General features: G+C 66.6%; 53 protein-coding genes and 2 pseudogenes. 27 read left to right on the forward strand and 28 right to left on the reverse strand.

Annotation, left to right across the window (positions count from 1 at the left end):
• From AS181_RS25245 to AS181_RS25525, 6 genes are all read left to right on the forward strand, one after another.
• Positions 1–297 (forward strand): hypothetical protein (locus AS181_RS25245; protein ID WP_139114261.1); only part of this gene is annotated, 297 nt, incomplete at its 5' end.
• Positions 298–632: 335 nt separating this feature from the next.
• On the forward strand, positions 633–1,049 hold the full coding sequence (locus AS181_RS22800) for a hypothetical protein (RefSeq protein WP_035755709.1): 417 nt from the start codon (positions 633–635) through the stop codon (positions 1,047–1,049).
• Positions 1,050–1,358: 309 nt separating this feature from the next.
• A complete protein-coding gene (locus tag AS181_RS22805) occupies positions 1,359–1,790 on the forward strand; it encodes a hypothetical protein (protein WP_139114262.1) in 432 nt (143 codons plus the stop codon).
• A gap of 25 nt (positions 1,791–1,815) precedes the next feature.
• A complete protein-coding gene (locus AS181_RS22810) occupies positions 1,816–2,205 on the forward strand; it encodes a PLD nuclease N-terminal domain-containing protein (RefSeq protein WP_035755728.1) in 390 nt (129 codons plus the stop codon).
• Between the two features lie 288 nt (positions 2,206–2,493).
• Entirely contained in the window at positions 2,494–4,071 is a 1,578-nt protein-coding gene (locus AS181_RS22815; protein WP_231742674.1) for a DUF6924 domain-containing protein, read from the forward strand.
• A 99-nt stretch (positions 4,072–4,170) separates the two neighbouring features.
• The gene (locus tag AS181_RS25525; RefSeq protein WP_231381037.1) at positions 4,171–4,698 is read left to right on the forward strand and encodes a hypothetical protein; all 528 of its coding nucleotides are present in this window, start codon (positions 4,171–4,173) and stop codon (positions 4,696–4,698) included.
• A gap of 193 nt (positions 4,699–4,891) precedes the next feature.
• Here the strand turns inward: AS181_RS25525 and mobF are convergent, their stop codons facing one another.
• Complete coding sequence (gene mobF / locus AS181_RS22825) at positions 4,892–11,095, reverse strand: MobF family relaxase (protein ID WP_231742675.1); 6,204 nt, start codon at positions 11,093–11,095, stop codon at positions 4,892–4,894.
• 5 nt (positions 11,096–11,100) lie between these two features.
• The gene (locus AS181_RS24775) at positions 11,101–11,442 is read right to left on the reverse strand and encodes a hypothetical protein (RefSeq protein WP_231381004.1); all 342 of its coding nucleotides are present in this window, start codon (positions 11,440–11,442) and stop codon (positions 11,101–11,103) included.
• A 331-nt stretch (positions 11,443–11,773) separates the two neighbouring features.
• Between AS181_RS24775 and AS181_RS22835 the strand changes: the two genes are divergently transcribed.
• The 3 genes from AS181_RS22835 to AS181_RS22845 all read left to right on the forward strand — a co-directional run bounded on the left by AS181_RS22835 (position 11,774) and on the right by AS181_RS22845 (position 13,751).
• Positions 11,774–12,178, forward strand: a complete 405-nt coding sequence (locus AS181_RS22835) for a hypothetical protein (RefSeq protein ID WP_139114263.1) — start codon at positions 11,774–11,776, stop codon at positions 12,176–12,178.
• Between the two features lie 17 nt (positions 12,179–12,195).
• A complete protein-coding gene (locus AS181_RS22840) occupies positions 12,196–12,771 on the forward strand; it encodes a hypothetical protein (RefSeq protein ID WP_035755450.1) in 576 nt (191 codons plus the stop codon).
• A 98-nt stretch (positions 12,772–12,869) separates the two neighbouring features.
• Positions 12,870–13,751: a hypothetical protein gene (locus tag AS181_RS22845; RefSeq protein ID WP_035755452.1), complete on the forward strand. Its 882-nt coding sequence runs from the start codon at positions 12,870–12,872 to the stop codon at positions 13,749–13,751.
• Positions 13,752–13,758: 7 nt separating this feature from the next.
• Here the strand turns inward: AS181_RS22845 and AS181_RS22850 are convergent, their stop codons facing one another.
• Genes AS181_RS22850 through AS181_RS22870 form a run of 5 tightly spaced genes read right to left on the reverse strand, consistent with a single transcriptional unit; the run spans position 13,759 to position 16,028 of the window.
• The gene (locus AS181_RS22850; protein WP_035755454.1) at positions 13,759–14,352 is read right to left on the reverse strand and encodes a thermonuclease family protein; all 594 of its coding nucleotides are present in this window, start codon (positions 14,350–14,352) and stop codon (positions 13,759–13,761) included.
• A gap of 43 nt (positions 14,353–14,395) precedes the next feature.
• The gene (locus tag AS181_RS22855; RefSeq protein ID WP_035755456.1) at positions 14,396–14,608 is read right to left on the reverse strand and encodes a hypothetical protein; all 213 of its coding nucleotides are present in this window, start codon (positions 14,606–14,608) and stop codon (positions 14,396–14,398) included.
• A 20-nt stretch (positions 14,609–14,628) separates the two neighbouring features.
• Positions 14,629–15,195: a DnaB-like helicase N-terminal domain-containing protein gene (locus tag AS181_RS22860; RefSeq protein ID WP_035755458.1), complete on the reverse strand. Its 567-nt coding sequence runs from the start codon at positions 15,193–15,195 to the stop codon at positions 14,629–14,631.
• A 3-nt stretch (positions 15,196–15,198) separates the two neighbouring features.
• Positions 15,199–15,618, reverse strand: coding sequence for a hypothetical protein (locus AS181_RS22865; protein WP_035755459.1), 420 nt, complete (start codon positions 15,616–15,618; stop codon positions 15,199–15,201).
• Entirely contained in the window at positions 15,615–16,028 is a 414-nt protein-coding gene (locus tag AS181_RS22870) for a hypothetical protein (RefSeq protein WP_035755461.1), read from the reverse strand. Before AS181_RS22870 ends, AS181_RS22865 begins: the two co-directional genes overlap by 4 nt.
• Positions 16,029–16,597: 569 nt before the next feature.
• Between AS181_RS22870 and AS181_RS22875 the strand changes: the two genes are divergently transcribed.
• The 5 genes and pseudogenes from AS181_RS22875 to AS181_RS22895 all read left to right on the forward strand — a co-directional run bounded on the left by AS181_RS22875 (position 16,598) and on the right by AS181_RS22895 (position 19,643).
• Positions 16,598–16,978: an ArsR/SmtB family transcription factor gene (locus AS181_RS22875; RefSeq protein WP_035755463.1), complete on the forward strand. Its 381-nt coding sequence runs from the start codon at positions 16,598–16,600 to the stop codon at positions 16,976–16,978.
• On the forward strand, positions 16,975–18,084 hold the full coding sequence (gene arsB / locus AS181_RS22880) for an ACR3 family arsenite efflux transporter (protein ID WP_035755465.1): 1,110 nt from the start codon (positions 16,975–16,977) through the stop codon (positions 18,082–18,084). Before AS181_RS22875 ends, arsB begins: the two co-directional genes overlap by 4 nt.
• A pseudogene (locus AS181_RS22885) lies at positions 18,084–18,765 on the forward strand (arsenate reductase ArsC). Before arsB ends, AS181_RS22885 begins: the two are co-directional and overlap by 1 nt.
• Positions 18,766–18,795: 30 nt before the next feature.
• Complete coding sequence (locus tag AS181_RS22890) at positions 18,796–19,224, forward strand: arsenate reductase ArsC (protein WP_035755467.1); 429 nt, start codon at positions 18,796–18,798, stop codon at positions 19,222–19,224.
• Positions 19,221–19,643: an arsenate-mycothiol transferase ArsC gene (locus AS181_RS22895; RefSeq protein WP_035755471.1), complete on the forward strand. Its 423-nt coding sequence runs from the start codon at positions 19,221–19,223 to the stop codon at positions 19,641–19,643. The genes AS181_RS22890 and AS181_RS22895 overlap by 4 nt, the downstream gene beginning before the upstream one ends.
• A gap of 52 nt (positions 19,644–19,695) precedes the next feature.
• Here the strand turns inward: AS181_RS22895 and AS181_RS22900 are convergent, their stop codons facing one another.
• Positions 19,696–20,193: an ArsI/CadI family heavy metal resistance metalloenzyme gene (locus AS181_RS22900; protein WP_035755472.1), complete on the reverse strand. Its 498-nt coding sequence runs from the start codon at positions 20,191–20,193 to the stop codon at positions 19,696–19,698.
• Between the two features lie 97 nt (positions 20,194–20,290).
• Between AS181_RS22900 and AS181_RS22905 the strand changes: the two genes are divergently transcribed.
• Positions 20,291–20,650, forward strand: coding sequence for an Rv2640c family ArsR-like transcriptional regulator (locus AS181_RS22905; RefSeq protein ID WP_035755474.1), 360 nt, complete (start codon positions 20,291–20,293; stop codon positions 20,648–20,650).
• Here AS181_RS22905 and AS181_RS22910 read toward each other — a convergent pair.
• From AS181_RS22910 to AS181_RS22920, 3 genes are all read right to left on the reverse strand, one after another.
• Complete coding sequence (locus AS181_RS22910) at positions 20,615–21,823, reverse strand: hypothetical protein (RefSeq protein WP_035755476.1); 1,209 nt, start codon at positions 21,821–21,823, stop codon at positions 20,615–20,617. The two genes, AS181_RS22905 and AS181_RS22910, sit on opposite strands and share 36 nt — an antisense overlap.
• A gap of 695 nt (positions 21,824–22,518) precedes the next feature.
• On the reverse strand, positions 22,519–22,845 hold the full coding sequence (locus tag AS181_RS22915; protein WP_035755478.1) for a helix-turn-helix domain-containing protein: 327 nt from the start codon (positions 22,843–22,845) through the stop codon (positions 22,519–22,521).
• On the reverse strand, positions 22,842–23,888 hold the full coding sequence (locus AS181_RS22920) for a tyrosine-type recombinase/integrase (RefSeq protein WP_035755480.1): 1,047 nt from the start codon (positions 23,886–23,888) through the stop codon (positions 22,842–22,844). Before AS181_RS22920 ends, AS181_RS22915 begins: the two co-directional genes overlap by 4 nt.
• A gap of 121 nt (positions 23,889–24,009) precedes the next feature.
• Between AS181_RS22920 and AS181_RS25530 the strand changes: the two are divergent.
• From AS181_RS25530 to AS181_RS22930, 3 genes and pseudogenes are all read left to right on the forward strand, one after another.
• A pseudogene (locus tag AS181_RS25530) lies at positions 24,010–24,132 on the forward strand (transcriptional regulator); the annotation flags it as partial.
• Between the two features lie 285 nt (positions 24,133–24,417).
• On the forward strand, positions 24,418–24,819 hold the full coding sequence (locus AS181_RS22925; protein WP_035755482.1) for an ArsR/SmtB family transcription factor: 402 nt from the start codon (positions 24,418–24,420) through the stop codon (positions 24,817–24,819).
• Complete coding sequence (locus tag AS181_RS22930) at positions 24,816–26,762, forward strand: heavy metal translocating P-type ATPase (protein ID WP_035755484.1); 1,947 nt, start codon at positions 24,816–24,818, stop codon at positions 26,760–26,762. Before AS181_RS22925 ends, AS181_RS22930 begins: the two co-directional genes overlap by 4 nt.
• 165 nt (positions 26,763–26,927) lie before the next feature.
• Here AS181_RS22930 and AS181_RS22935 read toward each other — a convergent pair whose 3' ends face one another.
• From AS181_RS22935 to AS181_RS22945, 3 genes are all read right to left on the reverse strand, one after another.
• Positions 26,928–27,188: a redoxin NrdH gene (locus tag AS181_RS22935; RefSeq protein ID WP_051406002.1), complete on the reverse strand. Its 261-nt coding sequence runs from the start codon at positions 27,186–27,188 to the stop codon at positions 26,928–26,930.
• A 301-nt stretch (positions 27,189–27,489) separates the two neighbouring features.
• Positions 27,490–27,864, reverse strand: a complete 375-nt coding sequence (locus tag AS181_RS22940; RefSeq protein ID WP_231381005.1) for a helix-turn-helix domain-containing protein — start codon at positions 27,862–27,864, stop codon at positions 27,490–27,492.
• A complete protein-coding gene (locus AS181_RS22945) occupies positions 27,861–28,541 on the reverse strand; it encodes a DUF6349 family protein (protein WP_139114264.1) in 681 nt (226 codons plus the stop codon). Before AS181_RS22945 ends, AS181_RS22940 begins: the two co-directional genes overlap by 4 nt.
• A 116-nt stretch (positions 28,542–28,657) precedes the next feature.
• Between AS181_RS22945 and AS181_RS22950 the strand changes: the two genes are divergently transcribed.
• Positions 28,658–28,912 carry a hypothetical protein gene (locus AS181_RS22950; RefSeq protein ID WP_035755488.1) on the forward strand — a complete coding sequence of 85 codons (255 nt, stop codon included), beginning with the start codon at positions 28,658–28,660 and terminating at the stop codon, positions 28,910–28,912.
• Positions 28,913–28,943: 31 nt separating this feature from the next.
• Entirely contained in the window at positions 28,944–29,435 is a 492-nt protein-coding gene (locus AS181_RS22955; RefSeq protein ID WP_035755490.1) for a hypothetical protein, read from the forward strand.
• A 19-nt stretch (positions 29,436–29,454) separates the two neighbouring features.
• On the opposite strand, the gene AS181_RS22960 is transcribed toward AS181_RS22955, so the two are convergent.
• From AS181_RS22960 to AS181_RS22975, 4 genes are all read right to left on the reverse strand, one after another.
• Complete coding sequence (locus AS181_RS22960) at positions 29,455–30,729, reverse strand: PIN-like domain-containing protein (protein ID WP_139114265.1); 1,275 nt, start codon at positions 30,727–30,729, stop codon at positions 29,455–29,457.
• Positions 30,730–30,788: 59 nt separating this feature from the next.
• Complete coding sequence (locus AS181_RS22965) at positions 30,789–31,820, reverse strand: nucleotidyl transferase AbiEii/AbiGii toxin family protein (RefSeq protein ID WP_035755494.1); 1,032 nt, start codon at positions 31,818–31,820, stop codon at positions 30,789–30,791.
• Positions 31,820–32,488 (reverse strand): type IV toxin-antitoxin system AbiEi family antitoxin domain-containing protein, encoded by a 669-nt coding sequence (locus AS181_RS22970; protein ID WP_035755497.1) that lies wholly within the window; start codon positions 32,486–32,488, stop codon positions 31,820–31,822. Before AS181_RS22970 ends, AS181_RS22965 begins: the two co-directional genes overlap by 1 nt.
• A 125-nt stretch (positions 32,489–32,613) precedes the next feature.
• Positions 32,614–34,383 carry a DNA cytosine methyltransferase gene (locus AS181_RS22975; protein ID WP_171011589.1) on the reverse strand — a complete coding sequence of 590 codons (1,770 nt, stop codon included), beginning with the start codon at positions 34,381–34,383 and terminating at the stop codon, positions 32,614–32,616.
• A 105-nt stretch (positions 34,384–34,488) separates the two neighbouring features.
• Here AS181_RS22975 and AS181_RS22980 point away from each other — a divergent pair, with 105 nt between their 5' ends.
• Together AS181_RS22980 and AS181_RS22985 are read left to right on the forward strand one after the other, a co-directional pair.
• On the forward strand, positions 34,489–34,866 hold the full coding sequence (locus AS181_RS22980; protein WP_137809384.1) for a hypothetical protein: 378 nt from the start codon (positions 34,489–34,491) through the stop codon (positions 34,864–34,866).
• Positions 34,867–34,991: 125 nt separating this feature from the next.
• Positions 34,992–35,228, forward strand: a complete 237-nt coding sequence (locus AS181_RS22985) for a helix-turn-helix domain-containing protein (protein ID WP_035755500.1) — start codon at positions 34,992–34,994, stop codon at positions 35,226–35,228.
• A gap of 463 nt (positions 35,229–35,691) precedes the next feature.
• Here the strand turns inward: AS181_RS22985 and AS181_RS25250 are convergent, their stop codons facing one another.
• A complete protein-coding gene (locus tag AS181_RS25250) occupies positions 35,692–35,844 on the reverse strand; it encodes a hypothetical protein (RefSeq protein ID WP_171011586.1) in 153 nt (50 codons plus the stop codon).
• A gap of 502 nt (positions 35,845–36,346) precedes the next feature.
• Here AS181_RS25250 and AS181_RS22990 point away from each other — a divergent pair.
• Positions 36,347–37,303 (forward strand): M56 family metallopeptidase, encoded by a 957-nt coding sequence (locus AS181_RS22990; RefSeq protein WP_035755572.1) that lies wholly within the window; start codon positions 36,347–36,349, stop codon positions 37,301–37,303.
• A gap of 56 nt (positions 37,304–37,359) precedes the next feature.
• Here AS181_RS22990 and AS181_RS22995 read toward each other — a convergent pair whose 3' ends face one another.
• Positions 37,360–38,028, reverse strand: coding sequence for a DUF305 domain-containing protein (locus AS181_RS22995; protein WP_035755501.1), 669 nt, complete (start codon positions 38,026–38,028; stop codon positions 37,360–37,362).
• Between the two features lie 286 nt (positions 38,029–38,314).
• Here AS181_RS22995 and AS181_RS23000 point away from each other — a divergent pair, with 286 nt between their 5' ends.
• The gene (locus AS181_RS23000; protein WP_035755502.1) at positions 38,315–39,241 is read left to right on the forward strand and encodes a M23 family metallopeptidase; all 927 of its coding nucleotides are present in this window, start codon (positions 38,315–38,317) and stop codon (positions 39,239–39,241) included.
• 51 nt (positions 39,242–39,292) lie between these two features.
• Here the strand turns inward: AS181_RS23000 and AS181_RS23005 are convergent, their stop codons facing one another.
• From AS181_RS23005 to AS181_RS23025, 5 genes are all read right to left on the reverse strand, one after another.
• Entirely contained in the window at positions 39,293–39,616 is a 324-nt protein-coding gene (locus AS181_RS23005; RefSeq protein ID WP_035755503.1) for a metal-sensitive transcriptional regulator, read from the reverse strand.
• A gap of 34 nt (positions 39,617–39,650) precedes the next feature.
• A complete protein-coding gene (locus tag AS181_RS23010; protein ID WP_058253779.1) occupies positions 39,651–41,870 on the reverse strand; it encodes a heavy metal translocating P-type ATPase in 2,220 nt (739 codons plus the stop codon).
• Entirely contained in the window at positions 41,867–44,212 is a 2,346-nt protein-coding gene (locus tag AS181_RS23015) for a heavy metal translocating P-type ATPase (protein ID WP_058253780.1), read from the reverse strand. Before AS181_RS23015 ends, AS181_RS23010 begins: the two co-directional genes overlap by 4 nt.
• A gap of 47 nt (positions 44,213–44,259) precedes the next feature.
• Positions 44,260–45,228 carry a hypothetical protein gene (locus AS181_RS23020; protein ID WP_035755515.1) on the reverse strand — a complete coding sequence of 323 codons (969 nt, stop codon included), beginning with the start codon at positions 45,226–45,228 and terminating at the stop codon, positions 44,260–44,262.
• 90 nt (positions 45,229–45,318) lie between these two features.
• Positions 45,319–45,525, reverse strand: coding sequence for a heavy-metal-associated domain-containing protein (locus AS181_RS23025; RefSeq protein WP_035755517.1), 207 nt, complete (start codon positions 45,523–45,525; stop codon positions 45,319–45,321).
• 371 nt (positions 45,526–45,896) lie between these two features.
• Between AS181_RS23025 and AS181_RS23030 the strand changes: the two genes are divergently transcribed.
• Positions 45,897–47,942, forward strand: a complete 2,046-nt coding sequence (locus tag AS181_RS23030; RefSeq protein WP_231381027.1) for a cytochrome c oxidase assembly protein — start codon at positions 45,897–45,899, stop codon at positions 47,940–47,942.
• On the opposite strand, the gene AS181_RS23035 is transcribed toward AS181_RS23030, so the two are convergent.
• On the reverse strand, positions 47,880–50,129 hold the full coding sequence (locus tag AS181_RS23035) for a heavy metal translocating P-type ATPase (RefSeq protein WP_035755525.1): 2,250 nt from the start codon (positions 50,127–50,129) through the stop codon (positions 47,880–47,882). The two genes, AS181_RS23030 and AS181_RS23035, sit on opposite strands and share 63 nt — an antisense overlap.
• A gap of 159 nt (positions 50,130–50,288) precedes the next feature.
• Here AS181_RS23035 and AS181_RS23040 point away from each other — a divergent pair, with 159 nt between their 5' ends.
• Both AS181_RS23040 and AS181_RS23045 read left to right on the forward strand, forming a co-directional pair.
• A complete protein-coding gene (locus AS181_RS23040) occupies positions 50,289–50,660 on the forward strand; it encodes a BlaI/MecI/CopY family transcriptional regulator (protein WP_005199796.1) in 372 nt (123 codons plus the stop codon).
• Positions 50,661–50,676: 16 nt separating this feature from the next.
• Positions 50,677–51,597: a M56 family metallopeptidase gene (locus AS181_RS23045; protein WP_231742676.1), complete on the forward strand. Its 921-nt coding sequence runs from the start codon at positions 50,677–50,679 to the stop codon at positions 51,595–51,597.
• A gap of 381 nt (positions 51,598–51,978) precedes the next feature.
• Here the strand turns inward: AS181_RS23045 and AS181_RS23050 are convergent, their stop codons facing one another.
• On the reverse strand, positions 51,979–52,251 hold the full coding sequence (locus AS181_RS23050) for a hypothetical protein (RefSeq protein WP_011161139.1): 273 nt from the start codon (positions 52,249–52,251) through the stop codon (positions 51,979–51,981).
• On the reverse strand, positions 52,248–52,878 hold a 631-nt coding region (locus AS181_RS23055), incomplete at its 5' end, for a cytochrome c oxidase subunit I (protein WP_175404387.1). The genes AS181_RS23050 and AS181_RS23055, both read right to left, overlap by 4 nt.

Genomic DNA, 52,878 nt, shown 5'->3' on the forward strand with positions numbered 1-52,878 from the left:
CGTGAACCTGGCTGGAGTCTGGAACTCAACCCGACACCGGTCATGGTCGAAGAAGCCGGACTCGACCATGCCGCCGACTACATCGCCGTGATGAAGCGCTCCCACCAACACCGAGCAGAGCTCTACCAGGCCGAAAAGGACGCCACCACAGCAGAACCGGGAATCGGGACACTGCTCGCCGACACCCGACCCCCACCAGAGGCAGAACGCACCGAGAACACCGGATCGCAGCCCCCGCCACACGACCCGCTCGATGACGGGACGCAGCCCCAACGCGACCGGGACCTGGACTTGTGAGCGCAACAGGGACGTTCACCGCGCTCAGGCGGAGGCGTTGGCGGGTGCGAGCTCGCTGTCGCACCTCCGATGCGGTTCTCGGCCCGGCCGGCGTGCAGGTTAAGCAGGCCGCCTCGGACCTGACTCGACAAGGGGCAACCGCGCACAAGAACCTGCCACGTCAAGATCGCCTGGCCCCCAGAAGCCCGCCCCGCGGCGGTGACCCACCGGACAGGCGTGGCTCGCCACGCGCGACCAGCGTCGCCGGGCCACCCTGTCCCGGGTTCGTGATAGAAGCGAACCGCCAAACCCGCGCACCCATCACCAGCAACCGATACCGAACAGGACGTGACTTCATGCCTTTGCAAACAGCTCGACTCTCCACCGCCGTCAAGACAATCGTCGCCGGACTTCTCATCACCGCCGGCCTCGCCACTGGCCTCGGCCTCGGTAGTGGGCAAGCGCACGCGAAGATCGATGACGGCCGATATAAGTACCAGCTGGTCATGTACGGCGTCATCCCCTACCCGGAATCCAACGCGCGAGTGATCGGCAACCGTCTGTTCCAAGACATCTACGGCGTCGGGCCGTGGAATGCCACCAACAGCCACATCACCCAGACCCGCAACGGCGGCATCGTCTCGATCGCCGGTGACCCAGTCGCGCACTGGTACTCCCGCATCGAACTACGCAAGACACCACACGGCTACAAAGGTGTTCTGTTCGCTGGCGGCGTCCCCACCGGCGACGTCTACCTACGCAAAGTCCGCTGACCACACAAAGGGTCGCGCAGGAATTGCCTGTGCGACCCTTTGCCGTTCGGTGCGATCGGGCGGACCGGCGCTGCCGGGCGGGCGGTGCTGGCCCGTCCTCCGGCACAGGATCGCCGTGACGACACGCTCCCACCAACACCAAGCGGACACGACCCGCTCGATGACGGGACACAACCCCAACGCGACCCGGACAGGGACCTGTGAGCGCAACAGTGACGTTCACCGCGTTCCTACTGAGGCGTCGACGGGGTGAACCTCCGAGCACTACTTCGCGATGACAAAGGTCGGGGTTATGAAAGGGAATACACGATGATGACGAGGTCGGGGATACGCGCGGGGGTGGCGGGTGCGGCGTTCAGTCTCGCGGTAGCTACCGGTGGGGCGATACTGGCGGGTCCGCCGGCGCAGGCCGCGCGGATCGTCGAGACCTCGCAGCCGGGGGTGGTGGTGATCGAACTCAGCCACGCCGACACCGTGGCCGCCGCCCACCTCGGCGCCGGTCGGGTCATCAATGCCGTTCTGGGCAACGATTACTGGGGTGTCATCCTCGACAACGACTCCCGCTATCGGGCGGGGGCGTACTACCGTCCGGACAAAGCCGCCAGCTGGAATGACGTGACCGGCCACCAGGTCATCTCCGAGGCCGCCGCCCACCCGGGCGGGCGGGTCGTGATCGCGGTCTACGTTGACCGAACCGAGAGCCTGAACGGACATCCGCTGTGGATACAGCAGGTCTGGTGACCGACGTGAAGACAAAGGAGTGGACGTGCCGTATCTCGGGTTGATCTACCTGGTGATCCTGGTAATTGCGCTGATCGACATCATCAAGACTGACGACGCCGCCGTGCGCGGGCTGCCCAAGTTCGCCTGGGTAATCCTGGTGGTGATGCTGCCGTTGGTCGGTGCGTTGGTGTGGCTGGCGGTCGGGCGCCCGGCCGCTGATGAACGCCCACGACGGCAGCATTCGGGTGCGGCCAGCGAGTTCCCGGAATACGACCATCCGGGCCGCTACGTCCCGCGAGATCCTGAGGCAGACCGGGAGTTCCTGCAGCAGTTGCGAGATCGCGCCGAGCAGCAACGTCAGACCGCCCGCGAACAGCAGCAACGCGCCGCCGACCGCACTGACGACGGCGATCAGCCACCGGCCACTTCATAGAGCCTGAAGTCGCGAGCAGGGTGAGGGACGCCGGTTAGGTTGGTGGGTATGACGTCGTGGTCGCAGATTCGGGGTTTGTCTTTCGGCACGATGGGCCGAACGGCCCGTGGCACGGTGTATTCCAGTGACGGGACAGCCAGCTCGGTGTGGTTCGCTCCGCCCACGTCGTGGCGGATGGAGAACGCTGACGGGTCGCCCTCCTATATCGAGAGCGCCACCGATGAGTACGTGTTCGGTGAGGATGGCGTCGCTGTGCACACCGCGAAGCACCCGAACCGCCTTGTCGCAGTGACGGGCGTGTCTCCGACGGTGTTGTTCACCGCGTACCGCAGTTGGACCCCAATGGAGCTGACGGGACGGCCACCTCGGTTCGGTGAGCCGAAGCAGTTGATCGAGGCCGAGGTTCGGGGCCGGCGGGGTTGGCAGGTGGAGTTCGACGATTCCTACGGCGGTCCGTCGATCACGATGGTGCTCGACGCTGAGTTGGGGATCGCGCTCTCATGGAGGCAAGGCGAGCAGTGGGTGCAGATGGAATCGCCGGTGCTCGACGAGGACTTCGACCCCGCGCTGTTCACCTGGGACGGGCCGGCAGTGGAGTTCGAGGCGTACGTCGAGTCACGGGAACAGCTCGAACACCAGCAGAAGATGCAGGAACTGATGGATATGCCGCCGACTCAGGTCGGCTGGTTGCCCATGGACATCAGCGTGTCGCCTGATGACGGCGACCCGTTGTCGGGTGCGCTGGATGTGACGGTGTCCGCCACGGCACCAACACAGTTCGGCATCCGCCGCTGGTTGACCGAGGTAGGCGAGCCCGAAGTTGGATTCACCATGGACCTCTACGCGCCCCGAGGACGCACCACGATCGGGCCGTGGACAGTCGAATTGCGCACCTACAACGCAATTTCCGCAGAGGACGCCGACCGAGTCCTTGCCGAGGTGGTGTTACCTGACCCGCCCGGCAACGTCGATGACATTCGGGACGCCGCCACGGCCCGCCAGGAAGCCGACGACAAGGCTGCGATCGTCTCCGCGTTAGGGATTGGTCGGGACCTCGACGACTACCTGCATAGTCCCTACGGTGTGTCGCTGCTGGTGCGCACCGATTTCAGCGACGACCACCGCTGGCGCGAGCTCGCGCTGGCGGCGATGGCCCCTGTGGACAGCGACATGGACGACGATTCCACTTTCGAGGCGAGGCTGACGTGTATCGACCACCGAGACAACGACGGTCTGACCGTCGAGGCCCTTGTCGAGCGGATCGGTGACGACCCGCCCTACTACGCGTTCATCGCTGACTCGATCTCAATGACCCATCCGGAGATGGCGATCCTGGTGATCGATTGCGGCCGTCCTGATTTCGGCCACGAACCTGGCCGGACCTTCCGCGTCATCCCCGAGCAGGTGCAGTCGGTCGAAAACAACCTGTCAATCTCGAACATGGGCTTTCGTGACTTCGCCGACGCCGTCGACGACGACGGGGTCTTTCGCGGCTTCCCGCCGCCGCGGCCGCATGTGGCGATACTGCAGCGCGACGAACTCATCGCCCTCAGTGCTACCAATCGGTCGACCCCGGCGCTGGCCCGCTTCGCCGAGGAGCTGCCCCACGTCGACTATCCGTCCATGGTCGTCTACGAGACCGCCCGAACGAAGGTTCACGACTCAGTCGCCGCGCTCGACGAGCCGCCCTCCAACGAGCTCCGTGTCGGAGTCGAGGACTACCTGGCTGCAACCGCCCGAGAAGGCCTGTGCCAGCACGGCCATGTGCAGATCCGCGGCGGGCACTGGAGTCTGGTGATCGACCCCGACACAGGGACACTCGAAGCCGCGATGCTCCGGCAATACCAACCACCTACACCGTCCTGAGAAACCCGCACAGTGCCAGCAGCCAGATCGCGACCCGACCTGAACCGCTCGCGGAGAAGCCGCCAGTCCGCGGCCACACGCGGCGATACACTCGCGCGCATGGCGACTTCACGACAGCGGGCGGCGAGGGTCGCAGTCACCCTGCTTGCGGCGGGGGTGATGACGCTCGGGCTCACCTCCTGCGGGCAAAGCACCGAGAACGGGGCCGACACCGCCGATCCGTTCGTGGACTACGAACGATCAGATTCGGTGGAGTGGACGACGCAGATACCAGCGACACAACCCCCTGTCGTGTCGAGTCCGCCGATCACCGGAACAACAAGCCCACCCACCGCACCCACTGCGGCGCCAGCGGGCACCATCTGCGGCTATGTGCCCGCAGAGACCGGGGAGCAACCCGTCATCGTGCTCAACGGACCGATCGACTGCGCCACCGCAATGACCGTGAGCCAGAAGTACTTCGACTCGATCGGCCAGGCCCAGGGCCAAGGCCAGGGCCAGGGCCTGTTTCTCACCGTCGACGGCTGGGCGTGTCAATGGCCGATCGTCGACGGACGCTCACGTGCAGACTCGTATTACACCTGCACCGCGCCCAACCAAGTCGCAGCCGTCCGGATCGGCGAGTGACATCTCAGGATCGATCCTCCGTCGTGACGTAGCGACAGCCAGAGCGCATCCTTCACCCTCAACGATGACGTCATGCGCGCTAACCCGAGGCGATGACGCCACGGCGGTCCGGCGCGACTGCGTGGCGAAGTCGACCGGAAGCCAACCGGATTGCCCCGGGCCGAGTCCAACAGGCGGCCTCAGTGTGGGCGGGCTAGTCGCCGAGGCCGTGATCGTGTCCTCGCTCGCGTCCCTGCGGTAGGTCGTGGACAACAGGCGCAGGTGATGGCGGTGATGCTGTCCGAGAGGTATCCCTGCTGTTCGTCGGCGCGACGACTGCCCGGATCGCGTCTTCGGCGGCGCGGTCTTCCGGGGAGAGGGTGTGGCGACGGTCGAGTTCGGCGCGAGCGTCGGCGATGCCGGTGGCTGCGGTGTCGCGGGCGTCGATAGCCGTCTGATGGAGAAGCCGGGCACGCGCATCGGCCTGCTCGGCGGCATCCAGTTCGCCGGCAAGCGTGGCGGTATCGGTGGCGCGGGCGGTCAGTTCGTCCCACTGATGTTCGGGAACACCGACGTCGCGACGGGTCTGTTCGTGGGCCGCGGCGAGGTACTGATGCTGACGCTCGGCCGCGGCGACCGCCTCGGCGAGGCGCTGGTGGTGCTGGTCGTGCTCGGCGCGTGCTTTGCGGCCGCGTCCGGCTGGCGGCAGTCCCGCCAGCGCAGCGCGGGCCCCCGCGAGGTGTGTAGCCGAGTCGGCGAAAGCACTTCCGGCCGCGCGAGCGGCGGAGATGCGTTCGACGGCGGCGGCGAGGTCGGCGTGGTCGGCGCGCACCCGGGAGGCCCGGTCCGTGGCTGGTCGGCTGGTCCTCAGGTCGTCGACGGCGAGGGTGTGGCGGCGGGTGAGGGTGCGTAGGTGGGCGGTGAGCTGGTCGTCGCTCATGGCGCGGAGTGGGTCCGCGCGCAGCCAGTCGCGCAGTTCGGCATCAACGTCTTCAACGACCGCGGTGGCGGTGGCTTCGGTGGCGGGGTGGGTTGCCGACGGTGTGACCGCGTCGGGTGTGGCGACGGGTCCGGTGGCGGGGGTGGGCATGAGGTAGGTGTCGCGGTGGTGGTGGGCGGTGTGGGTGAGTGCGTGGACGTGGTTGAGGCGGTTGTCGATTCGGTAGATGCGGGTGGTGAGGTCGGCGCGGCGAGCACGGAGGTCGGCGAGGTTGAGTTCGTCGAGTTCGCTGGCTTGCAGGCGCATGAGTTCGACGTCGGTGTCGGTGACGCGGACACCACCGGATTCGGCGATCGCTTCCTCGAGGCGGGTGTTGGCGTCGGCGTAGACGGCGGCGAGGGCGTCGCGGTCGGCGACCGCGGCGGTGATGCGCCAATCCAGAGCGGTGGCGTCGGCCTCGGCCCGTAGCGCGGCGAGGTCGGGGGCCTCGTCGTCGCTGAGGGGGTCGAGGTCGGTGGTGTCGGCGGCGCGCAGTTGAGCGGCGGTGCGGCGCAGTTCGGTTGCCTGGTTGGTGAGATCTTCGATGAGTTGTTCGGCGACCATCAGGTCGTGGTGGTGGCCGGCGGTGTCGGCGGCCGCCGCGAACTGGTGATCGGCCGCGGCCCGCAACGCGAGCACGTGCGGGGCCATGGCTTGCTGGTGTGCGCTGGTGCCGGCGTTGATCGCCTCGCGCAGCTCCGCCATGTTCGTGCCGAGTTCGGCAAGCTGAGCGGTCAGTTCATAACGCAGCGCAATGCATTCGGCGAGGTCGGACGGTGCGGCGAAACGATCCGGTGCGGCGACCACGTCGGCGGCGAAGTCGTCGAAGTCGAGGTCCTCGTAGCGGTCCAACTCGGCGACGTCGAGGTCGTCGACGCCAGGTTCGGGCGGTGGTTCGGTGGCGGTGAGCGCGGCGAGGTAGTCCTCGTCGACGGCGGCGAGCTCGTGGTCGGCGTCGACGGCGGGCTGGCCGGTGAGGGTATCGGCCCAGGGGTCGGACAGACCGGCGGCTTCGGCTGCTGCTTCGGCGGCGGCCTCGTCTTCGGGGGTGGGGGGAGCCTCGGGCGGCGGGGTGAGGTCGGTGGCGTGGCTGCTGTGGGTGACGAGCAGTTCGACTCGCCAGGTGAGCAGGCGGGCGTACTCGTCGAGGCGGACGGTGTGGCCGTCGTCGGCGGCGCCGTGGTGGAGCAGGGTGTCGGCGAGGTCGAGCAGCTCGTGGGGGGTCCACTGGGCAGGGTCGGCGGCGCTGACCGCGGCCACGAGTGCGGGCCAGGCCCGGTCGGTGAGGATCGCGTCGGCGGCGCGGTCCCCGACGATCCCGACGAGGTGGTCGGCCCAGTCGGGCCGCAGTCCGGTGTTGGTGGCTTCGGCTGCGGCGGGAGCCAACTGTCCGGACAGGCGCCACCACAGGGCAGCAGCGGGCATTTCGGTGGGCAGCGGGTTGTCGGCGATGGCGTCGCGGGCCAGGGCGTCGACGTCCAGGCCGGCGCGGGCGGCCAGTGACAGGTGGTCGGCGAGTTCGGGCCAGTACGGGTCGGCGAGGAGGTGAGGGTCGAGGTCGCGGGCGAGGTCGGCGTAGCGGGCGGCCTCGGCGGTGGTGGTGATGAGCGCGTCGGCACGCTCGGTCAATGCCGCGTGACGCCGCGCCAGGGCGATGGAGTCCGGGCGCGGACCGGCGGGACGCCGGTCGGTGTCGTCGACACCGCGGGCGGCACGGAACACGGCGAGTTCGGCGACGAGCTCGCGGCCGCGCTCGGGGTCAGCCAGCAGCAGCGGACGCGCCCACATCGGAGCGGTGGTGGTGTCCCAGGCGGTGGCGCGTTCGGTGACGGCGGCCGCGAGGTCGGTGACAAGGGCGTCGCGGCGGGTGAGGTAGGGCGTCCACTGGGGGTCGTCGAATCCAGCGGGGATGCGGGCCAGCCAGGGCAGGGGCCCGCCCCCGGCGGAGTGTTGCTGGGTGGGGTCCAGTCGCCAGTCGAGCACGGCGGCAGGGTCGGCGGCGGTGGCCAGTTCGCGGTGGGTGATCGCGGCCTGTAGGCGCGCGATCGGGTCGTCGCCACCGAGGGCCAGCGTCGCGAGGTGGGTGCGCAGGGTGGGCCAGGCCGCGCACGCGGTGAGCGTGCCTGCGGGGGTGCCGGTGTGGGTGCTGTAGAGGGCGTCGGCGTCGTGTTCGAGGTCGCGCAGCGCCTTTGCGCCGAGAGCGTGTTCGGCGGCGGCACCGAGGGCGTGGTCGTAGGCGGCCGCGGCGCGGGCCAGGCGCCGGAACGGGTCGGCGGCTTCGCGTTGGGCGGTGGTCGCCGATTGTTGGGTGCCGTCGCGGCCGAGGATCGCGGCCAGGGTTTCCAGCCCGGTCTGGGGGTGGCGGGCTTTGGGGGTGGTGGCGTTGTGCGGGTCGGTTTCGGTGGTGGGCAGGTAGATGTGGTTGCCGTGGCGGCCGCGGGTCATCGCGACGTAGAGCAGTTGGCGGTCCAGGGCGTCGGAGCCGATGACGTGGCAGGTGTCGGTGGTCATGCCCTGGGCGGCGTGGATGGTGGAGGCGTAGCCGAGGGTGGTGTGTTCGGCGACGTAGTCAGCGGGTAGCTGCACGTGCCGGTTGAGGTCGAGATGCTGGGCGGTCAGGGTGCCGTCGGCGCCGATGTGGGTGACCCGCCACCGGTCGCCGTTACGCACCCAGTCGGTGGCCGACACGCGTAGATCGCGGCGGTTGCTGCGGGTGCTGATGATGTCGCCGACGCTGGCCGACAACCCATCAGACAGCCGCAGTTCCGGCCCGTGCAGGTGTGGGTCGATGGCGGCGAGACGGTCGGCGCGGGCGCGTTCGTTCAGCGCGTTGACGGTGTCGCGGGTGGCGGCGAGCATGACGGTGTCGCGTCCGGCGGCGCGGTCACCCAACCAGGCCCGATAGGCGTCGTCGGTGGCCACGGCGTCGGACTCGACATGGATGCGCCCGTGGTCGGCATAGAAGCCGAGCGCGGCGGGGTCGCCGTCGCGCAGGGCCAGCGACGCCGCACCTTCGGCGGCGTCGGAGAACCGCACGACCTGACTCAGGGTGAGCGCGCCGGTTTCGTGGGCGACGTCGCGCAGCACACCGCCGGCCGAGATGGAGGCGAGCTGTTGGTCGTCGCCGACCAGACGCACACTGCCGCCGCGCGCGGCCACGCACCGGATCACCTCATCGAGGTCGGCCGTGGAGGCCATTCCGGCCTCGTCGACGACGACGAGGGTGTCGGGTCCGATGCGGGTGAACCAGTCCGGTTCCTTGGGCGCGACGTAGGCGGGGTCGGCCAGCTTCGCTCTCGCTGCGGCCACCTGCGCGGCGAGCTCAGGGTTGCCGACGGTGCGTGAGTGCGGGGTCGCGGCCAGGGCGCGGTCACGGCTGGCGTGGGCGAGTTGGACGAGCTTGGCGGCAGTGTCGGTGGTGGTGTCGAGTTCCTCGCGCAGCACCGCGGCCGCGGCGGCGGTGGGGGCCAGTCCGATGAGGGTTCCGCCGCTGTCTGTCCACGCCCGGGCGAGGGTGCGCATGGCGGTGGTCTTACCCGTCCCGGCCGGGGCCAGCACCAGTTGCACGCGGCGCCCGGAGGTCGCCAGTTCGCGGACCATGGCGGCTTGGCCGGCGTTGAGTTCGCGGCCGTTGGCGGCTTGCTCGAGCAACGCGATCTCGACGGTCGTCTCGTCGAGACGGCGGCCGTCGGAGCGCTTGGCGGCAGCCACAATCCGGTGCTCGGCGGCGAGGATGTCGGTGCTGGTGTGCAGGGCGACATCGTGACGCACGAACACTGATTCGCCGTTCGCGCGGCGCAGCACTTCGGGTTCGTTGAGGTCGCCGTCGAGGGCATCAGACGACACCGCGACGCTGGTGTCGGCGGTCAGTGCAGTGTCGACGATGCGCTCCACGGCGGCAGCGAGTTCGTCGGTGTCGGTGATGCCCGCGAAGTCGCGTGCACGCAGTTGACGTTCGGCTTCGGCGCGTAGATGCGGACGCTGCCAGCGGGCGCGCGTGGCCGAGATGTTCTCGATGCAATTGGCGGCGAGCTCGGTGCACAACTCGTCGGTGAACTCTGGATGCTCACGGGTGCGGGAGCGGGGATGGGTGGCCTCGTGCACGAGGTTGCTGATCGCGCGGTCGCTGCCGAGGACGCGGCGTGCTTGGTCGCGCCAGGCGTGGCGCTGCTCGGCATAGGAGCGGGGTTCGTGTTTGGCGTCGCGGGTGTCCAGGGTGGCTTGTTGGGCCAGATCGAACGCCTCACCGGTGGTGGGTTCGCGGCCATGATTGTCGTAGAACTGCTTGGACAACTCACCGATACGGTCTTCGATCGCCGCGCGCCGCGACGACCACTGGGCCATCAGTTCGGTGTCGACTCCGTCGATCTCTCGGACCGGTCGTTTGCGGGCATCGGCCTGTTGGCGTTCGCTGAACGACACCCCAAGGTCACGCTGGAGGTACAGCTCGATGCGCGAGTTGTAGACCTCCGAGGCCGACACGGTGGCCTTGAACAACGGGGTGCCATCCAGGGCCATCCAGCGGGTGACCCCGGCGGCGTCACGTACCCGCACCTTGTTGGAGATGGCGACGTGGGTGTGCAGGTCCGGGTCACCGGCGCGGGAGTCGCGGTGTGTGAACGCTGCGGCGATCAGACCGTCGGTGTCGACCTGAGCGATGCCGTCGGTTCCCAACCGCGACAGGCACGCTTCGCGTTCGATGAACGCCAGTGCATCGGCGACCGCCTGACGGTGGGCGGCCTCGATCTTCTCGGCCATCGGCAGCGGCGCAACCGCCCACAACGCCGACACCGATTTCACCGGAGAGAACGTCATGTCGTAACCGGCAACCGCCGACTGACGCCGACGGCTTTCCTGCGCGATGAACCCCGACAGCTCGCGCGAATCCCGCGGCGGGCGACGGTAGGTTTTCGTGAATCGCTCGCGGCCCAACTCGGTGCGCAACGCCGCCCGGGTGTCGTCGTCGATGACAGCATCCCACCGCTCGCCGCGGGCGAGGTTGTGGTCGCGGAACACCACCGCGAGTTCCTGTAGAAACTCCGGGAATTCGTTGTAGACGGCGTAGGCGTTGCCCAGTTTCGTCGCCGCCAACGCCTGGGCAGCGCGGCAGTCCGAGGAGGCCACGGCGTGCTGCTCGATCGCGGTGGCGTTGGGGTGGCGACCCTCACCGAACAGGGCCTTCATCTGCGCCGCCGACACCATCGACCCCGCCTCGACGGTGCGCGCCTCGGCGAGCTCATCAGCGACGTCCAAACCCGATCCGACGTCGGCCAATCCGGCCAGCCCGGACCCGATCCACTGCCCCGGCGAGTCGCCTTTGGCGCTGTAATAGTCGGCGAGTGAGACCCGGCCTTTGTCGGTGGCGTCCATCGCCGCAACGGATTTCGTCAGGTACTCATACCCGTCGCCGGCGGTCAGTTTGTGGATGGTCGCGGTCACTCAGGTCACCGCCGGAATGGGCGCAGCTCGTTGGTACGGGCCACCGCGTGGACGCTGGCGTGGTGGGCCCGGACCAGCTCGGTGATGACTCCGCTGGCGACCTCGTCGCCGCCCTCGATCCGCGCGGTCAACCCCGCGAGGAGTTCGGCTGTGGCGGTGGGGGAGTCCAGCACCTGGGCCACCGCATCCTGGGCGGTCATCCCGGTCGCTGCGGGCCGGTCGTGGCGGCGGACCCAGGCCGCGCGACGGCAGTCTGTCGAGCACCAGCGCCGCGGCCGACCGCGCCGCGGCGCGCCGTCTCCGGGCAGCACGCCACCGCAGTGATCGCACGTCCCGGCAGCGGCCATGGCTGCATTCTGGCACATTAATTTCGTCGGACGAATCCAGAATGCAAGAGGTGTGTGGGAGTTAAAGGGTTTCGGGGTTCGTGGGGTGAGGTGCTAGGTGAGGGGTGATCGGGGGTGTTGGTGCAGGTGAGGGCGTGGACGAACGGAATGGAGAGGCGGGAAACGAGGGCGAGGGAAAGAGGAGGGACGGTGAAATGCTCACGGAGAAGCCGCGTGTGGCGGTGGCGAGGGGGCGTTGGCCGGCGTTATCGTGTCGGGTATGCCGTCGAACAATTCAAAACTCACTGCCAGTCAGGCGCGCGCTGCTGCGCGCAAACGAACGCTCGCCACGTTGGAGACGCGGAGAGCCGAGGAACGCGAGAAACTCGAACGCAGACTCGCCGCTGAGGTGCGGGTGATGGAAGCCAACGAGGCCAACATCGCCGAGTTCCTGCAAGCCGACTCCGAACTCGCCGCTGCCGAAGCAGAACTGCGAGTGATCACCGAGCGGTCAGCGAAGGCGAAAGCCACCGCACTTGCCGCGATCGCCGAGCGAGTAGGAAGTGTTAGTGGCGCGGCCGATCTCGTGGAGATCAGCGCAGCCAAAGCCAAGACGCTGCTGCGCGAGGCGGGCCTGTCCGTCGGAACGAAAAAGGCCGCCTCGAGCCAGGAGTCGACACCGGCCCCGGCCACTCCGGACGCGGCCACCGATGAGGGCCGCACCGAGCCATCCGATCCCGCGGTGATGTCGGCCTAGCGTTCTACGGTTCGGCCATGAGTGTCGACCCTGACCACGATCAACTCGGCCTATTCGCGGTGCCGGCCACCGACCTGACGGTCGGCACCGCGACACCGTCGCCGGGTGTGGTCACCGACCCAACGCTGATGCCCGATACCCGCGCCGAGCGACACTTCTGGCAGCACGTCGTCCTCACACCGCGCGGCTGCTGGTACTGGATCGGCGCGGTCAGCTCGCCAGACGGGTACGGCCGATTCACCTTCCGCCGCAACAACCGTCAACGGGCCATCAGCGCGCACCGTTTCGCGCTGCTGCTGGTGCACCCCGACCTCGGTGCCGACGCCGCCGACATCGGCGAGCACTACTGCAACGAACCACTGTGCGTGCGCGTCGATTCCGCACACGTGCGCATCGGCACCCAGACCAACAACCTCACCTACGCCGTCGGCCTCGGCCGCCACCGCGGATCACGACCAACCACCGCCATCGACCGCGCCGCACGCTCGATCATGCTGCGCACCTACCTACGCGACGGCGGCGACCCCGAACAGGCACACCGACTGTTCCAACCCGTGCCGTCCACACCCGCCGACCAACTCGGCCTGTTCTGAAAGCAAGACCGCCTTGTGTTAGTGCCCGGCGGCGCTCACGCGACGGGGCCGTTACCGCGTTGCGCTGTCATCCGTCCCGAGGCCAGAAGGAGACTCCCATGCTCGACCTCGAAACCACGAACTCGCCGATCGTGAGCGGGCGTTGGTGGTTCAACGCGTCGCGTGTGGGGGCGCTTCTGATCGCCGCCGGAGCGTACGCGTCCGCGTTCGGCGACGGGATCTCCACAGCGATCGCTCGCTACGGGGACGGCGCGTCCACGCATCCGTTCTCGTGGTCTGGGGAAGTGCTGTCGTGGGCGTGGCTTGTCGTCGCTGTGAGTGTGTTCGGCGGCCTCAGTTGGCTGATCCTTCGCGAACTCACCACGAGGCCGTGGTGGTCGTGGCCGCAGTGGACTCGCCGCCCTCCGCTGTCGCGCTCGACCTACGTGGCGTGCGTGAGCGTGTACGTGCTGAGCGTGTACGCCGCTCTGGGTCTCAGTTGGCTTGTCGAGCTGGCTGTGCCTGGACCCGCCGTCGACGGTGCGACCACGGTCTCGCAGCGTCCGTTGGCGGCGCAAGTGATTGCGGGCCTGCGGGCCGGGTTCGGTGAGGAAGTGTTCGTGGTCGCGGTGCCGATCGCGGCGCTGGCGATGTGGCTGCCGTCGACTCGCGCGGGTTTGGTCGCGGCGCTGTGTGTGCTAGTTCCGATGCGGCTGGCCTATCACGTGTACTACGGGGTCGGCCTCTGGGTGAGCATGGCCCTGTGGGCAGTGGTGTCGGCGTACATGATCTGGCGGTGGCGCGACTACCGGCTCGTGATCGGGTTCGCGCTGGCTCACGCGGCATACAACATCTGCGAGGGCTATGCGTTGGCTTTCTGGGGGTTAGTTGGTGTTGCTGCGGCGAGCGTGATCGCGCTCGCTGTGACCCATCGCGTGCGGACCGGACGGTGGATCACGATGGCACCGCCGCTGCGGGCGCCCACCCCTGTGCGCGCCTGAGGATCGGCTATCGCGGGCACTGGCCCCAGACACCGGCTCGGGCTGCCTGGGCGTCGCGCTGGGCGTCAGCGAGGGCGTCGGCGTGGCGGCCGGGTTGGTGGTTGTAGACGTAGGTGCGTGCCCACCCCTCGGCGACGAGTGTGTGGTTGAGCATCGTGTCGCCGATCCAGACGTAGGCCAGGGCGCGGCCGTAGCGGTCGGTGTGGTCTTGGGTGGGGTCGTACTCGAGACGCACGGCGGCGCCGGGGGCGGCGAGCACACGAGTGCGGTCACTGGCTTGCGGGCCGCACGGCTGGACCGGGGTGTGGGGTTTGCGGACCTCGGGGGTGTCGATGCCGAGCAACCGGACGGTGAGCGCGGGATCGGTGTCGGTGGAGACGACGATCGTGTCGCCGTCGACGACACGGGTGACTACTGCGGGCATGGTGTCGCCTGAGGGTCGCGACGGCTCGGCAACAGTGGTCGCCCGTGTCCACAGGTCGGCGGGCGCGGGTAGGGCGTCGACGACGCCACTAAGGGCTACGACTGCTGCCACGACGAGCGCGGCGAGTACCGCGAGGCGCAGCACGGTGCGGGAGACGAAACGGGCGAGGATGCGCATGGGGCGGGCTCCGAACGACGTCGAGCGAGGGCGGTCGGATGGGTCAGTCGAACAGCGACATTTGCTGTTCGGCGGCGGCGGCGTCGGTGCGGTCGATGTAGGTCTGCGCCCAGTCCTTGACCACCGCGACGGGTTCGTCGAGTGCGGCGGCGACTTGGTCCCAGGTGAGGTTGTCGACGTGGCGCAGGGTGTAGGCGTCGACGTGGAGCTTGGCCAGATCGGCGGCCGGGTAACGGGTATCGGTGTCGGTGGGCATGGCGGTGTCCTTTCGGTGTGTCAGTTCGGGCGCAGGGAGGCCAGGCGGGTGCGGTGCTCGCGCAGTGCGATGCCGTGGGCGCACATGTAGTCCCACAGTTCGGCTTCGGGGAGGTGGTCGGCGGCGTGGGTGATGCCGTCTCCGGCGGCGCGGTAGCGGCGGCGGTAGGCATCGGCGACGACCATCGCCGCGTAGTGGCGGGCCTGGATGCCGTCGGCGCCGGCGGAGGTCGCCGCGACGAGCGCACGGGTGAGGTGCTCGGCGCCGAGGGTGGCCGCACGTCCCTGGCGGCGTAGTTCGTGGGCGACGGTGGTGGCGTCGTGCGCGCGGTGGGCGCCGTCGGCGATGAGTTCGGCGATGATCGTGAACAGTGCTCCGTGGGCGGGTACGTAGAAGTCCTCGGCGCGGACCAGGCCGACGATGTCGGCGAGGTCGTCGTGGTGGGCGGGTGTGGCCCACAGCAGCGCCGAGAGCAGCAGGACCTCGGCGTGGCCGGTGTCGCTGGCCCACCCGTGGCCATCGGTGAGTGCCACGGCGTCGTGGTCGGCGGCGCTCGCCGACGGGTCGGGTGGGGTCTCGGCGGGCATGGGTCAGATCACCTGGTGACGTCGTTCGGGGTCGCCGCGGCCGTCGTAGTCGTCGGTGAGGTTGCTGTGCTCTCGGCGGGCGCGCTCGGCCAGTTCGAGGGCCTGGTCGAGCAGGTGGGGAAGCACAGCGACCTCAGCGTCCCGGGTGGACACTTCCACGAGCGGGCAGCAGGCGAAGTCACCGTCTTCGTAGACGGCGATGACGATCGGGTGGACGGGCGGGCGGCGCGGGTTGCTCGGCGCGAAGACACCGGCGCCGTTGTCGATGAGTGCCTGCCAGTCGTTGTCGATCATCACCACGGCATCGCGCGTGCGGGTGTAGGCGAGGTGCCCGCTGCGCTTCGGGCCGAAGGTGGTGTAGGTGAACACCAACCCGGTGGCGGCCGTGATGTCGGCGAGAGCGGCGTCGAGGGTGTAGGTCATCGCAGCCGCCGTTCGGCGCGGGCCTCGAGGGCGGCGAGCATGGCGGTGTCGTCCTGGGCGGCGAGCGCGGCCTCTTCGGCAGCGCCGATCTCGCAGTCCGGTGCGTGCGGATCGCTGAAGTGTTCCCCGCACCTCTGGCAGCAGTCCGAATGGATGTTGGCCATGGTGATCTGGATGACGCCCTCGTCGAAGTTGGCCACGTAGGTGAGGCCGTCAGGGACGGCGATGGAGACGACGAGATCGCCCTCGACGTCGGCGAGTGTGGCCTGCACCTGGGGTGCGGCGGTGTCGGCGGGATCCGCTGCGGCTTGGGTTGCCCACAGTGAGGCGTTGTCGGCGGCGATCGCGAGGCCACCGAAGGTCCACTGGGTGTGGTCGTTGGTGGCGGCGGTGGTGGATGGACGGCTCATCCTGGTTCTCCTTGTTCGGCGTTGCGGAGTTGGGTGTCGTCGACGGCAAGTGCGACACCCGGTGGGGGGGCTTGCGGGTCAGGCCGCGGTGGCTGGCGGAGAGGCAATATTCGCCGGTGCGATATTGGTCATTGGCCTCACCATCATTACTCGATGATACATCGTATTTCATTGTTAGGCAACTGTTTTCACACATCGTGTGTCGATTTATGTTCAGTCGCAACGTCGTTCGCTCGACATCAGATCCACACTTCTTTGGCGTCCGGTCGGGTTTGGCCTTTCCTGATATTTGGCCGCTTGTGCGCGCTGGCCGGATGTGGCAGGAGCGGAGAGCGGCCCGGTGCCGCGATGGGAGCGCAGCGCGTGGCGGCGGGTCGGTCGGAGTCTCTTGCCGCGCAGGTCAGGGCGTAGAACAATCGGCGGGTCAGGAACGGCGTTCTTCGCGGCGGCCGCGGTCGTTGCCACGCCTCGGGCGGGAGGTGGGCGCCGCGCGAGGGGCGGCGTCGGCGCGGTTCGCGTTCAGCCGATGTTCATTTGTTCGGTGGTTTGAGGTCTGTCAATATAGACGTATGTCGAAACAGAAGGTGTTGCCTGTCGTGGCAGGCGAGGCGTGTTGCACGCCGTTGGTGCAGGAACCGCTCAGTGCCGATGCGACAGTGGAGCTCGCGCGCATGTTCAAGGCAATGGGTGATCCGGTGCGGCTGCGGTTGCTGAGCTTGGTGGCCAGCCATGCCGGCGGGGAGGCCTGCGTGTGTGACATCTCGGAATCGTTCGATCTGTCCCAACCCACCATTTCCCATCATCTGAAGGTGTTGCGGCAGGCGGGGTTGCTGGACTGCGAGCGCCGGGGAACGTGGGTGTATTACTGGGTCATTCCTGCTGCGTTGCAGCACCTTTCGTCGATTCTGAGTTCAGCGGATCCCACCGCAGACACGTTGGTGACCGCGTGAGTACCGCTACGAACACACCAGAGCATCCCGCGGTCGTCGGCAAGCTCTCCACCCTCGACCGGTTCTTGCCGGTGTGGATCGGGGTGGCCATGGTCGCCGGGTTACTCCTGGGCCGGCTGATTCCCGGCCTGAACGATGCGCTCTCGGCCATCTCGCTCGATGGTGTCTCACTGCCCATCGCGATCGGCCTGCTGATCATGATGTATCCCGTACTGGCGAAGGTTCGCTACGACCGCCTCGACACCGTGACCGGGGACAAGCGCCTGCTCATCGGGTCGCTGGTTCTCAACTGGGTTGTCGGCCCGGCGTTGATGTTCGCGCTGGCCTGGATCTTCCTGGCCGACCTGCCCGAGTACCGCACCGGGTTGATCATCGTCGGGTTGGCACGGTGCATCGCGATGGTCATCATCTGGAACGACCTGGCCTGCGGCGACCGTGAAGCAGCGGCCGTGTTGGTGGCGATCAACTCGGTGTTCCAGGTCGTGATGTTCGCGGTCCTGGGCTGGTTCTACCTCTCGGTGCTGCCGGGCTGGCTGGGACTGGAACAGACAACGATCGACGCCTCGCCGTGGCAGATCGCAAAATCGGTGCTGATCTTCCTGGGTATCCCACTGGTCGCCGGGTTCCTATCCCGGTATCTGGGGGAGCGGAGCAAGGGACGCGACTGGTATGAGTCGAAGTTCATTCCCAGAATCAGTCCGTGGGCGTTGTACGGGTTGCTGTTCACCATCGTGATTCTCTTTGCCCTGCAAGGTGATCAGATCACGTCGCAACCCCTCGACGTGGTCCGGATCGCAATTCCGTTGCTGGTGTACTTCGCCGTGATGTGGGGCGGCGGGTACGCGTTCGGCGCTGCCATGAAACTCGGGTATGAACGCACCACCACGCTGGCGTTCACCGCCGCGGGCAACAACTTCGAACTGGCCATAGCGGTCGCGATCGCAACGTATGGGGCCACCTCGGGCCAAGCCCTGGCCGGGGTGGTGGGGCCGCTGATCGAGGTGCCGGTCCTCGTGGGATTGGTGTACGTCTCGCTGGCGTTGCGTAAGCGCTTCACCGCCCCACAATCGACAGCTCAGCCGAGCTCGGTCACGGAGGCACGGTGATGGACGACTCGACCCTGGATCAGCGCCTGGCGGCAGGGGAGCATCGCGCACAGCCCGAACTGCTCATGCCCCACGTCGTGCTCAGTCGGATTGCCGCGGACTTGGCCGCAAAGTACGAGGGTGTGGTGTCGCGGCAAACGGTGGAGCGCTGCGTTTTCGAGTCGTATGCGGCACTGCGCCGCACCTCGCGGGTACAGGCGCATCTGACCTCGTTGGCGAGCCGGTTCGCTGCCGACCGGTTGCGTGCACTGGCGCAATCCGACGGGGCGATCGCCAAAGACGTGCCCGAGGTGTTGTTCGTGTGTGTGCACAATGCCGGCCGGTCGCAGATGGCCGCAGGTCTGTTGACCCACCGGGCCGGGCCGCGTCCATGTCCGATCGGCGGGTTCAGCGCCGGTCCATTCGATCAACCCCACCGTGGTCGAGGCGATGACCGAGATCGGGATCGACCTGGGCAACGACTTCCCCAAACCGCTGACCGACGATGTCGTCGCCGCCGCCGATGTCGTGGTGTCGATGGGTTGCGGTGATGCGTGCCCCATCTATCCGGGCAAGCGGTACCTCGACTGGACAGTCACCGATCCCGAAGGCCTGCCGTTGGATCGGGTGCGCGCAATTCGCGACGACCTCGACACCCGCGTTCAACGGTTGCTCGACGAGCTCGCCCCTCACCCCGCATAACCCCGTCACACCGAAAAGGAAGCTGCTCCCATGTCTGCACAGACACCGAGTGTGTTGTTTGTCTGCGTCCACAACGCCGGCCGCTCTCAGATGGCCGCCGGGTTCTTGACCGCCCTGGGCGGCGGTCGGGTCGAGGTTCGTTCCGCGGGGTCAGCCCCCGCCGACGCCATCAACTCCGCCGCTGTCGAGGCAATGGCCGAGGTCGGTATCGACATCTCCGACCAAGCACCGAAGATCCTCACCCCCGACACCGTCGAATCCTCCGACGTGGTCATCACCATGGGATGCGGCGACGCCTGCCCGGTCTTTCCCGGCGTCAGCTACCGCGACTGGGCCCTGGACGACCCTGCCGGCAAAGGCATCGATGCGGTGCGCCCGATTCGCGATCAGATTCGTTCGCTCGTGGTCGACCTGCTGGCCGAGATCGCGCCCGCCGACGACACCGCGAGTGTGCGATGAGCACACCACACTCGGTTCTGTTCGTGTGCGTGAGCAATCGGGGCAAGTCGGTGATGGCCCAAGGTTTGGCGAGCACGCTGGCCGACGGAACGATCAACGCCTCCTCGGCCGGCACCGACGCCGCGATCGGCAAGCGCGTCAACGAGCTGTCCGCTCAGGTACTCGCCGAGGCCGGCGTCGACGTCAGTGACCACACCCCTCGCCAGCTCACCGACGACCTGATGCGCGAGGCGGACCTGACCGTCGTACTGGGAACCTCCGCGCAGGTCGCCCCACCAGAAGGGGCCGTCGTCGAGGTCTGGGAAACCGATGAACCCTCCTTGCGCGGGATCGACGGCGTCGAGCGCATGCGCCTGATCCGCGACGACATCGCCGCTCGACTCACCGACCTCACCACCCGCCTGACCCACACCACCTGAACCGGTCGGCGGGCACCATCAGGGGTGCCCGCCGACCGGCGGGAATGGCCTCTCAGCAACAAGCGGTCGACGCACTCACCGTGGACTGGCCGGGCTGCGCAGCGCCGGCGGTACCGCAGCACACCGCAGAATCAGAGTCAGGGGTCTCGTTGTCCGCCAACAGCGTTGGGCTGGTCCCGAAGGTGTCAGAGTCGGCCAGCACCGTGTAGACCTCCCACTTTTCACCTGCCGGACCGGTCACCCACACCTTGTCCTGGGTCGCGAAACAACAGGTGGCGTTGATCTCCTCCTCGGTGAACAGGCCTTCGCCGCTGAGCCGGGCGATCTCGGCGTGCACCTGATCGCTGGACTCGACCTCCACACCGAGGTGGTTGATCGTGCCGCCCTTACCCGGATTCTCCAGCAGCACCAGCTTCAACGACGGCTCCGCGACCGCGAAGTTCGCATAACCCGGCTTGCGTTTGGCCGGTGCCACATTGAACAACTTCGAGTAGAACTCAACCGCCTGATCCAGATCATCGACGTTGAGCGCGAGCTGCATGCGCGACATGACTACCTCCACCTGTGAGACATACATCGAACTACTGACATGGTCCAGAGTGCCAACCTCTTCGACATATGTCAATGAGGTCGGTAGGATTGGGTACATGCCCAAGACGCTTCCGGTCATCGACATGACCGATCCCATCTGTTGCGCACCCGTCTCGGCCTCGCCGCTGGATGACGCCGCGGCGCTGGAGATCGCCCTGCGGCTCAAAGCTCTTGCCGATCCAGTGCGGATCAAGCTGATGTCGATCCTGCTCACCGATGCCGCGGGGGAGGTCTGCACCTGCGACCTGGCGACTGCTGTCGGATTGTCTGAGCCCACGGTCAGCCACCACCTCGGACAACTCAAGAAGGCCGGCATGGTCCTGCCCCAGCGCCGCGGCATGAATGTCTACTACCGGGCCCACGCCGACGCTCTGCAAGCTTTACGGCAGGTCCTCGACCCGACATGCTGCCGCTGAGCGACTTGTGTCTACCGGGACGTCGGTCGGCGGGGTTGGGTGCTCGGTGTCGTGGCTGTGCAGGTAGGCGGTGTAGTCGCGTTGGGCCAGTTGCGCCCACTGCGATGAGGTCGTAGAGCACAGTCCGAGCTGGGTTGCCAGGACTGCGGCGGGTAGGTCCGCGCCCAACGCGAGTAGGGCGTGGTTGCGGCTGATGCGGGTGGGAATACCTGCGGTGGTGAGCTTTCGGTTCAGTGTTCTGACGTGCATCGGGTGGTGGGCTGTTCTGCCCGGGAAGAGGTAATGTCCGCGGCCGTCCCGGGTGCGAGTGCGCGGGTCGGCGCAGACGGTGCCGGCAAGGGTGTCGATGAGCTCAGCGAGGCGCTCGGGTAGCTCGATAGGGTGACGTGCCAGCGTCACGTACCTCCGGTCGCGATCGTGGGTGAGCGACGAAGTGGTGAGGTTCTGCACCTGGGGGAGTCGTGCGCCGTAGAGCAGCACGAGTAAACCCGCGATGCGGGTGGGCAAGTCAGCGGAAGTGTCGCCGGAGAGCAGCGCGGCAATGGCGTGTTGGTGGGCGTGTTCGTCGCCGGTCTGCGACGGCGGTGGGGTGGGGTAACGGGTCACCGATAGGTCGGTGGCCAGTCCACGTTGCGTCAGCCACGTGATGAACCCGGCGATGTTGTTGGTGCGATGATGCTGTCCGTCGGTCCAGGCATCGAGCATCGGTTGGGTCAGGTCACTCACGGTGTGGCCGTGCTCGTCGAGGTGGGTCAGAAGCGAGATGGCGACGCGAATTTTGTTGCGGCCGGAGTCGGCGGCGGCGTGGGTGAACCGGCGACGGCGGGACCTGCGGCGAGCGCGCCGCAGGATGGCCCAATGCCCATAGGGGCGGATCAGCGCGCTGTGGTGGGCGGGCAACGCGGCGGCGGTCTCGTTGATCCACGTGTCGAGCCGTTCGAGGGCTTCATCGCGTTCGGGCAGTATGGCGGCCTCGATAAGCAGTTCGCGCAGATGGTGGCGCCCCCACCCCGGCGGGCACTGGTCGAGCACGGTGTGGCTCATGGGGTGCTCGCTGGAGGCCAGCGACCTCAGCAGCTGGCCGGTCGCGGGCTTGGTCAGCCACCTCAGCGTCGAGCGCGGCTGGCCACGGGCGGCAAGGAACGCCGGCAACTCCTCGAGGCTGTCGGGCATCGACCCCTGAGGTGTGGTGAGCAGGTCCCGGGCCTGCCGGATGATCGAGCAGCGGTGGCAGGTTCGGGCGAAATGATGTTGCCCCGTTCCGCCGCACGTTGCACACCGATAGTCCAGGTCAGAGCCCGCGCATGGACCGCAGATGCGTTGACTGGCAGCATTTCTGCCGATGAGTGCGGCGGTGGTGCCGCAGTCGGTACAGGACGCCGACTCGGACAGAGTCCGTCGATAGCAGCGCACGCATACTGGTCCCAAGGGCCACCGGGTGTGCACTTCACGGAGCAGTCCGCAACGTCTGCACGTCTCCTCGGGTGCTGTGGCGCAGCGCCGGCACAGGTCCACGGCGCCGGGGCGAGCTCTGATCGCGATCGGCGCGTGGTCGTTGCAGCGTCCGCAGAGGCGTGCCGGTGCGGTGTAGCAGCGCTGGCACAGCTCGCCGTCCTTACCGCTGGTCTTGATGTGGTCGATCTGTCCGCAGCCGGTGCAGCGGCGTTTGGGACGCGCACAGTGACCGCATAGCGGATCGCCTGCGGCCGTGCGTGTGCTGGGGGCGGTGCGCTTGCCGCAGTTGCTGCACGGTTCGCGGCGGCGGATGTTGTAGCAGGACCGGCAAATTCCCCCTTCGGGTGTGCGTTGGGATCTCGGGGCGATGGTGCCGCAGTCCGAACAGGGATACTTCGGCGGAGAGGCGACACTCACGACTCGGTGCCCGGTCGTCGAATGGTGGTGCGACGAGCGGTGATCGGTGTGACCCCTGCCGGTTTGCCGGCAGTCTTGCGGACTGTGGTGTCGACGATGTGGGGTTCGATCAGATCGTTGGGGGTGCACTCGAGGATGTCGCACAGGGCGACCAGGGTGTGCATGCTCAGCCGTTGCGGTTGTCCTGTCACCAGCCGGTACACCTGCTCGCGGGAGAGTGTGATGCCGCGGTCAGCGAGGTGCGGTTGCAGATCGGTGGTTGAGTACATGCCGTGGGCGGCCATCCTGGCTCGCAGATGCCACGTGTAGTCGATCTGCTTCATGTCGGGGTCCCGTCATTGAGGAGGTGGCCGTATCGGGCGTGGATGGACTGCATGAGCAGTCCGTTGCGGTACTCGTTGCTGACCCCGATGTAGACCGCCGTGGTCGAGGAGAATGCGTGGCCGACTTGTTCCTGGATGAATCGTTCGGTGTAGTCGAACTCCACCAGATGCGTGACGTAGGAGTGGCGCAGCGAGTGGAGGTCGAGTGTCGGGTCGATTCCTGCGGCGTCGCGGGCGGTGGCGAAGGCGGTGTTGAGTGCGCGCACTCCCAGTCGGCTGCCGCGTTCGGTGAGAAACAGTGCTGGGTGTCCGGTGTGGTCGAGCTCGCTGCGCACTTCGGTGAGGTAGTGGTCGAGGATGTCCACGATCCAGCTCATCTCCGGCACTGTGAGCACGGTGCGGCGTTTGGGCGGGCCGCCCCGGGACGCTTTGCCGTGCCGCACTGTCAGTGCCCCGAACCGACCGAAGGCTGGGAATTTCGAGTTCCTGCGGAGGTCAACGACGTCGCTGCGGGAAACCTCCTGCCGGCGTAGGCCGTAGGCGTAGCAGTATTTCAGTGCTACGGCGTCTCGCAGCGCCGGTATCGCTCCTTTCCGGCCGCGAGATCGGATCTGCGCGACCCGTGCGTCGGCGGCATCGAACAGTGCCTGGACCTCGTCGTAGGTCAGTGGCCGTCGACCGGGATCACCTTCGTACTCACCGATGTGGATGATGGAGTTGTCTTCGTGGAAGACCTGCACGGGCGCGCGACCGAACTGAGCAATGCACTCAGTAACCCAGTCGTAGCGGGCATCGAGCAGGTAGGCACAGAACAGGCCGATGTCCACCTCGTAGCCGCGGACGGTGGACAACCGAAGTGGGGTTGGGCCCGATCGAAGATGACTGATCCACGCTTCGCCCTCCTCGGGGGTCCACTGCCACGGATACAGTCCAGCGAACTCGGCGAGGCGGCGCACTAGCCGCGTTCGAGGACCGATTGTCGACTCGCGCAGGAACTTTGCCCGCTGCTGCTGAGCCCACCCGTCAACCATCGCATCGAACATCGCCCGTTCAGGATCGAGCTGCACAACATTCTGGGTCAGCGCTTGTCGCGCGCTGACAACGTCGTCACGTGTCACACCTATGTTGTATCAGATGCATCAATGATGCACGCAACTGTTCTGCTGCCTACGTGGGTGCGGTCTAGTGATCGCGACGCCTGAGGGTCGGCGCAGTCGATATGAGTTGGCTGACAGTCGGATTGGGCATGCACTCGACGGTCTACTTGGGCCGGTCCTCACGGTGGATTCCGCACCGACGTCGCAGACGGACTGGCCCTCGGCGTGCAGGGACCCCCACGTTCTTTCTCGACGACCAGCGGTGAGAACCCGCCTCAATCGACGACCTCACGCAGCCCCTTCACCAGGCTGCGACGGATCAAACCCCTTTAGGAAGTCCACACCGCCAGATGGCACTCTGTCGTATCGACAGAAGCGGTCTCCCACGTTTGCCGCGTTCCGCAAAGCTCCTACGAGGTACGAACTGCACCGACCCACGCTTTGATTGATCGTTGATAGCAGTTATCATCGGTATATGACGATGAATGAAGTTGGTGAGTGTTTCGTTTCGAACGGCACCGGATCGAATGTGGATGCGGCGGTGGCGTTGTTCCACAGCCTGTCTGATGGCACCCGCTTAGCGATCGTGCGTCGCCTAGCTACCGGGGAGGCCAGGGTCGCCGACCTCGTAACAGAGTTGGGACTGGCGCAGTCGACGGTGTCGGCGCATGTGGCATGCCTGCGCGACTGCCGACTGGTGGAGGGCCGCCCACAGGGCAGGCAGGTGTTTTACAGCCTCACCCGCCCTGAGCTGATGGATTTGCTGGCATCGGCGGAAACTCTGCTGGCTGCCACCGGCAGCGCGGTAGCGCTCTGCCCGAACTACGTCAGCGACGTCACCGATTCAGTCCAGGCCAGCAAGGAGAGTCTTCGATGAGCGATGCGTGCGGCTGCGGCCACGACGAACCCACCACCGACGAGACCGAGGAACACGCGCCGGAACACCTGTGGCAGGTCCGGGAACTCCAGTTTGCGGCAGTTTCCGGGGTGTTTCTGTTGGGCGCGTTGATTGTCGGCTGGGTCGGCGCACCCCGCGCGGTCGAGATCGGCCTCGAGGCGGTAGCACTGGCGCTGGGGGCCTGGACGTTCGTGCCTTCTACCCTGCGCCGGTTGGTGAAGGGACAGATCGGGGTCGGCACATTGATGACCATCGCCGCGGTTGGTGCGGTCATCCTCGGCGAGGTCGGAGAGGCGGCAATGTTGGCCGTCTTGTTCTCCATCAGCGAAGGCCTCGAGGAGTACTCGCTGGCCCGCACCCGCCGTGGTTTGCGGGCCCTGTTGTCGCTGGTGCCCGACCAAGCGACCGTGCGCCGCGGCGGCACTGACGTGATGGTGGCACCGAGTGAGCTACGCGTCGGCGACATCGTTTTGGTCAGGCCCGGCGAGCGGGTCGCCACGGACGGCGTAGTACTCAGTGGGCATACAGCACTGGACGTTTCGGCGATCACCGGCGAATCCGTCCCGGTCGAGGTCGGTCCGAAGGCAGAGGTGTTCGCCGGGTCGATCAATGGCACTGGGGTACTGGAAGTCGAGGTCACCACGACCTCCGAGGACAACTCGCTGGCCCGGATCGTCCGGATCGTCGAGGCTGAACAATCCCGCAAGGGCGCGAGCCAACGCCTGGCCGACCGGATCGCCAAGCCCTTAGTGCCCGGCGTGATGGTCGCCGCGGCCCTGGTCGCAGGGATCGGTAGTCTCGTTGGCGACCCGATGGTATGGATCGAACGCGCGTTGGTGGTGCTGGTCGCCGCGTCTCCGTGCGCGCTGGCGATTTCGGTGCCGGTCACCGTGGTCGCTGCGGTCGGAGCGGCAAGCAAGTTGGGTGTCCTGGTCAAGGGTGGCGCCGCGCTCGAGGCGCTGGGCAGGGTCCGCAATATCGCCCTCGACAAGACTGGCACACTTACCCGTAATCAGCCGGCCGTCATCGAAGTCGCTACCACAAACGGCACACGCGGAGAACAAGTCCTCGCCGTTGCCGCGGCGCTGGAAGCCCAAAGCGAACACCCTCTGGCGCGCGCGATTCTGGCCGCTACCGATCTGCGGATGGCGGCGGCCGAGGTCGAATCTGTCACCGGCGCCGGACTGACCGGCCTCGTCGGTGGCCGTCCCGCCCGGCTCGGCCGACCGGGCTGGCTAGACGCCGGTGAACTCTCGGACACAGTCACGGCGATGCAAGAAGCTGGTGCCACTGCCGTGCTGGTTGAATACGACGGCCAGCTCATCGGCGCCATCGCGGTGCGCGACGAGCTGCGGCCTGAAGCGGCCGAGGTGGTTAGCCACCTTCATCGGTCCGGTTATCAGGTAGCAATGCTCACCGGCGACAACACGGCCACCGCTACCGCCCTCGCCGCGCAAGCTGGCATCACAGACGTTCACGCCGAGCTACGACCGGAAGACAAAGCCCACCTGATCACGCAATTGCGCAAGTCGCGGCCGACAGCGATGGTCGGCGACGGCGTCAACGACGCACCCGCGCTGGCCACCGCAGACCTGGGCGTCGCCATGGGCGCGATGGGCACCGACGTCGCGATCGAAACCGCCGACGTAGCTCTCATGGGCGAAGACCTACGGCATCTGCCCCAAGCGTTCGACCACGCCCGCCGTGCCCGCCGCATCATGCTGCAAAACGTCGGGTTGTCGCTGGTGATCGTCGTCGGCCTGATGCCGCTGGCCCTGTTCGGCGTACTCGGCTTAGCAGCCGTGGTGCTTGTCCACGAACTCGCAGAGATCGTCGTCATTGCCAACGGTGTGCGTGCAGGCCGTGCGAAACCACTGACCGCCCCACCCGCAACCTCAGCCCCAATCACAGTGCCGGCGTAGGCAAAAGCAACTTCCATACCGGTGAGCACAACCCACACCCGGGTTGTGCTCACCGTGCTCGCCCTGCTTATTGCCGTCGGCGATCTGAGCCTATGACGCCCAATCTGGAACAGGCGCTTAAGCAAACTGTGAGGAACTCGATCGTTGGCGAGTCGACCTCGGTTCTCACCCAGCCAATGTTGCATCAGCTGGCAATAAATCCCGTTCGGCGAGTGCCTTGACCCGGTCGGGGCGGAATCCCGACCAGTGCTCACTGCCGGCAACCACGACGGGGGCTTGCAGGTAGCCCAGGCTCATCACGTAGTCCCGGGCGGCGGCGTCGGTGCTGATGTCAACCACCTGGTAGTCCAGTCCCTGCTTGTCCAACGCTTTGTAGGTGGCGTGGCATTGGACGCAAGCGGGCTTGGTGTACACAGTGATCGTCATTTCTGAAACCTTTCTATCGGTGGCTGTTTGCTTTCTTCTATTCTATACCTAATGGGCTGTATATGCAAGGGCTGCAACGTATTTCAGTGTTGCGGGAAAAACGCCTAGACATGCTGTTAGTGGTCCTTTGAATGCCCCCACCTTGTCTATTCCGGGATTCTTTTGATTTGTGCGGAAATATCCACAGAAACGCGCACCGAATACCTTCGGAATTACAGGGGGTTGCGTGGCTGCGCCGGTAGGCAAGAGGGCTCCGGCCCTCGGGATGGCTGCTGGCGGCGCAGAGAGTGGCGGGGCCGGGTCAGCGGATGGTGGTGATGAGTGCGCTGGGCGTGGTGTGCAGGGCGCGAGCGATCCGGGTGAGTGTGACCACGGTCGGCGCGCGCTCACCGGCCTCGATGCCGCGCAGGAAGGTCCGGCTGGTGCCGACGGTGCGGGCCAGTGCTTGCTGGCTGATCTTGAGTTCGGTGCGGCGGGCGACGATCGCTGCTCCGACGGCGGTCATGACGGCGGTCTCGTCGACGCTAATTGCGGACGGTTCGCTCGACATGGATTCGGGCCTCTCGGGGGCGGTGGGTGGTTGTGTGGTGTCGAGCTTGCCAGAGCCGACCGAAGGCGAGTGCGTGCCGTGCCCGGCACGCAGGCCGGGCACGGCACGATCGGTGGTGTCAATCATCGGCCGAGCGTTTCGGCGGCGACGTCGTAGCCGCCCCACAGCGATCGGCCTGGCACCGCCCGCCACCCGTGCGGTCCCCGGCGGGTGATCATCGGGTAGCCCTGGGGCCGTTCGGTGCCGTGTAGCTCGGTGACAGTGGTTTCCCAGTTGCGGCGGGTGCGGCGCTTGGGTCCGTCGTCGTAGGGCACCGAGGGCACGATCGGGTCGTCGCGCCATCCCGGGAAGCAGTGATCCAGGCCCAGCAGCGCAGCGTCGGTGTCGGTGTCGTCGCCGACAACCTCGGAATGCCAGCCGCAGCCTCGGCAGAAGCTGCGCGAGACCAGATCACCCACGCACAGGCAACCGCGGTGCGAGGTCCGGTTGCATCGGAGGTCGGTTTGCAGGGTGATCGGGATGCACGTGTCGGTCGGTTCGCGGCTGCTCGCGTACTCACCGATCGCGACGTGCCAGCCGTGCGAGTCGCGCAGGCAGGCGAGATCAGGCCACGCCTTCCTCCACTGCGCCATCGCGTGCTCGTAGTCGGCAATCGTGGTGCACCGCAGGGCATACAAGCGAGGGACACCGGTTGTGCGTTCAGCGTGCGCACGCTCATCGCGTGCCGCCTCGGCGAACATGTCGAGCTGTAGGCCGTGCGAGGACGGCGCGGTCGGCGTCGTCGGGAGAGTGGTTGTGGTCATGACTTGACTGTACCCCATAGGGTGCATATTGTGAACCCTATAAGGTGCAGCGCTCTGGCGGGTAAGACGCTCAGAACTGCACCACCACAGCAACATTCGACACAAGGGAGCCTCGCATGTCGTGGAGCTACAGCAACTGCACCGCCAGCCCGAGCGCACGCGAGATCATCCGCGCCACCAACGTGCTCCAGACCGGACATCCTGAGCTGGTACCCATCGAGCACGTACACGCCATGGTCGATCTGACGTGGTCCCAGTGGGCACTGGGGCTCGCCGAAATCCTCACCACCGGCATCGGGATCGTCCTGGCCGATGACGAGAACCGCGAATGCCTGTTCCTGGCCCGCACACCGATCTACGCCGCCCACTGACGCCCCACGACGTCATCTGAGAGGACACCCCATGACGCGCCGCAGATCGCCCGACCACGACAACGACATCGACCTGCTCGATCTGCTCGACGGCACCGCTGAGCGCATCGAGGAGCAACGTCGCCTCGATGCCGAGGTTGCGACCCTGCGCCAGCTATGGGAGCAGCGTCGGGCCGGTCGACCCGACGGCCAACCCGTACCGACCGGTGAGGACTGGTGTGGCCGCTGCGGGCAGAACACCTTCGACTACGGGCTGGTCATCAACCACGACCTGGGCTACCTCGGCTGCCCGGTCCAGGTCGACCCCACCTGGTCGAAATACCAGTGCGTCGGCTTCCGAGGCGCGGTGGGCTACCCGTCAAGCACGCTGACCGTCGACGACCTCTGCGACCGCTGGGACCGCCAGTTCTTCCCCGACTGCGAATGCGGACACCCCTGGGGAGTACACACCCACGCCGCCCACCCCACCTGGAGCTTCGCCTGCAACACCTCGTGCGGCTGCCCGATCTACCGGAATGCGTGATTGCCCGGGTCGCATCGCGTCAGTCGCCTATTGATCCCGGTTCCGTGTCATCCTCGGGCAGCCCGTCGTCATCGTCGGGCAGCCCGTCGTCGGTTGGTTTGGCTCGATCGGACGGTTGGGCTGTCCAGATCAATCGTTGGAACTCTGGGGAACGCGTGAACTCTGATAACTCTGATAATTGGTTATGAGCCAACTGATTTCGCAGTGTCTCCCAAATACCGGAGGACCTGAATCCGGTTATGGCGTTGAGCTCCTGCGCTGTCGGCATGTTAACCCCCCGAACCGCGTTGCGGTACATCTCCTCATTGCGGGCGGTTAGATCGGGGTAAAGGTCTGCGACCCGCAGGGTTGGAAGCTCAATCGTGGGGGAGAGCGTGACCCGCGTGTGTTTGACCTCGTCGATCACCTCATCTCCGACGTCGGCGTTGAGGTACTTGTTGAGGTCCTGGAGGAAGGTGTCGGTACTGACGTGGTGGTAGCGCTGGCCGGTCTCGTCAGCGAACTCCCGTCGGAGGTCGGGCAATGTCCCGAAGTCTTCGTCGTCGACGATGTGACGCCAGTCTGCCTTCATGTCGTTGCTCACGAACAGCACGTCCTGCTCGTCAGTTTTGGCCAGGTCCATCATCTCCATCCAGATGAGCGGGTCACCGATCCCGCCGTCCTGCTTGGCCTCATCGGCTCCAGTCCCCGGCGGTATGGCAGCGGCGAGGCGGGCACGTGCCTGGTCCTCCCATGCCCGGAGGTCGGTCGATGTCCGCCGCCGACCGACCTGACCGGGATCGGTGAACAGCTTCTCGATACGGTCTCGGATGGGGTCAGTTGCCTGAATTTGCTTGGTGTGGAGGATGTTCGACTCTCGCTCAGTCCGTAGTGCTTCTTCGACCTCCGTCGCGGCTGTCTTGAATGCCGCGTCCACCGCGTCGAGTAGTCGCTTCTGCACTCCCGTGTCCTTGACACCCTCGACAGCCGTGCGAAGTTCCCGCAGGAGTGGACTATTGGCGCCGTTCTTCTTGACCCTCGTGATGATGCTCGTCGCGCTGGCGTATTGCTTGGCGTGATCGTCTGCGACAGACAGTCGTTGACGGTGGTATTCGAGGCCGGCGCGGTAGGGAAGGAAGAGGCGCGGACGGATCTCGTCCCGTTCGAGCTGGGCGAGGATCTTCTCGCGCGACTCCTTCGATATCCGGTACAGGTCGAGTAGGACGTTGGCATCCAGTGCAATTCTGGCCTTAGTGACGAAATCGCCGCGCTCATCGTCGCCATAGGTGTACCACTCACCGAACACCTCACGCATCGCGTCCTCCTGCCTTCGCTGCGCTGTGCCCGTTTTGGTGCCGGGCCCGCGGGTCAAATCTAAAGTTCGGGTCCGTGGTCGTGGGAGCGTTCGGTGCTATGCGCCGATGGCCCCGGCGGGGCCTCGTGTGCGGGTGTGCGTGGCGCCGCGTGTGGTGCGCGGGTGTCGCCGAGCAGTTCTCCGATCGAGCGTGATCTCTGCGAGGTCCAGACTCCGTCGTCGGGGTTCCACTGGCCGTTCCCGGTCGCGCCCGTCAGGACGGGTTCGATGAGGCTGTTGGCGGCCGTGAGCGCGGCGTCGGGGTGGTGCAGGTGCGCGGGTAGGCCACTGTGGGCGGCGCGTTGGGGGTAGTCACGTTCCCAGGTCGGGTTGGGCAGAACCAACGGTATCGGGATCGTCAGGTCGCGGCGCTGTTCTTGGTGGCGGATCGCGGCGTGCAGCTGTTCGGCGTCGAACGATTGGGTGCGGGCGAGGATGACGAGGTCGACCAGGTCGTGGGCGCGGGTCGAGGGGGTGTCGCCGTGGGTGCCGTGCAGCTCGTAGAGGGCCGCGACCTTGTCGGCGACTGCTTCGGCGGCGGCCTGCATCCGGATGACGGGCATGGGGTCGAGTTCGTCGAGCGCGAGCACCGGGCGCGGGCTGATCGTCTCGGGCGGTAGCAGCATCTCCCGGTGGGTGGCGAGGTCGAGCGTGGCGTCGGAGAATCGTTGTCCGGCGATGTTGTAGCGGATACGTCCGGCGAACAAGCCGGGGCTACGGGTTGCGGTGATGGTGATGTCGAACTCGCCGAAGTCGCCGGGTCCGGGGTGGGCGGCCTGGCGCAGCGAGTGTTGCATGTGTTCGGCGTCGAGGCGGGTGGCTAGGTCGGCGTCGGCGGTGGGGCGGGCCTGGGTCGGTGCCCGGAATTGCAGGGCGGTGCCGCCGGTGAGGATCCACTGGTCGGCGTCGGGGGAGCGGAACAGCCGGGCCAGGAACAACTGGAGGGTCACGGTTTGGGCGAGCTCGTCGCGGCTGAACCTGCTCGTCCGCGCTTCGGCGGACAGGCGGGCTTTCAGCCCGGCGCGGAAGGCCTCTTCGGACGCATACGCCATCAGCCGACCAGCACCGGTTCGGCCGGCATCTGGGCCTGATCGAGCAGCGCGGCGAACAGGTCAGCACCGGAGGCGTAGTTCCAGCGCGGCGCGGCCCGATCACACGCCGCGATCAGCTCGTCGGCGTCGACCAGCGATTCGGTCAGGCAGGTGTGCAGCGCGGTCCCGAGGTGTCCGCCGTCGCCGTGGGTGAGGAGCAGGTCGGCCACGGTGCGCGCGGGTGTGGTGACCGGTAGTCCGTCGACGAGGTCCCAGTCGTGGGCGCGGTCACCGATCGACCGGCGCCAGGTGCGCACCGACGGGTCGCGGACGTTGATGCGGTGGGGGCTGCTCAGCTCGAGCCCGGATGCGGTGATCGTGCCCAGGCGCAGGACTTGGGCGGCGGCGGCGTGGCTCACGACGCTGTCGGGGCGTGTGCGGCGTTCCTCGATGTCGGCGGCGGGGTGGAGCGCCAACCATTGTGCCGCCCAGTCGCCGAGGGTTGTCCAGGCCGTGGACTCGGGGATCTCGTAGACGCCGTGGTGGACCCGGACGATGGCCTCACGGGCAGCGAGGCGGGCCAGGACGTAGGGCGCGACGCCGAGGTTGCGGGCTTGGGCGGTGGTGAACAGGCCGAACTGGCGATCCGCCAGCCCGCGGATCGCGCCCCACCGGCCAGCGTCGATCATGCAGCAATAATAGCAACGGGAGTGATCGGTGAGGCTTTCCGAGCTGTCCGAGCGCGGCCCGTCCGTGCAGACTGGCCCGCGTGCCCCGGCACAGTGGTCACGGTGTGCCGGGGCGGTCGACGTCGTCATCCGCTGGTGGGGTGCAGGACTTCGCGTAGGCGGGTGCCGATCCATAGCGGGACTGGTGGGGTGACGGCGTTGCCGTAGCCGTCGATCTGGTCGCGGCCTTTGCCCCACACGGTGAAGGTGCCTTTGTGGTCGCCGAAGTCGGGGTCGAATCCGCAGCCGCGGCCGACCTCGTGCGGGGTCATCATGCGGAAGAAGCACTCATCGAGCGGGATGTCGGCGAGGGCGTCGCGCCAGTGGGAGGCCAGCAGGGCGGTGGTGTCGCGGCTGGTCAGGGTGCCCAGTGGGTCGGTGAGCGGGTGCGCGGCGGTTTCGGTGCCGGTGCTGCCGTTCTGTTTGAACCAGCCTGCGAGCAGGGCGGGGTCGCCGGTCGCGGTGAGCAGGCCGGGGGTCTGTTCGGCGGTGATCGTCGGCATGGCCTGGGCATGGCTGGTCGGGGTGGTGTGCTTGCGGAAGGGCACCACACCCGAGGACACGATGCTCAGGGTCTCCGAACCGCCCTGGGTGGGCAGCGCCTCGTCGAGGCCGCGTGGTGCGCCCTGGAAGTTGTTGATGGCCATCGCGACCGGGGGAGTGAGCAGGCCGGTAGTGTTGGTGGCGGGCTGGGTCCACAGCGGCTGACCCAGGGTCCGGGTCCGGCACTGCGATCCGGGGCGCTCGAAGGTGTTTCCGGCGGCGACCATGATGGCGCCGGTACTGAGCAGCGCGGTCTTTTGCTGCGAGGTCTGGGTGGCCATCGGTTGCAGCGGATGGCGTTCCACGCCGCGTTGGGCCTTGGCCGGCATCAGCACAGCGGGGAACTCGGCGAACTTCTGGCGGCACCGCTCGGCACGGGCCATGGTCGCCGGGGCCAGCGGCTTGGTCCGCTCGCCGATGCGGGTGCCCAGGTGGGTGAGGTCCAAGGCCGTCAACGACGGTGTGGCGGTGGGAGAGACCTCACCGAAGCAACGCGGGCAACGGTAGTTGTACTGCTTGCCGTAGCGCACCGATCCGCTGGCGGGCACGCCGGTCTTCCACGCCCACATCGCCTCGACAGCCTCATCGCAGGGGCCACACCACGCCTGGGGGCGGTGATCGAGGTCGGGAGCGGGCAGCGTGCGGTCCCAGAACACGATGTAGAGCCGGTCCCGGCTCTGGGGGACGCCGAAGAACATCGAGTTGAGGTAGAGCACCTTGTGCTCGTAGCCGAGCTTGGTGATCTCGCGCAGCCACCACCGATACGTCGACCCGTCGCCGACCTTGCGTCGCCCGGGCACCGCTGGTCCCCAAGACTGCAACTCGGTGGTGCATTCGACCAGGATCAGCAGCGGGTGGTGCTGATCGGCGTAGTGCAGCACGCAGTTGGCCGTTGCGCGGTCCCGCTCGGATCGGGTGGCGCGTTCCTCGAACTCGGGGTCGTCGAGGTCGAACAACGTCAGACCCTGTTCGTAGGCACGTTGGGTGTTGGCCTGGGAATGGTTGGTGCAGGTCACCCCCGCGACCAGCAGATCGGCCGCCGGGAGTTCGCGCACCGAGTGGTAGGTGTCGGAGTCGGTGTTGATCAGATCAGCGATCCAGTGCTCGACGTGCGGGTGGTTGGCCTCGTGCACCTCGACCTTGTAGCGGTTGTGGTTGGCCCCGACGATGGTGTCGAATCCTGCGGCCTCGATGCCCTGGGTGAATCCGCCAAATCCTGAGAACAAGTCCAGCGCGGTCGGGTTGTCGTGACGGAATCGTCTGCGACGCAGCGCCGGTCGATGTTCCGCTGTCTTCGAGATGATGTGCCCCATGATCGTCGCTTCCTCGCCCATTCCATCCGTGGTGGTTGCCTATAGACTACCATCAGCGGTAGCCTATAGGCAACCATTACGGCACGGCGTAAGAAGGAGCAGCACATGGCAACGACCACCGAAAACACCTGCGCGGCAACACCGATGAGCGTTCATGCGCGAGCGATCGCCGCAAGCATCGAGCAGTGGCGCCGAGCCTGCGACCTCGCAGGCAGTGTCGACGCTGAACATGACGCGGCTGCCGCCCTTGTCGGGCTGGTCGAGCAAGCGATGCCCGAGCTGGCGCGCACCGAGGTTGTCGAGCGGTCGTATCTGGTCCGCCGGGTGCAGCGCTACGTCGGCCCGCTGCCTGAGCAGTGGGCGGCGATGGACGATTCCGGCCGCGACCAGTACTACTGTGACCACTGGCTGGCTGTCGAGGAGTTCGACGAGCACATCGACGACGACCAGCTGACCCTGACGATCGTGAAACCCGCGCAGTGAGCAGCTGTCCCGCGCCGACCGGGCGCACCGCCGTCGTAGTGCCGCCCGCGGCGACCTCGCCGGTAGGCTCAGCCACGCCGAGTGCGCCCGCCGACCTGGCGGGCGATAGGGGAGGAGGAGCCGTCATGGCCGTCGACATCGACGAACCTGCGTTGCTACGCGCTCTCGGAGAAGCGATCACGACCCGCCGCGAGGAACTGGGCCTCAGTCAGCGGGCCCTGGGTCTCGAGGCCGGCGTCGAGCGCAACATGCTGCGCGGCGTGGAAGACGGATCGCGGCGAGCAACCATCATCACCCTGGCGCGCATCGCCAAAGCTCTGAAAATGCCGGCCTCGCAGCTACTTCATAAGATCGGGCACTGACCTTCCCTGCATGGGGTGACACGCGGCCTCGGACCCAGGACGGAGGGGAGAGGGACTGCACAGTAGGGGGCCTCACCGCCCTCCCCTCCGATCCTGTGAGAACGGTCTTCGGCTGGGTGTGGCAACTCAGAAGAACGCGTCGCCACATTAGCAAACCGGATCTTTGCTGTAGTCGACAACTGGGCAAGCATGTTCGCGGCGCGCGAGCCAGCTGCGGTCAGACGCAGTCACAAGTAGCCAAAGCTGCTGGCGTGCAACGAACAACATCACCATCGGCGCGCTCTAAGAGCCACCAATGTGATCCGGTTCGCTGTTGCAAATGTACATCAGCCGGGGCGTTCGGCCCCGTGATTCCCGTTCACTATCGTCACTGGTGACGAAAGATAGTGCTATACACCGCAATTCGCCGAAAATGTACCTTACGACGTCGTAGCTGGTGATCCGCTGTGCTGCCGCTCCGCCATCAGAGGTAGCGCGGGGGATCGACTCTTGGGTCGTCGTCGACGGTATCGATCCTCGAGTCGGCAAGGGTGTCGGTGATTGCGGCGGCACTGGCACCGATGGTGGCGAATTGCGGGTCGGCGACGCACCATGCACGATCGGCCAGCCATGTCACCTAGGGCAGGCTCGAATCTTGGCGGCAACGCCAATTGCTGCGGCCGTGTGGTGTATCGATCCTCGATTGTCGCCGAGTTTCGCCAGCTGGCGCGCCATGCCTAGATGAGCGGTGACGTGCCGTCGGCGGTTCGTCGTGCAGAGGCCATGTGCTTCGGCGAAGAAAGTGTGCGCTGAGTGGGGTGTTGGCGCCCGCCGGACCTCTCGCATGGCCTTTCGGTACCGCCGCTGCTCATCATCGACGTGCTCGAAACCTGTGACCACCCGAAACGCTCCCTTGTCGGCGAGGTTCACTATGACCCCTGTCCACATCGACTCTAAATACTATCTCCGTTAGTAGGGAGCGTTCTAGGGGTTGCGGTGCCGAGTTTCTTGGGGCATGCAGGCGTGTGTTCCGGTCATACTTGGGTGCAGTGCCGTGTGGCGAGGGAAGAAGGATTGATGGAGAACGGTCCCAGCGAGTTGAACACCGTCGGCGCCTGGCGCGAGATGGGTTGGCGCTGATGAGCATGGCGGTGGTGCTGGTGGCTGCAGCGGCTCTGCTGGGTTGGTGGTGGCCGCGGTGGATGGTGCGTATCCAGCCACGCATCGATGCTCGGTGGGTGTTGGTGGCGTGGCCGGCCGCCCAGGCGATGTTCACGGCGTTGTGGGTCGCTGCGGTGTCGGTGCTGGTGGTGCCGAACCACTTCGGCGTGCATAAGTTGTCGGCGGTGGCCTCCTGCCTGCGTGTGTTGTCTCATGGCGCGCCGGCCCAGGTGGAGACCGTGGCTGGGGCCGCGGTGCTGGCCAGCACGGTGGCGGCGGCCGTTTGGGTGGTGTCCTTGGTGGCACGTGCTGCGGTCGCAATGGGCCGGGCACGCGAGCACTATCTGCAAGCGTTACGTCTGGTTGGCCAACGTTGTGATCGGTTTCCTGATGTGTGGTGGCTCAGCGATCAGCGGCCGATGGCCTTCTGTTTGCCGGGCCGCAACGCGGGGATCGCTGCGACGACGGGTTTGCAGGACGTTCTGACCGGCGCTGAACTGAATGCTGTGATGGCTCACGAACGCGCACACCGACGCCAGCGGCATCACGCGATCGTGTTGCTCGCTGGGGTTCTGGGCCGAGCGTTGCCGTTCATTCCGCTGTTCGCTCGCGGTGCTGATGAGGTGGCGACACTTGTCGAGCAGGCCGCTGATGCACGGGCGGCCGAACAGGTCGGCACCCGGACAGTGTGCTCGGCGTTGGGAACGCTGGCCCGATCGGCCGGGTCGTCGGATTTTCCGGCGGGGGCGTTGTCGATCAGTGATTCTGCGAGTGTGACGCCGCGTTTGCACCGGCTCTATGACGGTCGGCGATGTGTGTCACGTGGTCACCACGCAATGGCCGCTGCCACGGTTGCAGGGGTTGTTGTCCTACCTACCGTCGTCACCGCCACCGGCGCCGTGTCGGCGCTGGTGGCGGTAGCTTGCCTGCTGTGATGGTGAAAGCGAGCGTGTCATTTGCTCGAGGCCGTCGGGCGGGTGCGGCTGGGCCACTACAGGCCGGCGAGTAGTCGCTGCATCTCGGCGATCTCCGATTCCTGGTCGGAGATGATCTTTCGCGCCAGTGCGATGGCTTCGGGGTTCTTCCCGTCCTGGATCTCGGTCTTGGCCATGGCGACGGCGCCGCGGTGGTGCTCGATCATCTGTGTGAGGTAGAGGCGAGCCGCCGCGGTTCCCTGGGCCTCGCGCAGCTGTTGGAACTGTTGTTCGGTCATCATTCCGGGCATGTCGTGACCGCCCATTGACGGCGACATCGATTCCCCGGCACTCATCTGACTCATGTCGTGGCCCTGCGAGCTCGAGCTCATCGAAGCTCCCCACGTGGTCACCCAGGACTTCATCTGGTCGATCTCGGGCTGCTGGGCGGCTTTGATCTGCTGGGCCAGTCGGACGACCTCGGGATTGATGTCGTTCTTGTCGAGCAGGATGTTGCTCATCGTGATCGCTTGTGAGTGATGGGAAATCATCTCCTGGGCGAAGGTCATGTCGGCCGCGTTGTGCTCGCCCATGTCGGCCACAGAGGATGGTGCCGCTATCGAGGTGGTGGTGACCATTCCCGTCATCGAGGAGTGGTCTTGTCCCTCGGAGTCGGAACAGCCCGCCAACACCAGCAGGCCCGCCGCTGATGCCCCGATGATGATGCGCGCGCGCTTTGTCGACATCTGTCCTCCTTGTTTCAGACGCCCCGCAAGGTGGCGCTTCGATAACAATTCTACTAGCCACGATAGTAGTTCGGTGCGGTTCGGGCCCTTGCCTTTCCCCTACTGACCTGCGGGAAGCATGTCTCGCGACGAAAATCACGGCTGCAGTCGTGGGAACTTGTGTGACTGGTGGGGCTGGTGGTGTGCGTGGTGTGATGCTGGGCGTCGCTCTCTCGGCGTGGACTTTCGGCATCGATTCGATCCGCCCGAGTGGTGGTCGACGTCGACGTCAGAAGGGTTCGACGGTATGCACATGGTGGTGGCTTCGTTCGCGGGCGCAGTGAACGGGCGGTGGATGCTCATGGTGGTCGCGGTGGCGACGGCAGTGGGTGTGGCGTGGGCGCCGGTGCTGCCCGCGGCGGCCGCACCCGATGACCATGTCGCCCGGGAGCTGGTGGTTCTCGTGCAGGACACGGTCAAGGCGGCGCTGGGCGGTGCGGCGGCAGCGAGCTTGGGTGAGCCGATCAAGCATGCGTCGTCGTGTTTACGTGATCATGCGCAGTCCGGGAGCAGCGACAGCGGCAGTGTGGCCGCGTTGGAGTGTTTCGGCGCGTTTGGTTCGACTGTCGATCCGCTCAGTGGCTTTCGCATCATCGATGCGTTGCCGCTGGCTCGTCTGGTGGCAACGTTGGTGGCGGCGTTGGTGCCGCACGATCCCAGCGTCCCGCATGGGCCGCAACCACAACCGGGGGCTCCGGGTGCTGCGGTGCCGGGGAGCGGGGGTGCGGTGGCGCCTACTGCCGGCTCGATCACCTCGACGTTCGGGGATGGGCGCGGCCATCAGGGCATCGACATCGGCAACGATCTGGGTGCTCCGATTGTCGCGGTGGCCGATGGGGAGATCATCACCGCCGGCCCAGCGCAAGGCTTCGGCTTGTGGATGCGGATCCGCCACGATGACGGCACGATCACCACCTACGGCCACAACGATGAGAATCTGCTCGAGCAGGGCACCCGGGTCCGGATGGGACAGATCGTGGCCACGGTGGGCAACCGCGGTGTGTCGACCGGCCCGCACCTGCATTTCGAGGTTCTCGATCCCGCCGGGGTGAATGTCGATCCCGCACAGTGGCTGGCCGAGCGTGGGGTGGTGCTGGCCGTTGATGCCGAGGCCGAACGCCCGGCCCCGGGCGGGCCGGTGGTGCCGCAGTGGGTGCGACAGCCACGGACGTGAGCGGATGCGTCCGCGCCGAGGGTCGGGCGTGATCGGTTGTGCGGGTGGGGATCAGGAACGGACGAGTCGGGCGATGGCGGCGGAGGCTTCGGCGATCTTGTCCTCGGCGGTGGCGCCGCCGGCCTGGGCGGCGTCGAGGACGCAGTGTTTGAGGTGGTCGTCGAGCAGGCCGAGCGCGACACCTTCGAGCGCCTTGGTCAGCGCCGATATCTGGGTGAGGATGTCGATGCAGTATTGCTCTTCATCGACCATGCGGTGGATTCCGCGGGCTTGGCCCTCGATGCGTTTGAGTCGCGCGAGGTAGCGGCTTTTGTCACTGATGTAGCCGTGCGCGGTATGTGCGCACTCGTTCTCCGGTGCGGACGATGTCGTCATCGGACAATCATCTCCTTTTCAAGGGTCTGTTTCCTTACCCAGTGCTGGCTGTGGGGCGGGTGTCGTGCAGCGCGTGGGTGGTGCTGGTCTGCGGGCGTAGGTCCAGGCGGCGCAGGAGCTGGGCGTTGAGAGCCACGACCACCGTGGACGCCGACATCAGGATGGCACCGACCGACATGGGCAGCACGAATCCGATCGGGGCGAGGATCCCGGCAGCCAGTGGCACCGAGATCAGGTTGTATCCCGCTGCCCACCACAGGTTTTGCTTCATCTTGCGGTAGCTGGCCTTGGACAGTTCGATCACCGAGAGCACCGAACGCGGGTCATCGCTGGCGAGGATGACTCCGGCCGAGGCGATCGCGACGTCGGTGCCCGCGCCGATGGCGATGCCGACGTCGGCTTGAGCGAGTGCGGGGGCATCGTTGACGCCGTCGCCGACCATGGCGACTTTGCGGCCCTCGCGCTGCAACTCGGCGACCTTGTCGGCTTTGTCCTCAGGGCGCACCCCGGCAAAGACCCGGTCGATACCGAGCTCTGCGGCGACGCTGTGCGCGACCGCTTCGGCATCACCGGTGATCATCACTACCGCCACGCCCACTTGGTGCAGGGCGTCGACGGCTTGGCGGGACTCCGCACGTACTTCGTCGGCGAGTTTGATCGCGCCGACGACCTCGTCGTCACGCACGACGTGCAAGATGATGGCCCCGTCGGCGCGCCACTGCTCGGCGATGGCGAGTTCGTGCCGGCGGTGCTCCTCGAGCATGCGCGGCCCGCCGACCCGCACGACCGTCCCTTCGACATGGGCGCTGACCCCGACCGCGGGTGAGGAGGTGAACTCGGTGGCCGAGGGGATCTGCAGGGCCCGGTCTCGGGCGGCGGCGACAATCGCCCGGGCCAGGGGGTGTTCGCTGTCCGCTTCGGCGGCGGCAGCGGCGGCCAGCACGTCCTCGGCGTCGCTACCAGGGGCGGGCTCGACGGCGATCACAGTCGGTTCCCCCTTGGTGAGGGTTCCGGTCTTGTCGAACAGCACTGCGTCCACGGTGCGCATAGCTTCCAGGGCGAGGCGGTCTTTGATCAGCACTCCCCCGCGGGCAGCGCGTTCGGTGGCGATGGCGACCACCAGCGGTATGGCCAGCCCGAGTGCGTGCGGGCAGGCGATGACCAGCACGGTGATCGTGCGGATGACCGCGTCATCGGGTTGACCGATCACCGTCCACACGATCGCGGTGATGACCGCAGCGGTCAGTGCGAACCAAAACAGCAGCGCGGCCGCGGAATCGGCGAGGCGTTGCGCACGTGACGACGAATTCTGGGCGTCGGTGACCAGCCGCTGGATACCGGCCAACGCAGTGTTCTCACCGGTCGCGGTGACTTGCACGCGTAGACCGGAATCGGTGGCCACCGTTCCGGCGACGACCGGATCACCTACGCCACGGCGGACGGTGCGCGATTCACCGGTCACCATCGATTCGTCGACCTCGGCGGTTCCGTCGATGACGCGGCCGTCGGCGGGAACGCTGGCACCAGGGCGCACGATCACCACATCTCCGACCTGCAGCTCACTGGGAGCAACCGTGGTGATCTGGTCGCCCTCGACGCGTTCGGCCTCATCGGGCAGCAGTGCCGCCAACGAGTCCAGCGCCGAGGTCGTCTGGGCCAGCGACCGCATCTCGATCCAGTGCCCGAGCAGCATGATGACGATCAGCAGGGCCAGTTCCCACCAGAAGTCCAGTTCATGGTGCACAACCTCGAGACTGGCTCCCCACGAGGCGACGAAGGCCACCGTGATCGCCAGAGCGATCAGCAACATCATGCCCGGTGTGCGCGAGCGTAATTCACTTACGGCCCCCGACAGGAACGGACGCCCGCCCCAGGCGAACATCACCGTGCCCAGTACCGGGGAAATCCATTGGACCACTCCGGTATCGGGCAGCTGATAGCCGATGAGCATGGCAAACATCGGTGAGAACGCGACGACCGGCACTGCGAGGACGAGCATGATCCAGAACAACTGCCGGAACTGGCCCACATGGTCACCATGCCCGCCGTGCCCGTGACCGCCGTGACCGGCATGACCACTGTGACTGTCGTGACCGGCGTGGTCGTCGGAACCGTGATGGCGTTGTCCGGCAGAGGAATCGGGGTGGTGATGTCCGGTGTGATCGAGCACCGCCTCGTGGTGCTCAACCTGGCCGTGGTGGTGCTGATCGGCGGCCGTGTGACCGGCGTGTTCAGCAGAGGTGTGCTCGTTCATGACGCCACCTTATACCCCTGGGGGGTATGTGTCGAGGGTGTGTGGGAGGTGCGGTTGTCGTCACCGGGTGTGGTGCGTGAGGTGAAGGCACGAAGCCGCAGGCTGTTGCTGACGACGAACACGCTGGAGAAGGCCATCGCGGCGCCGGCGAGCATGGGGTTGAGCAACCCGAGTGCGGCGAGGGGGATGGCGGCGACGTTGTAGGCGAAGGCCCAGAACAGGTTGGTCTTGATCGTCGCCAGCGTCTTGCGGGCCAGGGCGATCGCGTCCGCGGCGGCGTTGAGGTCGCCACGGACCAGGGTGATGTCGGCGGCATGCATGGCGGCGTCGGTGCCGGTGCCCATGGCCAGGCCGAGGTCGGCCGAGGCCAGCGCTGCGGCGTCGTTGACCCCGTCGCCGACCATGGCCACGACTTTGCCGTCGTTCTGCAGTGCGGTGACGGCCTGGACTTTGTCGGCGGGTAGGACTTCGGCGATCACGGTGGAGATGCCGACCTCGCGTGCGACGTGTTCGGCGGCCTTCTGGTTGTCACCGGTGAGTAGGACCGCAGTCAACCCCATGGCCTGCAGTCGGGCGACGGCTGCGGCGCTGGTGGGTTTGATGGCGTCGGCGACGACCAGCACCGCACGGATCTGTCCGTCCCAGGCCACCATCACTGCGGTTTGTCCTGCGGCTTGCGCGGATTCGCGGGCAGTTGTCAGATCGGGATCGTCCAGCGACAGTCCCCAGTCGGCGAGCAGGCTGTCGCGTCCGACGAGGACTGCATGGCCCTCGACGGTGCCCTGCACTCCCATACCTTCGATGTTGGTGAATTCCTCGACCTCGGCCAGGGCGCCGAGCTCGGTGCGTGCCGCGTCGGCGATGGCGGTGGCGATGGGATGCTCGGAGGCGTCTTCGAGCGCACCGGCGAGGGCGAGTACTTCGCGGTCGGACGTGTTGGCATCGGTGTGCACGTGCAGCAACGTCATCTGACCGGTCGTGACGGTGCCGGTCTTGTCCAGGACCACGGTGTCGATCGTGCGGGTGGTCTCCAAGACTTCCGGTCCCTTGATGAGGATGCCGAGCTGGGCTCCCCGTCCGGTACCGACCAGCAGGGCGGTCGGAGTGGCCAATCCCAGCGCGCAGGGGCAGGCGATGATCAGCACGGCCACCGCAGCAGTGAACGCTGCCTCGATGGGATAACCCGCCCCGATCCAGGCGCCCAGGACCGCGACAGCGATGGCGATGACCACGGGCACGAAGATGCTCGAGATGCGGTCGGCCAGCCGCTGGGCATGGGCCTTGCCGGACTGGGCGTGTTCGACCATGGTGGCCATCTGGGCTAGCTGGGTATCGGCACCGATGCGGGTGGCGCGTATGCGCAGCCGCCCGCCGGCGTTGACCGTTGCCCCGGTGACGGTATCGCCCGGACCGACTTCGACCGGCAGCGATTCGCCGGTGAGCATGCTGGCGTCGATCGCCGAGGTGCCCGACACGATCTCACCGTCGGTGGCGATCTTTTCTCCCGGCCGCACGATGAACTCCTCGCCGACCGACAACTCGTTGATCGGGATCCGTTGTTCGTGGCCGTCTTTGATGACGGCGACCTCTTTGGCGCCGAGTTCCAGCAGCGCCCGCAGCGCTGCACCGGCCTGCCGTTTGGAGCGTTTCTCGAAGTAGCGGCCCGCGAGTACGAACATGGTGACCCCGGCGGCCACCTCAAGGTAGATGTTGCCCGCTCCGTCGGAGGGCGCCACGGTAAAACTGAAGCCATGGGTCATCCCGGGTGTGCCGGCGGTACCGAAGAACAGGGCGTACAACGACCACAGCAACGCCGCACCGGTACCCACTGAGATCAGGGTGTCCATGGTGGCGGTGCCGTGACGCAGGTTCACCCAGGCCGCGCGGTGAAACGGCCACGCCGCCCACACGATGACCGGGGCGGCCAGGGTCAACGAGGCCCACTGCCAATAGGTGAACTGCAGCGCCGGGATCATCGCCATCGCGATGACCGGTACCGACAGCACCACCGCGCCGATCAGACGAGTGCGTAATGCCTGCAGCTCGGGGTCGCTGGCGGCCTCATCGGTCGCCGCTGCGCTCGCATCGTGATCGGTCTGCGCCGACGGCGGAAGCGTGGCCTGGTAGCCGGCGTTCTCGATCTCGGTGATCAGCAGCTGCGGATCCAGATCACCCGAGGTGGTGATACGCGCCTTCTCGGTGGCGTAATTGACTGTGGCACTGACACCGTCGAGCTTGTTGAGTTTGCGCTCGATACGCATCGCGCACGACGCGCACGTCATTCCGCTGACGGCGAGTTCGATGTCTGACCCGGCCGAGCGGGACGGGGAGGTGGTGGTCATGAGGACTCCAAGACGTGGGTTGAGCCGGCGGGATGGATGACGGGCGGTCAGTGCCCGGCGTGCTCAGGCGGGACCGACGCAGACGACGCCGGAGACGACGAGGATGTCGCGCTTGCTCGAACACGCTCTGCAGCGGTGTCGACGACGAATGTCGCGGTGTGTACCTGTCCGTCGACCTGGAAGTCGAGATAGAGCAGGTAGCGGCCCGGTGTCGGTGCGTTCGTCGCGAACCTCACCTGCGGCCCGGACAACTGCCCTGGCGTGGGTGTCGAGCCTTCGGGATGCACGTGCAGGTAGGCCAGGTCGCCATCGCGCAACGCCACCAGATGCCCGAAGGCACCCAGATACGGCTGCAAGGTGGTGACCGGCTGACCGTTGCGACTCACGGTCGCAGTCAGCTCTGAGTCGGTGCCGGCGTGCAGCTCACCGGTCAGCTCGACCTGGAACCCGGCCACCTCCGACCGCCGCGACTCACCGGCTGGTGGGCGGGGTTGATAGTCGCCACCCACCTCGAGAGTGCGTGTCAGCGTCAGGGTTTCACCGGTCGCTGCCGGAACGAAATCGGCATACACCCGGTAGGTGCCGGCCGTCTGCCACTGCCATGGAATCGACCACCGCCCAGCAGCATCCACCGTGGGGTGCACGTGGCGGAATGCGGTGCCGTCAGACCGGACCACGATCAGGTGCAGTTGTTTGTCGTGTTCCACCGTGTAGTCGGTGACCGCCGAACCGGCGGGGTCGGTGATCGAAAACGTCAACACGCCCGCCTGGCCGGTCTGCGCGGGCGCTGCGAGTCCGGAGAGCAGATAACCCCCCGACCCGACGGTGACCCCGCGCACACCCGGCGTCGCGGCGGCAGACGAGGCCGGTGCGCTCTGGTGTCCGGCGTGCGCCGGTGAGTCCGACCCAGTAGCGCCTGACCGGTCCGGGGCCACCGCGGCTGCCACGGTGTAGGCGGCCACGAAGACCACCGCCAGCGCACCAGCGAAAAGGCCCAGCTTAGAAGGGACGTTCATTGTCATGTTCCTGTCTGTCAGGAGATCGCCCAGCGACGCTGCGCTGCCGAGGAGAGCCGGGCCACCACCGGGGCGGCCCGGCCCGCGACCTCACTCAGCGAGTTGATAACCGGCTTCTTGCACCGCGCTGCGGATAGCGTCACGCTCCAGCGGAGCGGAGCTGTCGATGGTGACCTGGCCGCTGGCCACGTCCACGGCGACATTGGTTACACCGTCGAGGGTGCTGATCTCTTCGCGTACCGACGAGGCGCAATGTCCGCAGGTCATCCCGGTGACAGTGACGGTAGACGTACTCATAGCGATGCTGCCCTTCCCTTCTGGCGATACCCCGGACGGCCGTATCCCGACCCCACCCGCGGCAGTGACAACTGAGCCACTCCCACCTTGGTACCATACCCCCCTAGGGTAATCAACGTCCGACGCTGGTCCGACACTGATCTCGAAGGCGGACCAGCGTCGCGGCGCACCCGGGGGAGCGGACAGACCGGGGATGAGGAGTGGGCGCCCGAACCGATCCTGCGAAAAATTAGGTAGGGGCCCGCGCGGACGCGGCCCCGCAGCGAACCGAGGCGGTGGCAAGCAAGCCGAGAATCAGCCGCGACTACCAGTTCTTCAGTCCGTGCGCCGTAATTACTATGCGCAGTAGTAGCATGTAGGTGGTGGGTGATATGAAGCCGTCGACGGAGGCGACCGCACCGTCAACTCCGCACGGCGTAGCCGTACCCCGGTTGATGGCTGCACTGCTGGTCGGTGGGCTAATTGTGGCGCTGGTGATCTACGCCTGGATCTCCGGCGCCAGTCGCTACGTCGAAAGCGCAGATCCATATCCTGGGGCGGGCACAGCTGTCGCCGATGTGGTCGGCAACTTCGCTGGCTTTGCGTTGGCTGCGGTGATGCTCGGGGGACTGGTCTCGATGGTGCTCACGGCCGTGCCTGACTCGCAAGGCTTCATCGACGCTGCGGTCTATCCAGTGTTTCGCCGCGTCCGCCGCGCCGCGGGGTGCTCTGTGGTCGTTGCGCTATTCATGGCTTTCACCGCGGCCGCAGACACCACCGGCGTGTCTGTGGGCACGATGGTCTCGAGCGGCAAGGTCGGTTACGCGTTCAGTGTGAGTTTGCCGGCGCTGGCGTGGCTGGTCGTGGCGGCAGCGGGTGTCGTGGTGCTGATCGGTTCGGTGTCACTGCGGTGGTCGATGCAGGTGGCGCTGGTGGTTCCCGCAGCGATTTGTGTGCTCGCGCTGCCCGTGGTCGGCAATGCCGCGCAGGGCCCTGACCACGACTACACGACCGGCGCGGTGATCGTCTTCGCAGTGAGCTTGGCGTTGTCGGTGGGGCTGCGGTGGGCTGATCGGTTCCGGGTTCGTGGTCTGGGGTCGGCGACCATCGACGAGGCGGCCGACCGGCGTGTTGGTGGCATTGTCCTGGGCGCCGATGTGATGGCACTGGCGGGCGCGGTGGCTGTGACGCTGCTGCTGCGGACTCCCGATGTGTGGTCGTCGGCGTTCGGTCGCGCCGCGGGGTTGTTGGTGGCTGTACTGACCGTGTTAATGATTGCCGACCTCGTGCGTTTGCGCCGGGGTGTGGTGACGCCGGCAACTGCTTCTGCCTTCGCCACGGGGACCGCACTGGTGGCCGTGGCGTGCTGGGCGGTGATGGACACCAGGGTCGCACCCGGGTTGATTGCCCACCCTTTTACGGGCTGGGATGTGTACCTGGGGTATTCCCTTCCTGGCCCGCCCGATGTCGGATCGCTGGTCTCGCTGTGGCGTGTTGATCTCGTGGTGGGTGTGGCGGCGGTGGTGGGTGTCGTGGGCTATGTCGTTGCCGCCCGGCGGGAGCGGGCAAGTGGACACCGGTGGCCGATCCGGCGAACGGTGTCGTGGGTCGCGGGGTGCGCTGTGGTGGTGGTGTCCACCAGCTCTGGGCTGAAGGCCTACGGCAACGCGTTGTTCAGTGTGCACATGGCCGAACACACGGGTTTGACCATGATCGCACCCATCCTGTTGGTGGGTGGTGCGCCGATCACCTTGCTGTTGAGGGTGCTGCCGACGATCGGAACCACCGGTGGCGCGGCGTGCCGGCGGGCGCTGCTGATCGTGCTCGGCTCGCGGGGCCTGCAGCTGCTGCTCAATCCGATTGCCGCGTTCGCGTTGTTTGTGGGCTCGTCGTATCTGGTGTACTTCACTCCGGTGTTCGACGTCCTCGTGCGCTACCACTGGGGGCACGTCGTGATGAGCGTGCTGTTCCTGGCCATCGGCTACCTGTTCTTCTGGGTGACTGTGGGGATTGATCCTGGACCCAGACAGTTACCGTTTCTGGCGCGGCTTGGTCTGCTGTTCGCCGTCATGCCTTTTCATGCCTTCTTTGGTATCGCGCTGATGACCTCCACCACGGTGATCGGTGAGTCTTTCTACAGCCAGTTGCAGCTACCGTGGAATCCCGATCTGGCTCGCACGCAATGGGTGGGTGGTGTGGTGGCTGCGGTGATCAGCGAGATTCCGATGGTGCTGGTGTGCTTGGTGCTGTTGGCGCAGTGGGTGCGTGCCGAACGTCGACCCGATCGGTCCGAGTCCACGGCCATTGATGCCGGCACCTCCCACACCGTCGCTGCGATGGTCTCGCAGTTGGCCCAGCCCCAGCCTCTGTCACCTTCAGCGGTCTATACGCGCGAAGTTCTGCAAACGCAGGCTGTTGGAGACGACGAAAAACGATGACAAAGCCATTGCGGCCCCGGCGATCAGAGGATTGAGCAATCCAGCGGCAGCCAGCGGCAGCGCGGCGAGGTTGTAGCCGAACGCCCATGCCAGATTGGTGCGCATCGTGCGTCGCGTGGCCGAGGCGAGTTGCAGCGCCAGAGCGACGGTGGTGAGGTCATCGCGCACTAACACGATGTCGGCGGCGCCGATAGCAACATCGGTACCGCGTCCGATCGCAATGCCCAGATCAGCCGATGCGAGTGCGGGCCCGTCGTTGATGCCGTCGCCGACCATCGCCACACCGGCGCCACTACTGCGCACGTTGTCGATGATGGCCACTTTCTCGGCCGGGAGCACCCCGGCGATCACGTCGTCGATGCCGACCTGCTCCGCGGTGCGCTGCGCTGCGCCGGCGTTATCGCCGGTGACCAGGAACGTGCGAATTCCCATGCGGTGCAACTCATCGACCGCCTGGCGGGCAGAGGGTTTGATGCCATCACGAATGTCGATCAGGCCCCGGACTGCATCATCGGCTGCGACATAGACCGCGGTGCCCCCAGAGCGCTCGATGTCAGTGCGCCGCGCGTCGATCGCGGCGGGCACCGCGGCGCTACGGGCGATCCATGCCGGGGAACCCACCTGCACCTTCACTCCGTCGATTACCCCTCGCACGCCGCTACCGACGTCGGTGACCACCTCGTCGACCGGTGCGGCAAGCGACTGCGGACCGGCCGCGGCAGCGATAGCGGTGGCGATGGGGTGGCTGGTGTGCTGCTCGAGTGTCGCCGCCCAGCCCAGGATCAGCTCGGCACTGTCGTCGTCGACGGTGTATACGCCGGTGACGTGTGGCTGCCCGTTGGTGAGGGTGCCGGTCTTGTCGAAGACCACCACATCGATCGTCCCGGACAGTTCCAATGCGGCGTGTCCTTTGAGGAAGATGCCCAGTTGGGCGCCTCGCCCGGTAGCGATCACCAGCGCCATGGGCATGGCCAGGCCCAGCGCGCATGGGCAGGCGATGACCAGCACGGCCACCGCGGCCCTCACCGCGTGCTCCCATGACGCCCCGGTGAGCGACCAGCCCACGACAGTGGCTGCGGCTAGGGCGATGACACACGGAACGAAGATCGCGGCGATACGGTCGGCGACGCGTTGAGCGCGAGCCTTGGCTGTCTGCGCGCTGTCGACCAGCGCGATCATCTCGGCCAGGCGGGTGTCGTCACCGACTGCGGTGACTTCGACGCGTAGTCGCCCGTCGAGGCACGTCGTGCCCCCGACGGCGGTGGAGCCTTGCTCGGCTGACACCTGAACCGGCGTCGTCTCACCGGTCATGGCGCTGAGGTCCACACTGGCGGCGCCCTCGATCACCTGCCCATCTGATGGAATGGTCTCTCCCGGCAGCACGATGAGTCGTTGCCCCACTTTGAGTTCCGCGAGGGGTATGAGCATGGTCGTGTCCCCTGCGCACTCGACTCGGGCGTCGGTGGCACGCAGAGCGGCCAGCGCCGTCAGTGCTTGAACAGCTTGTGCCCGGGCACGCGCCTCGTAGTAGCGTCCTGCCAGCACGAAGACGGTGACACCGGCTGCAACTTCGAGATAGATGGAGTCGCTGGAAAAGATTGCCGACCACACCCCCTGGCCTGCGGTCGAGGTCGCTTCGGCCGAGAACATCGAGTACACCGACAGTGCGGTCGCGGCCAGCACTCCCAGCGAGACGAGGGTGTCCATCGTGGCCACGCCGGTCCGCAACGTGCGCACCGCGGTGCGGTAGAAGGGCCACGCGCAGTAGGTCACCACCGGCGCGGCAAGCGCCACCAACACTGCTTGCCAGCCGGGAAAGCGAAGGTCGGGGACGACAGCAAGCACCACGGAGAGGTTGGCCAGGGGCACGAACAGGGCTAGCGCGACGATCAGCCGGGTGAACAGTGCCTTCGCAGTCGCTGAATCTTCGTTGACGGCAGGGGCCTGCTCGGACAGTTCCGCAGCCGCATACCCTGCTGTGTGCACGGCGTCGATAGCATCGGCGACGTGTGCGTGGGTATCGAGTTCCACGGTGGCTCGCCGTGTGGCGTAGTTGACCGAGGCGCGCACGCCGTCGAGCTTGTTGAGTTTGCGTTCCACCCGAGCTGCGCACGCACCGCAGGTCATCCCGCCCACATCGAGTTGGATGCGGCGTGTTGGGTGCGTGTGGTCAACGAGGTCGGTCACGGGTGGGCGCTTTCAGTAGGCGGTGAGGGTCCGGCACCGCAAGATGCGAGGGCCCCCGTGGGGCAGTGGCAGCAGGGCTGAGGCAACCAGGCTTCGGCTACTAAGCAGGGTAGTTTGTTCTAGACTGGCAGCAAATACGAGGCGATCAGGCAGGCGACGGTGACTCAGTTGGGTTCGTTGGAACGCGCGGTGATGGATGTGCTGTGGGGCGCTTCGGCGGCGATGAGTGTGCACGACATCGTCGATGCGCTGGCCGACCGCGACTTGGCGTACACGACGGTGTTGACCGTGGTCACCAATCTGCACAAGAAGGGCTTCGCGGGTCGCGAGAAGATCAGCCGCGCCTATCGGTACTTCCCGTTGCAGTCGCGGGAGGAGGCGACGTCGCAGACACTGCGGCAGGTGCTCGATGCCAGCGGCGATTCGACGGCGGTGCTGATGCACTTCGCCCGGATGGTTACTCCCGAGGAGCGCGCGGTCCTCAGCGAGCACCTGTCCCGGACGCGGACGGATCGTCCGAGGAAGCGCTGAGAGTGTGAGCGTCGCATTGGCCCACCTGGTGGGCGCGGCCGTGCTGGGCGTGTTGGGTCCCTACGTTCTCGACCGATTGCCCCAGCGATGGTCACCGCGGGTACTGATCACCGCCTGGGTCAGCAGTATCGCCACGGCGGTGGGATTGTTGATTCTGTCGGCGCTGTCGGCGTTGTGGCCGGATCCGCCGCCGGCCGAACGCTTCGTTGACACCTTGGCTCGGTGCGCGGGAGCTGTCCTGCACGCGGTGCGCGACGATTTCAGCCAGGTGTATGGCATTGCCGTGGCCGTGGTGGTGATCGCCGCGGTCGCTCGCACCGCGATGTCGTGCGCTCGTCACACCCGCGATGTGCATCGCGTGCACCGTCTTCATCGCGATGTCGTTGCTGTGGTGGGCAGTACCGAACCCGACACCCCCGACGTGCTCTGGATCGATCATCCCCACCCCATGGCGTACTGCGTCGGCGGGCGCAGTGGTTTCGTTGTGGCAACAAGTGCGCTGCGCACAGACGTGCCCGCCGAGGCGCGGGCCGCAGTACTGGCGCACGAGTTCGCCCATCTGAGGTCGCGGCATGACCGCGTTCTGGCGGTCTGCGATGTGATGGCACGTGCTCTGCCCTTTGTGCCGCTGTTTCGCCGGGCGCCGACGGCAGTCGCGGCCTTGATCGAAGCAGATGCCGACATGTCGGCTGCTCGGGTGACCAGCACGGCTGCCGTGCGCAGCGCACTCGCGCATGTGACCGGCCAGGGTGTAGGCCCCGGGACCCCCATGCCGCACTCGACGCGCTACCGATTGCTAATGCTCGAGAACGGCGCGATCGAGCCGACGAAGTCGACCTACGCTGCGGCGAGCGTGTTGCCCCTCCTGGGTGCTGCGTTGTGTACGGCTGCGGCACTTCCGGTGTTGTCGGTTCTCGTGCATGGGCTTACCGCATAAGTCCCGGTCACGCCCTGTTCGCTCCTCAGTGGCTGCGGCTCGACGCCCGTGGGTGTCGCGCCTGGCTGCGCCACCGGTAGCGGAGGCTGTTCACCGGGTGCTCGTCTCAGCGTGTCGATCGCAGCTGCCTGCGCGGGCGGCACACCCAGTCAGTCGCGCTATCGCGACACCCTGCGTGTTCGGTACCAAATACATGGTGTGCGGTGCTGAGCAGCGCCAACCGATGCTCGACCGGGACCGCTAACCCTTGCTCCACCAGCCGATTCGCTCTCGGTCAGGCCCGGTGATCTTGGGAAAGGCCCGGTGGCTCGTGGTCTCGCCTGACGCGGCGTAGCGACGGGTCTCTCCGCGGCCGCGGGGGTCGGTGGTGAGGTGCTTCGGCTACGGCCGCGCCGCACGGCCTCGTGCTGGTTGCATTGCGCGGGTCGCGACCGCGGCCGCACCGCGGGCCGCACACGTTGCCGCGGTCGCCGCGATCAGCCACAGCAGCAGGGGAGTGCCCTGAGCGAGGACAGAACCTGCGAGCAGGGTCAGCGCAAAGGTCATCACCGCGGTGTAGCCGACTGCGAGGATGGCGAACCACCGCGGAACGGTCAGCGGGCGGCGCGTTCGCGGGACGGCCTGGTCGAGGGCAGGGTAGGGGTAGTTGCTCACGGTCGGCTCTCCGGGTCGGGATCTGTAGATGCTTCGTGGTCTCCGGTGGTCAGCGGCGCACGGCGGACTTCTTCGGCCGCCTCGCTGGGTTCACCGTGCCGTGTGCCGACGTGGGCTTCGGCGCGCAGCCGCTCCACCATATGCGGGTAGTGCAGTTCGAACGCCGGACGCTCCGACCGGATGCGGGGCAGTTCGGTGAAGTTGTGGCGCGGCGGCGGGCAGCTGGTGGCCCACTCCAGGGAGTTGCCGAAGCCCCATGGATCGTCGACGGTGACGACCTCGCCGTAGCGGTAGCTGCGGAAAACGTTCCACAGGAACGGCAGTGTCGAGACGCCGAGGACGAACGCGCCGGCGGTGGAGATGATGTTGAGCGTGGTGAAGCCGTCTGAGGGCAGGTAGTCGGCGTATCGGCGGGGCATGCCTTCGGCTCCGAGCCAGTGCTGCACCAAGAAGGTGAGGTGAAAGCCAATGAACGTCAGCCAGAAATGGATTTTGCCCAAGCGTTCGTCGAGCAGTCGTCCGGTCATCTTCGGGAACCAGAAGTAGATGCCGGCGTAGGTGGCGAACACGATCGTGCCGAACAGCACGTAGTGGAAGTGGGCGACCACGAAGTAGCTGTCGGAGAGT

This window comes from Gordonia sp. SGD-V-85, assembly GCF_001456905.1.
Lineage (GTDB): Bacteria > Actinomycetota > Actinomycetes > Mycobacteriales > Mycobacteriaceae > Gordonia > Gordonia hongkongensis.

What these genes read in the sequence shown, in the direction of transcription:
- AS181_RS22965 (WP_035755494.1), bottom strand. Translation starts at nt 31,820, where the DNA reads ATGGCGTATGCGTCCGAAGAGGCCTTCCGCGCCGGGCTGAAAGCCCGC.
- AS181_RS22945 (WP_139114264.1), bottom strand. Translation starts at nt 28,541, where the DNA reads ATGACCACAACCACTCTCCCGACGACGCCGACCGCGCCGTCCTCGCAC.
- AS181_RS22840 (WP_035755450.1), top strand. Translation starts at nt 12,196, where the DNA reads ATGAGTGTCGACCCTGACCACGATCAACTCGGCCTATTCGCGGTGCCG.
- AS181_RS22900 (WP_035755472.1), bottom strand. Translation starts at nt 20,193, where the DNA reads ATGTCGCGCATGCAGCTCGCGCTCAACGTCGATGATCTGGATCAGGCG.
- AS181_RS22980 (WP_137809384.1), top strand. Translation starts at nt 34,489, where the DNA reads ATGGCAACGACCACCGAAAACACCTGCGCGGCAACACCGATGAGCGTT.
- AS181_RS25525 (WP_231381037.1), top strand. Translation starts at nt 4,171, where the DNA reads ATGGCGACTTCACGACAGCGGGCGGCGAGGGTCGCAGTCACCCTGCTT.
- AS181_RS22905 (WP_035755474.1), top strand. Translation starts at nt 20,291, where the DNA reads ATGCCCAAGACGCTTCCGGTCATCGACATGACCGATCCCATCTGTTGC.
- AS181_RS22930 (WP_035755484.1), top strand. Translation starts at nt 24,816, where the DNA reads ATGAGCGATGCGTGCGGCTGCGGCCACGACGAACCCACCACCGACGAG.
- AS181_RS22950 (WP_035755488.1), top strand. Translation starts at nt 28,658, where the DNA reads ATGTCGTGGAGCTACAGCAACTGCACCGCCAGCCCGAGCGCACGCGAG.
- AS181_RS22990 (WP_035755572.1), top strand. Translation starts at nt 36,347, where the DNA reads ATGAGCATGGCGGTGGTGCTGGTGGCTGCAGCGGCTCTGCTGGGTTGG.
- AS181_RS24775 (WP_231381004.1), bottom strand. Translation starts at nt 11,442, where the DNA reads ATGGCCGCTGCCGGGACGTGCGATCACTGCGGTGGCGTGCTGCCCGGA.
- AS181_RS22890 (WP_035755467.1), top strand. Translation starts at nt 18,796, where the DNA reads ATGTCTGCACAGACACCGAGTGTGTTGTTTGTCTGCGTCCACAACGCC.
- AS181_RS22960 (WP_139114265.1), bottom strand. Translation starts at nt 30,729, where the DNA reads ATGCGTGAGGTGTTCGGTGAGTGGTACACCTATGGCGACGATGAGCGC.
- AS181_RS22915 (WP_035755478.1), bottom strand. Translation starts at nt 22,845, where the DNA reads ATGAAGCAGATCGACTACACGTGGCATCTGCGAGCCAGGATGGCCGCC.
- AS181_RS23000 (WP_035755502.1), top strand. Translation starts at nt 38,315, where the DNA reads ATGCACATGGTGGTGGCTTCGTTCGCGGGCGCAGTGAACGGGCGGTGG.
- AS181_RS23025 (WP_035755517.1), bottom strand. Translation starts at nt 45,525, where the DNA reads ATGAGTACGTCTACCGTCACTGTCACCGGGATGACCTGCGGACATTGC.
- AS181_RS22865 (WP_035755459.1), bottom strand. Translation starts at nt 15,618, where the DNA reads ATGACCTACACCCTCGACGCCGCTCTCGCCGACATCACGGCCGCCACC.
- AS181_RS22870 (WP_035755461.1), bottom strand. Translation starts at nt 16,028, where the DNA reads ATGAGCCGTCCATCCACCACCGCCGCCACCAACGACCACACCCAGTGG.
- AS181_RS22955 (WP_035755490.1), top strand. Translation starts at nt 28,944, where the DNA reads ATGACGCGCCGCAGATCGCCCGACCACGACAACGACATCGACCTGCTC.
- AS181_RS22845 (WP_035755452.1), top strand. Translation starts at nt 12,870, where the DNA reads ATGCTCGACCTCGAAACCACGAACTCGCCGATCGTGAGCGGGCGTTGG.
- AS181_RS23010 (WP_058253779.1), bottom strand. Translation starts at nt 41,870, where the DNA reads ATGAACGAGCACACCTCTGCTGAACACGCCGGTCACACGGCCGCCGAT.
- AS181_RS23020 (WP_035755515.1), bottom strand. Translation starts at nt 45,228, where the DNA reads ATGAACGTCCCTTCTAAGCTGGGCCTTTTCGCTGGTGCGCTGGCGGTG.
- AS181_RS22935 (WP_051406002.1), bottom strand. Translation starts at nt 27,188, where the DNA reads ATGACGATCACTGTGTACACCAAGCCCGCTTGCGTCCAATGCCACGCC.
- AS181_RS22860 (WP_035755458.1), bottom strand. Translation starts at nt 15,195, where the DNA reads ATGCCCGCCGAGACCCCACCCGACCCGTCGGCGAGCGCCGCCGACCAC.
- AS181_RS22995 (WP_035755501.1), bottom strand. Translation starts at nt 38,028, where the DNA reads ATGTCGACAAAGCGCGCGCGCATCATCATCGGGGCATCAGCGGCGGGC.
- AS181_RS22910 (WP_035755476.1), bottom strand. Translation starts at nt 21,823, where the DNA reads ATGCCCGACAGCCTCGAGGAGTTGCCGGCGTTCCTTGCCGCCCGTGGC.
- AS181_RS22895 (WP_035755471.1), top strand. Translation starts at nt 19,221, where the DNA reads ATGAGCACACCACACTCGGTTCTGTTCGTGTGCGTGAGCAATCGGGGC.
- AS181_RS23015 (WP_058253780.1), bottom strand. Translation starts at nt 44,212, where the DNA reads ATGACCACCACCTCCCCGTCCCGCTCGGCCGGGTCAGACATCGAACTC.
- AS181_RS22920 (WP_035755480.1), bottom strand. Translation starts at nt 23,888, where the DNA reads ATGTTCGATGCGATGGTTGACGGGTGGGCTCAGCAGCAGCGGGCAAAG.
- AS181_RS22875 (WP_035755463.1), top strand. Translation starts at nt 16,598, where the DNA reads ATGTCGAAACAGAAGGTGTTGCCTGTCGTGGCAGGCGAGGCGTGTTGC.
- AS181_RS22940 (WP_231381005.1), bottom strand. Translation starts at nt 27,864, where the DNA reads ATGATTGACACCACCGATCGTGCCGTGCCCGGCCTGCGTGCCGGGCAC.
- AS181_RS22850 (WP_035755454.1), bottom strand. Translation starts at nt 14,352, where the DNA reads ATGCGCATCCTCGCCCGTTTCGTCTCCCGCACCGTGCTGCGCCTCGCG.
- AS181_RS22925 (WP_035755482.1), top strand. Translation starts at nt 24,418, where the DNA reads ATGACGATGAATGAAGTTGGTGAGTGTTTCGTTTCGAACGGCACCGGA.
- AS181_RS22970 (WP_035755497.1), bottom strand. Translation starts at nt 32,488, where the DNA reads ATGATCGACGCTGGCCGGTGGGGCGCGATCCGCGGGCTGGCGGATCGC.
- AS181_RS22805 (WP_139114262.1), top strand. Translation starts at nt 1,359, where the DNA reads ATGATGACGAGGTCGGGGATACGCGCGGGGGTGGCGGGTGCGGCGTTC.
- AS181_RS22975 (WP_171011589.1), bottom strand. Translation starts at nt 34,383, where the DNA reads ATGGGGCACATCATCTCGAAGACAGCGGAACATCGACCGGCGCTGCGT.
- AS181_RS23030 (WP_231381027.1), top strand. Translation starts at nt 45,897, where the DNA reads ATGAAGCCGTCGACGGAGGCGACCGCACCGTCAACTCCGCACGGCGTA.
- AS181_RS23005 (WP_035755503.1), bottom strand. Translation starts at nt 39,616, where the DNA reads ATGACGACATCGTCCGCACCGGAGAACGAGTGCGCACATACCGCGCAC.
- AS181_RS22855 (WP_035755456.1), bottom strand. Translation starts at nt 14,608, where the DNA reads ATGCCCACCGACACCGATACCCGTTACCCGGCCGCCGATCTGGCCAAG.
- AS181_RS22800 (WP_035755709.1), top strand. Translation starts at nt 633, where the DNA reads ATGCCTTTGCAAACAGCTCGACTCTCCACCGCCGTCAAGACAATCGTC.
- AS181_RS22985 (WP_035755500.1), top strand. Translation starts at nt 34,992, where the DNA reads ATGGCCGTCGACATCGACGAACCTGCGTTGCTACGCGCTCTCGGAGAA.